Origin of the sequence: Haemophilus parainfluenzae ATCC 33392, assembly GCF_031191205.1 — a bacterium.
In the GTDB taxonomy this organism is placed as follows: domain Bacteria; phylum Pseudomonadota; class Gammaproteobacteria; order Enterobacterales; family Pasteurellaceae; genus Haemophilus_D; species Haemophilus_D parainfluenzae.
In genome coordinates this window covers 813,660-871,330 of the sequence record NZ_CP133470.1, presented here as the reverse complement: position 1 = coordinate 871,330, position 57,671 = coordinate 813,660, and the positions used below count along the sequence as shown (strand labels likewise).

At 38.6% G+C, this 57,671-nt stretch carries 54 protein-coding genes and 1 pseudogene (2 of these 55 cut by a window edge); 29 read left to right on the top strand and 26 right to left on the bottom strand.

Annotated features, from left to right (window positions below):
* The 4 genes from RDV53_RS04270 to RDV53_RS04255 form a co-directional block, all read left to right on the top strand.
* Window positions 1-874: the 3' portion of an ABC transporter ATP-binding protein gene (locus RDV53_RS04270; protein ID WP_005695022.1), read on the top strand. 851 nt of this gene lie to the left of the window's left edge; only the last 874 of its 1,725 coding nucleotides appear in the window; its start codon lies beyond the left edge, outside the window; its stop codon occupies window positions 872-874.
* A gap of 8 nt (window positions 875-882) precedes the next feature.
* Complete coding sequence (locus RDV53_RS04265) at window positions 883-2,658, top strand: ABC transporter ATP-binding protein (protein ID WP_032822474.1); 1,776 nt, start codon at window positions 883-885, stop codon at window positions 2,656-2,658.
* Window positions 2,612-3,847: an MFS transporter gene (locus tag RDV53_RS04260; protein ID WP_005695020.1), complete on the top strand. Its 1,236-nt coding sequence runs from the start codon at window positions 2,612-2,614 to the stop codon at window positions 3,845-3,847. Before RDV53_RS04265 ends, RDV53_RS04260 begins: the two co-directional genes overlap by 47 nt.
* Window positions 3,848-4,057: 210 nt before the next feature.
* Window positions 4,058-5,581 (top strand): YfcC family protein, encoded by a 1,524-nt coding sequence (locus RDV53_RS04255; RefSeq protein ID WP_005695019.1) that lies wholly within the window; start codon window positions 4,058-4,060, stop codon window positions 5,579-5,581.
* Between the two features lie 52 nt (window positions 5,582-5,633).
* Here RDV53_RS04255 and RDV53_RS04250 read toward each other — a convergent pair whose 3' ends face one another.
* The 3 genes from RDV53_RS04250 to ansB form a co-directional block, all read right to left on the bottom strand.
* Window positions 5,634-6,269 carry a hypothetical protein gene (locus tag RDV53_RS04250; protein ID WP_005695018.1) on the bottom strand — a complete coding sequence of 212 codons (636 nt, stop codon included), beginning with the start codon at window positions 6,267-6,269 and terminating at the stop codon, window positions 5,634-5,636.
* Between the two features lie 124 nt (window positions 6,270-6,393).
* On the bottom strand, window positions 6,394-7,695 hold the full coding sequence (locus tag RDV53_RS04245) for an anaerobic C4-dicarboxylate transporter (protein ID WP_005695017.1): 1,302 nt from the start codon (window positions 7,693-7,695) through the stop codon (window positions 6,394-6,396).
* 155 nt (window positions 7,696-7,850) lie between these two features.
* Entirely contained in the window at window positions 7,851-8,900 is a 1,050-nt protein-coding gene (ansB, locus tag RDV53_RS04240) for an L-asparaginase 2 (protein ID WP_005695016.1), read from the bottom strand.
* Window positions 8,901-9,149: 249 nt separating this feature from the next.
* On the opposite strand from ansB, the gene RDV53_RS04235 reads away from it, so the two are divergent.
* The 6 genes from RDV53_RS04235 to RDV53_RS04210 all read left to right on the top strand — a co-directional run bounded on the left by RDV53_RS04235 (window position 9,150) and on the right by RDV53_RS04210 (window position 13,607).
* On the top strand, window positions 9,150-9,596 hold the full coding sequence (locus tag RDV53_RS04235; RefSeq protein ID WP_005695015.1) for a rhodanese-like domain-containing protein: 447 nt from the start codon (window positions 9,150-9,152) through the stop codon (window positions 9,594-9,596).
* A gap of 9 nt (window positions 9,597-9,605) precedes the next feature.
* On the top strand, window positions 9,606-10,115 hold the full coding sequence (secB, locus tag RDV53_RS04230; RefSeq protein WP_005695013.1) for a protein-export chaperone SecB: 510 nt from the start codon (window positions 9,606-9,608) through the stop codon (window positions 10,113-10,115).
* Window positions 10,116-10,169: 54 nt separating this feature from the next.
* A complete protein-coding gene (gene gpsA, locus RDV53_RS04225) occupies window positions 10,170-11,177 on the top strand; it encodes an NAD(P)H-dependent glycerol-3-phosphate dehydrogenase (RefSeq protein ID WP_005695012.1) in 1,008 nt (335 codons plus the stop codon).
* Between the two features lie 9 nt (window positions 11,178-11,186).
* Window positions 11,187-11,984 carry a serine O-acetyltransferase gene (gene cysE, locus RDV53_RS04220; RefSeq protein ID WP_005695011.1) on the top strand — a complete coding sequence of 266 codons (798 nt, stop codon included), beginning with the start codon at window positions 11,187-11,189 and terminating at the stop codon, window positions 11,982-11,984.
* A 76-nt stretch (window positions 11,985-12,060) separates the two neighbouring features.
* Window positions 12,061-12,660: a hypothetical protein gene (locus RDV53_RS04215; protein WP_005695010.1), complete on the top strand. Its 600-nt coding sequence runs from the start codon at window positions 12,061-12,063 to the stop codon at window positions 12,658-12,660.
* Between the two features lie 131 nt (window positions 12,661-12,791).
* Window positions 12,792-13,607, top strand: a complete 816-nt coding sequence (locus RDV53_RS04210) for a shikimate 5-dehydrogenase (protein ID WP_005695009.1) — start codon at window positions 12,792-12,794, stop codon at window positions 13,605-13,607.
* 46 nt (window positions 13,608-13,653) lie between these two features.
* On the opposite strand, the gene udp is transcribed toward RDV53_RS04210, so the two are convergent.
* Together udp and RDV53_RS04200 are read right to left on the bottom strand one after the other, a co-directional pair.
* Complete coding sequence (gene udp / locus RDV53_RS04205) at window positions 13,654-14,412, bottom strand: uridine phosphorylase (RefSeq protein WP_032822476.1); 759 nt, start codon at window positions 14,410-14,412, stop codon at window positions 13,654-13,656.
* 49 nt (window positions 14,413-14,461) lie between these two features.
* On the bottom strand, window positions 14,462-15,961 hold the full coding sequence (locus tag RDV53_RS04200; protein ID WP_005695007.1) for a helicase HerA-like C-terminal domain-containing protein: 1,500 nt from the start codon (window positions 15,959-15,961) through the stop codon (window positions 14,462-14,464).
* Between the two features lie 122 nt (window positions 15,962-16,083).
* Between RDV53_RS04200 and RDV53_RS04195 the strand changes: the two genes are divergently transcribed.
* The 7 genes from RDV53_RS04195 (at window position 16,084) to ppx (ending at window position 25,860) form a co-directional block, all read left to right on the top strand.
* Window positions 16,084-16,749, top strand: coding sequence for an MOSC domain-containing protein (locus RDV53_RS04195; protein WP_005695006.1), 666 nt, complete (start codon window positions 16,084-16,086; stop codon window positions 16,747-16,749).
* A gap of 1 nt (window position 16,750) precedes the next feature.
* Window positions 16,751-17,224 carry a YchJ family protein gene (locus RDV53_RS04190; protein ID WP_005695005.1) on the top strand — a complete coding sequence of 158 codons (474 nt, stop codon included), beginning with the start codon at window positions 16,751-16,753 and terminating at the stop codon, window positions 17,222-17,224.
* Window positions 17,224-18,048 carry a virulence factor BrkB family protein gene (locus RDV53_RS04185; RefSeq protein WP_005695004.1) on the top strand — a complete coding sequence of 275 codons (825 nt, stop codon included), beginning with the start codon at window positions 17,224-17,226 and terminating at the stop codon, window positions 18,046-18,048. The genes RDV53_RS04190 and RDV53_RS04185 overlap by 1 nt, the downstream gene beginning before the upstream one ends.
* A complete protein-coding gene (gene dtd, locus RDV53_RS04180; protein ID WP_005695002.1) occupies window positions 18,045-18,479 on the top strand; it encodes a D-aminoacyl-tRNA deacylase in 435 nt (144 codons plus the stop codon). The genes RDV53_RS04185 and dtd overlap by 4 nt, the downstream gene beginning before the upstream one ends.
* Before the next feature lie 188 nt (window positions 18,480-18,667).
* Window positions 18,668-20,404: an autotransporter assembly complex protein TamA gene (gene tamA / locus RDV53_RS04175; RefSeq protein WP_005695001.1), complete on the top strand. Its 1,737-nt coding sequence runs from the start codon at window positions 18,668-18,670 to the stop codon at window positions 20,402-20,404.
* Window positions 20,405-20,407: 3 nt separating this feature from the next.
* Window positions 20,408-24,307 (top strand): autotransporter assembly complex protein TamB, encoded by a 3,900-nt coding sequence (gene tamB, locus RDV53_RS04170; protein WP_005695000.1) that lies wholly within the window; start codon window positions 20,408-20,410, stop codon window positions 24,305-24,307.
* An 8-nt stretch (window positions 24,308-24,315) separates the two neighbouring features.
* The gene (gene ppx, locus RDV53_RS04165; protein ID WP_005694999.1) at window positions 24,316-25,860 is read left to right on the top strand and encodes an exopolyphosphatase; all 1,545 of its coding nucleotides are present in this window, start codon (window positions 24,316-24,318) and stop codon (window positions 25,858-25,860) included.
* A gap of 22 nt (window positions 25,861-25,882) precedes the next feature.
* Here ppx and RDV53_RS04160 read toward each other — a convergent pair whose 3' ends face one another.
* A complete protein-coding gene (locus tag RDV53_RS04160) occupies window positions 25,883-26,248 on the bottom strand; it encodes a hypothetical protein (RefSeq protein ID WP_005694998.1) in 366 nt (121 codons plus the stop codon).
* 111 nt (window positions 26,249-26,359) lie between these two features.
* Here RDV53_RS04160 and RDV53_RS04155 point away from each other — a divergent pair, with 111 nt between their 5' ends.
* From RDV53_RS04155 to purT, 4 genes are all read left to right on the top strand, one after another.
* Window positions 26,360-26,959, top strand: coding sequence for a beta-phosphoglucomutase family hydrolase (locus tag RDV53_RS04155; protein WP_005694997.1), 600 nt, complete (start codon window positions 26,360-26,362; stop codon window positions 26,957-26,959).
* Window positions 26,959-27,438, top strand: a complete 480-nt coding sequence (locus RDV53_RS04150) for a YqaA family protein (protein ID WP_005694996.1) — start codon at window positions 26,959-26,961, stop codon at window positions 27,436-27,438. Before RDV53_RS04155 ends, RDV53_RS04150 begins: the two co-directional genes overlap by 1 nt.
* Before the next feature lie 256 nt (window positions 27,439-27,694).
* The gene (gene luxS / locus RDV53_RS04145; RefSeq protein ID WP_005694994.1) at window positions 27,695-28,198 is read left to right on the top strand and encodes an S-ribosylhomocysteine lyase; all 504 of its coding nucleotides are present in this window, start codon (window positions 27,695-27,697) and stop codon (window positions 28,196-28,198) included.
* A gap of 9 nt (window positions 28,199-28,207) precedes the next feature.
* A complete protein-coding gene (gene purT, locus RDV53_RS04140; RefSeq protein WP_005694993.1) occupies window positions 28,208-29,389 on the top strand; it encodes a formate-dependent phosphoribosylglycinamide formyltransferase in 1,182 nt (393 codons plus the stop codon).
* A gap of 103 nt (window positions 29,390-29,492) precedes the next feature.
* Here the strand turns inward: purT and RDV53_RS04135 are convergent, their stop codons facing one another.
* Window positions 29,493-30,338: a hypothetical protein gene (locus RDV53_RS04135; protein ID WP_005694992.1), complete on the bottom strand. Its 846-nt coding sequence runs from the start codon at window positions 30,336-30,338 to the stop codon at window positions 29,493-29,495.
* A gap of 652 nt (window positions 30,339-30,990) precedes the next feature.
* Between RDV53_RS04135 and RDV53_RS04130 the strand changes: the two genes are divergently transcribed.
* A complete protein-coding gene (locus RDV53_RS04130) occupies window positions 30,991-31,455 on the top strand; it encodes a hypothetical protein (RefSeq protein WP_005694990.1) in 465 nt (154 codons plus the stop codon).
* A gap of 151 nt (window positions 31,456-31,606) precedes the next feature.
* Here RDV53_RS04130 and RDV53_RS04125 read toward each other — a convergent pair whose 3' ends face one another.
* From RDV53_RS04125 to RDV53_RS04105, 6 genes and pseudogenes are all read right to left on the bottom strand, one after another.
* Window positions 31,607-32,653 (bottom strand): YadA C-terminal domain-containing protein, encoded by a 1,047-nt coding sequence (locus RDV53_RS04125; RefSeq protein WP_005694989.1) that lies wholly within the window; start codon window positions 32,651-32,653, stop codon window positions 31,607-31,609.
* A gap of 211 nt (window positions 32,654-32,864) precedes the next feature.
* A pseudogene (locus RDV53_RS04120) lies at window positions 32,865-33,294 on the bottom strand (ATP-binding cassette domain-containing protein); the annotation flags it as partial.
* Between the two features lie 641 nt (window positions 33,295-33,935).
* Complete coding sequence (locus RDV53_RS04115; RefSeq protein ID WP_005694986.1) at window positions 33,936-34,436, bottom strand: SMI1/KNR4 family protein; 501 nt, start codon at window positions 34,434-34,436, stop codon at window positions 33,936-33,938.
* Window positions 34,437-34,603: 167 nt separating this feature from the next.
* Complete coding sequence (locus tag RDV53_RS04110; RefSeq protein ID WP_032822482.1) at window positions 34,604-34,987, bottom strand: hypothetical protein; 384 nt, start codon at window positions 34,985-34,987, stop codon at window positions 34,604-34,606.
* Between the two features lies 1 nt (window position 34,988).
* Window positions 34,989-35,111 (bottom strand): HNH endonuclease, encoded by a 123-nt coding sequence (locus RDV53_RS10230; RefSeq protein ID WP_373464350.1) that lies wholly within the window; start codon window positions 35,109-35,111, stop codon window positions 34,989-34,991.
* Window positions 35,112-35,467: 356 nt separating this feature from the next.
* On the bottom strand, window positions 35,468-35,755 hold the full coding sequence (locus RDV53_RS04105) for a hypothetical protein (protein WP_005694982.1): 288 nt from the start codon (window positions 35,753-35,755) through the stop codon (window positions 35,468-35,470).
* Between the two features lie 283 nt (window positions 35,756-36,038).
* On the opposite strand from RDV53_RS04105, the gene RDV53_RS04100 reads away from it, so the two are divergent.
* Window positions 36,039-36,716, top strand: a complete 678-nt coding sequence (locus RDV53_RS04100; RefSeq protein WP_005694981.1) for a helix-turn-helix transcriptional regulator — start codon at window positions 36,039-36,041, stop codon at window positions 36,714-36,716.
* 58 nt (window positions 36,717-36,774) lie between these two features.
* Here RDV53_RS04100 and RDV53_RS04095 read toward each other — a convergent pair whose 3' ends face one another.
* The 6 genes from RDV53_RS04095 to RDV53_RS04070 form a co-directional block, all read right to left on the bottom strand.
* Window positions 36,775-37,989: an aromatic amino acid transporter gene (locus RDV53_RS04095; protein WP_005694980.1), complete on the bottom strand. Its 1,215-nt coding sequence runs from the start codon at window positions 37,987-37,989 to the stop codon at window positions 36,775-36,777.
* A 163-nt stretch (window positions 37,990-38,152) separates the two neighbouring features.
* Window positions 38,153-39,529 (bottom strand): tyrosine phenol-lyase, encoded by a 1,377-nt coding sequence (locus RDV53_RS04090; protein WP_005694979.1) that lies wholly within the window; start codon window positions 39,527-39,529, stop codon window positions 38,153-38,155.
* A 443-nt stretch (window positions 39,530-39,972) separates the two neighbouring features.
* Window positions 39,973-40,314 (bottom strand): Imm45 family immunity protein, encoded by a 342-nt coding sequence (gene imm45, locus RDV53_RS04085; RefSeq protein WP_005694978.1) that lies wholly within the window; start codon window positions 40,312-40,314, stop codon window positions 39,973-39,975.
* A 258-nt stretch (window positions 40,315-40,572) separates the two neighbouring features.
* The gene (locus RDV53_RS04080; RefSeq protein ID WP_005694976.1) at window positions 40,573-40,827 is read right to left on the bottom strand and encodes a hypothetical protein; all 255 of its coding nucleotides are present in this window, start codon (window positions 40,825-40,827) and stop codon (window positions 40,573-40,575) included.
* A 401-nt stretch (window positions 40,828-41,228) separates the two neighbouring features.
* Window positions 41,229-41,420 (bottom strand): hypothetical protein, encoded by a 192-nt coding sequence (locus RDV53_RS04075; RefSeq protein ID WP_005694974.1) that lies wholly within the window; start codon window positions 41,418-41,420, stop codon window positions 41,229-41,231.
* Window positions 41,421-41,948: 528 nt separating this feature from the next.
* Complete coding sequence (locus RDV53_RS04070; RefSeq protein ID WP_005694971.1) at window positions 41,949-42,191, bottom strand: hypothetical protein; 243 nt, start codon at window positions 42,189-42,191, stop codon at window positions 41,949-41,951.
* Between the two features lie 243 nt (window positions 42,192-42,434).
* Between RDV53_RS04070 and RDV53_RS04065 the strand changes: the two genes are divergently transcribed.
* Window positions 42,435-42,737, top strand: coding sequence for a YMGG-like glycine zipper-containing protein (locus RDV53_RS04065; RefSeq protein WP_005694970.1), 303 nt, complete (start codon window positions 42,435-42,437; stop codon window positions 42,735-42,737).
* 88 nt (window positions 42,738-42,825) lie between these two features.
* On the opposite strand, the gene RDV53_RS04060 is transcribed toward RDV53_RS04065, so the two are convergent.
* The 6 genes from RDV53_RS04060 to rimO form a co-directional block, all read right to left on the bottom strand.
* Window positions 42,826-44,280: a DASS family sodium-coupled anion symporter gene (locus RDV53_RS04060; RefSeq protein ID WP_005694969.1), complete on the bottom strand. Its 1,455-nt coding sequence runs from the start codon at window positions 44,278-44,280 to the stop codon at window positions 42,826-42,828.
* 171 nt (window positions 44,281-44,451) lie between these two features.
* Entirely contained in the window at window positions 44,452-45,387 is a 936-nt protein-coding gene (locus RDV53_RS04055) for an alpha/beta fold hydrolase (protein WP_005694968.1), read from the bottom strand.
* Window positions 45,384-45,761, bottom strand: coding sequence for a hypothetical protein (locus tag RDV53_RS04050; protein WP_309202411.1), 378 nt, complete (start codon window positions 45,759-45,761; stop codon window positions 45,384-45,386). The genes RDV53_RS04055 and RDV53_RS04050 overlap by 4 nt, the downstream gene beginning before the upstream one ends.
* A 112-nt stretch (window positions 45,762-45,873) precedes the next feature.
* Window positions 45,874-46,989, bottom strand: a complete 1,116-nt coding sequence (gene asd / locus RDV53_RS04045; protein WP_005694966.1) for an aspartate-semialdehyde dehydrogenase — start codon at window positions 46,987-46,989, stop codon at window positions 45,874-45,876.
* 138 nt (window positions 46,990-47,127) lie between these two features.
* Window positions 47,128-49,146, bottom strand: coding sequence for a UDP-glucose:protein N-beta-glucosyltransferase (locus RDV53_RS04040; protein ID WP_005694965.1), 2,019 nt, complete (start codon window positions 49,144-49,146; stop codon window positions 47,128-47,130).
* Window positions 49,147-49,185: 39 nt separating this feature from the next.
* Window positions 49,186-50,523 carry a 30S ribosomal protein S12 methylthiotransferase RimO gene (gene rimO / locus RDV53_RS04035; RefSeq protein WP_032822487.1) on the bottom strand — a complete coding sequence of 446 codons (1,338 nt, stop codon included), beginning with the start codon at window positions 50,521-50,523 and terminating at the stop codon, window positions 49,186-49,188.
* Between the two features lie 164 nt (window positions 50,524-50,687).
* Between rimO and RDV53_RS04030 the strand changes: the two genes are divergently transcribed.
* Together RDV53_RS04030 and mutS are read left to right on the top strand one after the other, a co-directional pair.
* Window positions 50,688-51,404, top strand: coding sequence for an MgtC/SapB family protein (locus tag RDV53_RS04030; RefSeq protein WP_005694963.1), 717 nt, complete (start codon window positions 50,688-50,690; stop codon window positions 51,402-51,404).
* A gap of 84 nt (window positions 51,405-51,488) precedes the next feature.
* A complete protein-coding gene (gene mutS, locus RDV53_RS04025) occupies window positions 51,489-54,071 on the top strand; it encodes a DNA mismatch repair protein MutS (RefSeq protein ID WP_005694962.1) in 2,583 nt (860 codons plus the stop codon).
* A gap of 59 nt (window positions 54,072-54,130) precedes the next feature.
* Here mutS and glpX read toward each other — a convergent pair whose 3' ends face one another.
* Window positions 54,131-55,144, bottom strand: coding sequence for a class II fructose-bisphosphatase (gene glpX, locus RDV53_RS04020; RefSeq protein ID WP_032822489.1), 1,014 nt, complete (start codon window positions 55,142-55,144; stop codon window positions 54,131-54,133).
* Between the two features lie 141 nt (window positions 55,145-55,285).
* Here glpX and zapB point away from each other — a divergent pair, with 141 nt between their 5' ends.
* The 3 genes from zapB to mnmG all read left to right on the top strand — a co-directional run.
* Entirely contained in the window at window positions 55,286-55,504 is a 219-nt protein-coding gene (zapB, locus tag RDV53_RS04015) for a cell division protein ZapB (RefSeq protein ID WP_005699085.1), read from the top strand.
* A 51-nt stretch (window positions 55,505-55,555) separates the two neighbouring features.
* Window positions 55,556-55,993 (top strand): FMN-binding protein MioC, encoded by a 438-nt coding sequence (mioC, locus tag RDV53_RS04010; RefSeq protein ID WP_005694958.1) that lies wholly within the window; start codon window positions 55,556-55,558, stop codon window positions 55,991-55,993.
* 429 nt (window positions 55,994-56,422) lie between these two features.
* Window positions 56,423-57,671, top strand: partial view of a tRNA uridine-5-carboxymethylaminomethyl(34) synthesis enzyme MnmG gene (mnmG, locus tag RDV53_RS04005; protein ID WP_005694957.1) — the 5' portion only. Its footprint extends 641 nt past the window's final position; the window shows 1,249 of its 1,890 coding nt (coding positions 1-1,249); its start codon is at window positions 56,423-56,425; its stop codon lies off the right edge, out of view.

The window sequence follows — 57,671 nt, the reverse complement described above, 5'->3', positions numbered from 1 at the left end:
TGAAACCATGCATCCTTACATGGGGCTGTTTCATTTGCTGGAACGCTCCCGCGCCGCCATTGAACGCATTAACGAAATAAAAACGTTGGAAAATGCCACCGCACTTTTGCCGCTACAAACGCCAAAGGGGTATGCTGTTCAATTTGAACAGGTCAATTTCAGCTACGATGCCGACAAAGCAACACTGAAAAATATTGACTTCAGTGTGCCGCAAAATAGTTTTACCGCTATTATTGGCACTTCAGGCTCCGGCAAAACTACCTTGCTCAATTTGATGTTGCGCTTTTGGGATGTCGATAGCGGAAAAATCACCTTAGGTGGTGCGGATATTCGTCATATGGAACAGGATCAACTTATGAAATATTGTTCGGTCGTATTTCAGGATAACTTCTTATTTTCTTGCTCTATTGCCGAAAACATCGCTTACGGCATAGAAAATATGACGGAAGAAGCCATTATCAATGCCGCCAAACAAGCCCGTATTCACGACTTTATTATGACCTTGCCGGAGCAATATCAAACGAAAGTGGGGGAACGCGGACAATTATTGTCAGGCGGACAAAAACAACGCATCAGTATAGCCCGAGCCTTTTTACAAAATCGCCCGATTTTATTGTTAGACGAACCCACAGCCTTTTCCGATGCAAAAAACGAGGCGGATTTAATGCAGGCCTTTCATGCGCTGATGCAAAATAAAACAGTGATCATGGTGGCACATCGGCTGTCTAGCATTACCCAAGCCGATCAAATTATTTATTTAGAGAACGGCAAAATCATCGCTCAAGGCAACCACCAAGCCTTATTGCAAACCAATGCTGCCTATCAAATCCTTTGGGCGGAATATCAACAGGCAAAATCTTGGACGATACATTAGAGAATGTTATGCAATCTTACTTTAATCCCGAAACTCAACGCGTAAAAAGCCTGTGGCAAACTTATCACGCCTTATTTGTCGCCGCCCAACAGCAACAAAGCGCATTCTTACGCTGTCTCGCTTTTGCGGCACTGTCTGCAACCTTATTCGGCGTGGCTATCGGTTTGCTGTATCCGCTGCTTTTGGCATTAGAACAAACTGAAGCAGGGCAAAGTGCGGTCATTTTTTGGAGTGTTTTGTGTGGCGGACTTTTAGTCACCAGCCTCCTTTTCCGCATTTGGGCGGAATATTATGACACTAAAGGCGATTCATTTTTGGCGACATATCAATTGAGACGTCAACTGGGCGAAAAACTCCGCCGCGTATCTCTTGCCGTCCTCAGTGGATTTCGTGCAGGCGAACTCAGTGCCGTTGCCATCCAAAGTATTAATGAAGCGACGAATTACGCATTCAGTTTAATTAGTATTCTAATTTACGGCATCGTAACACCGGTGTCTGCCGCCCTTTGTCTTTATTTCTTTGATTACCGCTTTGGGCTGTTGATCTTCATTATTTTTCCGCTTATCGTGCCACTTTATTTATGGCGAAGAAAAGCTTTTCGTCGTGGATTTAGTATTTTGGCAGAAGCTAATCAACGACTTAAAGGCGAAACCATTGAATTTGTGCAAGGCTTGGAAATTCTGAAATCAACAGGGCAGACTGAAAACAAACAACATATTTTCAACCGTGTGATTGAAGATGTCGCCAACATTCAACGCATCGGCACTAAAAAAGGCGAACGCCCGAATTTGATTATTACCTCAAGCATTCAATTCAGTCTGATTGCCGTATTGATTGTTGGCACATTTTGGGTGATTTCCGGTAGCGCCCATTGGGTATTGTTAGCCACGGTGCTGATTTTAATTGCACGAATTTCGGATGTATTGAACTTCTTTGTGCAAATGTCTTCACTCTTAGAAATTTTTGTAATCAGCTGTGAGAAATTTGAAAAACTGATGGCATTGCCTGAATTGATGGAAAATCATAGCAGCAGATTACCCACAGATTATCGCATTCGTTATGAGCATGTCCGCTTTGGTTACAATACCGAAAAAACTATCCTAAATGACATTAATCTGGATATAAAACCTAACAGCCTCAATGCTTTTGTAGGCACTAGCGGTTGTGGTAAAACAACATTACTCCGCTTGTTGTTGCGTTATGCTGATCCGCAATCAGGGCGAATTACGATCGGCGGTGTCGATATTCGGGATGTTAGTCAAGAAAAACTCATGTGCTTAATTTCTGTGGTGTTTCAAGACGTGTATTTATTCCAAGACAGCGTATTAAATAACATCCGAATGGCAAAACCCAATGCTACCGATGAAGAGGTGATTCACGCCTGTAAACTTGCCCAATGCCATGATTTTATTCAGGCATTACCACTAGGGTATCAAACGCAAGTTAATGAAATTGGGAGTAATTTTTCCGGTGGTGAAAAGCAACGACTTGCTATTGCCCGCGCGATTTTAAAAGATGCGCCGATTCTCATTTTAGATGAACCGACAGCATCGTTGGATACCCGCAATGAGCTGGCAGTGCAAAAAGCACTGGATCAGCTGGTTAAAGACAAAACCGTGTTGATTATCGCTCACCGACTTTCCACTATTGTGGGAGCGCATTGCATTTATGTGTTGGAAAACGGCTGCATTGCCGAACAAGGCACGCATCAAACACTCTTAGAACAAAAAGGACGTTATGCAGCATTTTGGCAATATCAACAACAAGGCAACATCACTCACTAAACAGGATTGGGCACTCCTTGCCACTACCTCCGGTTTTAAATTCTGTTTAGTGGCGTTTTATATGATTGGCCTGATCACCATGTTAAAAGAGATGGGGTTCGATCTTAAACAGCTTAGTTGGTTCTATTTGCTTGGTGGAATAGAAATGGCGAAATTCATCATTTCACCGTTAATTGAACGCTATCGCCTCAAGCGTATTGGGCAGTTTCGCGGTTGGTTATGCCTTTCCTCGCTAATCATTTTTATTGCCCTATTCATGTTGCATTTCATCCAACCGCAACGGGATTTTATACTGCTTATGGTGGCGTGTGTGCTATTGAACCTAAGCAGTCTATTTTTCGGTTGTGCGGCGTTGGGGCTGACGTGTGCCATCCTGCCTTTTGAGCAACGTGGCTTTGGCGGTGTTATTCAGGTGATCGCAGGACGCGTGGGTAAAATGCTTGGCGGCGGTTTGGTGTTACTGATTTATCATCATTACGGCTGGCAAAGTGCGGTGGATTTAATCAGTGTTTTTGCGCTACTGCTGATCCTACAAATCAGCCTATATTCCGAACCTACAGTTGCGGCTGAATCGCAAAATCCGCCATTGCGTTTTTTATTCACGCGTTTTTTTCACTTTTGGCGACAACCGCACATTCCGCTCAGCTGGCTGATATTATTGTTGCTCGTGTTTATTCCCAGTGGCATGGTGGTCAGCAGTTTCATCCCACGCCTAAATGCCTTGGGCTGGAGAAGCCAACACATTGGGCTATTACTTTCCGTATTCGAACCCCTTTGTGCTATCACCTTTGCTCCACTCAGCGGCCTATTACTCAAAAAATATTCTCGATTTTCCGTCACCCAATGGGTATTATTTAGCCAAATTTTTGCCTTCTGCTTATTTATTTTATTTGAATATGTCGGCACAGATTTTCCTTATCTTATCGCTGTACCAATCTTATTATTAAGTATTACTTACGCATTACTTGTGCCGTGCTTGCTGGCTATTATCCTTGACTATTCATCTAAAGCTTATGCTACATTGGATAGTTCACTACAATTTTCTGTTGCATTACTAGGCGCATATTTAGCTGGTTTTATTTCACTCAGATTGATCAATACATGGGGATACGTTACGGTATATTGGATTGTGGCAACCATTGCATTTGCTATTTGGTACTTTTTTAAGAACTACAATCAAAAATCATAAGAGTGTGATGATGAAATGCTATATACCTCTTATTCTTCTAAATAAATCAATTTTAAATTAAATCTCACCACATAAATTTAATTCATGTAAACGATTGCCCACCCCGATATTATCGCATTCTTTTAAAAATCACGCTTTGTTTTTTTGCTCACTTTGTGTAGAATATGCGCTCGGCTTATTGATTAATCCGAACACAAGGAGTTCTCCATAATGGAAGCATCAAAGAAAAAGATGAAATTCCCTTCCGCATTTAGCATTCTCTTTATTATTCTTCTTATTGCTATTGGTCTTACTTGGCTTATTCCCTCAGGGTCCTACTCTAAACTTTCCTACGACACCACCGAAAATCATTTTATTGTCAAAACCCACGGAATTCCCGATCAAAGCTATCCAGCAACAGAGCAAACCCTTAATCAACTCAATATCAAAATTCAACTTTCTCATTTCACCAACGGCATTATCAAAAAGCCGATTGCTATCCCCGATACCTATCAACGCATTGAACAACACGAAAAAGGCATTACTGATATGATTCACGCCATGGTGGATGGCACCATTGAAGTCGCGGATATTATGATTTTTATTTTCATACTCGGTGGAATGATTGGTGTGATAAACAAAACAGGAGCATTCAATGCCGGATTAATGTCTCTTACCAAGAAAACGAAAGGAAATGAATTCTCTGTTGTCTTTGCTGTCTGCGTGTTAATGCTGTTAGGCGGTACTGCCTGCGGGATTGAAGAAGAAGCGGTAGCCTTCTACCCAATTCTTGTTCCTGTCTTTTTAGCCTTAGGCTATGATTCTATTGTCTGTGTTGGTGCCATATTCCTCGCTGCCTCAATGGGAACGGCATTCTCTACAATCAATCCATTCTCCGTTGTCATTGCCTCAAATGCTGCAGGGATTCCATTCACTGAAGGGATGGGATTTCGTACACTGGGTCTGATTCTTGGTGGAGCCTGTGTGATTGCTTACATGTATTGGTACTGTAAAAAACTACGTGCCAATCCTGAGTTTTCTTATACCTATGATGATCGCCAAGCCTTCTATGATCTCTATATGAAAGATATCGATCCGGATGCTAAGGTTGAATTTACCTTTAGAAGAAAACTGATTCTGATTCTATTTAGCGCTGCCTTTCCTCTCATGGTATGGGGTGTGATGTTTGGCGGTTGGTGGTTCCCTCAAATGGCGGCTTCCTTCCTAGCCATAACCATTATTATTATGTTCATCAGCGGATTGCCTGAAAAAGATGTCGTAAATGGGTTTACTCACGGAGCTTCTGAATTAGTCGGCGTTGCATTGATTATCGGGTTAGCTCGAGCAGTTAATATCATTCTAGAACAGGGAATGATTTCTGACACCATCCTCGATTGTATGACACACCTTGTCGCTGGAATGAATGGCGGAATCTTTATTATCGGCCAACTCATTGTCTTCATTTTCTTAGGATTGGTTGTACCTTCATCTTCAGGTCTTGCCGTGCTCGCTATGCCAATTATGGCTCCGCTAGCTGATACTGTTGGCATTCCAAGAGATATCGTGGTATCGGCTTACAACTGGGGGCAATATATTATGTTGTTCCTTGCGCCAACAGGATTAGTCCTTGTTACATTACAAATGCTTGGCATCCCATTCAATAAATGGTTGAAATTTGTCATGCCAATCGTAGGTTGCCAATTTGTTATTTCATCGATACTTCTCCTTGTTCAAGTATTTATGTATGCGCAATAAGCAATAAAATAAAAAGCCACGCAATTGCGTGGCTTCTTTTTATCATCTGATGCTATTTGACAAACTCATCAAACTCTAACTCATAATCATCACTATCTCTGGTGTATTTGATATAACGTGGAAATTGTTCACCTGAGAATTTCTTCACCATAATATCCTTATTACCTGTTTTAAATGAATAAGTGATTTCAGTGACAGTTTGCTTGTTATATTGGATCTGTTTTTCCACTTTCTTCACATTCACATTTTCCATTGGGTAAAGTTTTTTACCATTTGTGATTTGGAAACTGGTTGGCAATTTATCGTAATAGCTCAACTGAAATGCCATGGTGAATAAGTCAAAAGTCGGTAATGTTAACGGTTCGGTTTCTAACCCATTTTTCACTTTACCGTATTCAATGGTTGTTGGTGAAATTTTAGAAATGGCATAAGGTTTACCATTACGCACATCTTGATAATTCACCATTTTAAATTGGCTCGCGGTTTGTGAACCACGAGAAGTAAACACAATGTTGTACAACGGAATATTAATTTTCGCATTGACTGAATACTGTGAGCCATCAGCTTTAAAATGCACATACGCCGGCATTAAATAATTGGAACTGTATTTAATATTATAATCCACCGCAGACCATGCTGTTGGCACATAAGCAATTAATGCAGCAAAAAGGATTTTAAATAACTTCATTGGTTTTCCTTATATATAAAAATAGGTTGCCCTTTAGAGTATCACAGTGAGAAGAAGTTCCCCATTAAAAAACCATCTTATCCGTAGACAAGATGGTTTTCATTTATGTTAGCTTAATGGGAGATTATAAAACTGCACCCGCCATTAAGAAACCGAATAAAACAGATAAAGCAATTGCAATCACACCAGGCACTAAGAATGGGTGGTTAAATACGTATTTACCGATACGAGTTGAACCAGTATCATCCATTTCTACTGCCGCAATTAAGGTTGGGTAAGTAGGAAGAATGAATAATGCTGATACTGCGGCAAATGCTGCAATTGCTGCTTCCGGCGAAACGCCTAATAAAATTGCAGTTGGATATAATGCTTTTGCAGTTGCGGCTTGTGAGTAAAGTAAGGTACTTGCGAAGAACAAGATTACCGCTAAACTCCAAGGGTATTGTTGTAAGAACTCGGCTGATACCGCTTTGATTTGATCGATATGACCTTCAACAAAAGTATTACCTAACCATGCCACACCAAGTACACAAATTACCGCTGACATACCTGATTTAAAGGTTGCTGCATTAGTAATTTTTGCAGTATCCACTTTACATGCCATAGTGATAATCGCTGCAGTCGCAAGCATGAAAGAGATAATGGCGTTATCGCGAGAAAGAATTGGGTTTTGAATTAAACCAACTGTTTTACTGATTGCAGTGGCATAAAGCATGACCACTAAAATCGCGATAAGGAAAATTGCGACAGAGCGTTTTGCATAAGGTTTGATCTCAATTTGCATTTCGCCACGCATAGTAATTAAACCTTTCGCGAGACGATCTTGGTAAATTTCATCATTTTTCAAATCTTTACCAAGGAAGTTACAAATCACCGCAGTAATCATACATGCTGCGTAAGTAGTTGGGATCCAAATACCTAATAATTGTAAGTAACTTAAACCAAAGTTTTTCTCTAATTCAGCAGAAAGAAATACCACCGCAGCAGAAATTGGAGACGCTGTAATCGCAATTTGTGAAGCGATAACCGCAATAGAAAGTGGACGTGAAGGACGAATGCCTTGTTCTTTTGCCACTTCAGCAATCACTGGAAGTGTTGAGAACGCGGTGTGACCAGTACCTGCAAGTACAGTCATAAAATAAGTCACCGTTGGCGCAAGGAAAGTGATGTATTTTGGATTTTTACGTAGGATTTTTTCAGCCATTTTTACTAAGAAATCCATACCACCCGCAACTTGCATTGCCGCAATCGCCATGATTACAGACATGATAACTGAAATTACATCAAACGGAATAGCACCCGGTTTTAAGCCAAGTAGTGAAAGTGCAACAACACCCATCCCCCCCATGAAACCGATACCAATACCGCCTAATCTAGCCCCTAGGTAAATAAAGAGTAGGACGACTAAAAGTTGAGCCCAAATCATAATATTTTCTCCATATTAATTTTAAAAATAATTCCGGAACATATATTAACAACAAACTAGTGCATTATCTATATTTATTAATTGGATTAATCTATTTTATCCGAAAGTGCGGTTAAAATTTGATTCAAATTCTGACCGCACTTTCAATGACTTTCCTAGAAGTCCTCAAAGTATTGTTGAATCACTTTTGGATCTTTTGTTTGTGTTAAGGCTAATTGTAATAACACACGTGCTTTTTGCGGATTCAATGTACCTGAAGCCACAAAACCATATTTAGAATCATCCACTTCAGCATCACGTGTTGTGTAACCGGTTGGCACACGAGATGAACGAACCACCACAACACCATCTTTCGCCGCTTTTTCTAAACGTTCTAAATGGGCTGCATTCACGTTACCATTACCCACACCTGCAGAAACAATGCCTTGATAGCCCGCATCCAATAATGAATTTAATGGCTCAATTGGTGCATTAGAATAAGCATAAACAATGCCTACTTTCGGTAAGCTGTCTAATTTATCTACGTTAAATGGTGTGTTTACAGTATGTTTGCTTTCAGGTGAGCGTTCGTAATCCACTTTACTGTTATGGATATAACCCAAGGTACCATAGTTTGGAGAATGGAACGTTTGCACCGCAGTGGTACTCATTTTAGTCACATCACGTGCACCTAATACTTCACCATTCATCGCCACTAATACACCGCGACCAGATGATTTTTTATCCGTTGCCACGACGACGGCGTTATAAAGGTTTAACGGACCATCCGCACTTTTTTCTGTCGCAGGACGCATTGCCCCCACTAATACAATTGGTTTTTCACATTTCGCGGTAAGATCTAAGAAATAAGCGGTTTCTTCCATGGTATCGGTACCATGAGTAATCACAAAACCATCGGTATCTTTACATTGTGCATTAATCGCTTTTGCTAATTTTAACCACACATCATCGCTCATATCTTGTGAACCAATTTTTACAATTTGCTCACCTTTTACATTCGCGAGTTGCTTAATTTCAGGCACCGCATCAATTAATGCGTCAACATTGAGTTGCCCTGCTTTATAAGCAGAAGAAACTGCAGTTTCACCACTTCCGGCAATAGTGCCGCCCGTTGCTAAAATTGTAATATTAGGTAATTCCGCAGCTTGTGCGACCGAAAAACCGAATCCGAGCATCATAAGTGCCGTTAATTTTTTTAATTTCATGCGCGTCTCCTTTCACGTTTAATCATCTAAGTTTGGCTATTCTCTACTTAATTAGGCGTAGAATAAACACAAAGATAAGATATTTATGATCCCGATCACATTTTTATTGATCCGATTGTATAAGCTTTCGCCAACGTTGCGTTTCCTTGATAATTTTTTTGAAAGATAACTAAAGTGCGGTTATACTTAAAGCCTTATTTCATCTGAAGATAAACTCTTATTCATTATCAAAATTAAGTTGAGAACAACATGCAAGAATTTATTCCTCAAGCAATTGAATTTGCTCAAAAACACACTTTTTTAACGATCGCATGGTTTGCTGTCCTTTTTATGACACTTTTCACCTTTTTTAAAAGTGCGACACAAAAATATCGCGTCATCACCAACCCTGAAGCGGTTCGCTTAATGAACGATGAAGAAGCCGTGGTGATTGATTTACGCCCTATTGATGAATTCCAACGCGGCCATATCATTGGTAGCGTCAACTTGCTTCCAACTGAAATTAAAAATCAAAATGTAGGCAAAATTGAACATCACAAAGAAAAACCGCTTATCATTGTGGATGTTAACGGTGTTTCTTCTGCTACATCCGCAGAACTTTTAACCAAACAAGGCTTTGAAAAAGTTTATGTGTTAAAAGACGGTTTAGCGGCTTGGGCGGGTGCAAATTTACCATTAGTAAAAAAACATAAGTAAGGATCCTCTATGTCTGAACAAAATCAACAACCTGAAGTAGCAGCTGAAGAGCAACAAGAAGCAGTACTTCAAATTCAACGTATTTATGTAAAAGATGTTTCTTTTGAAGCACCAAATCTTCCTCATATTTTCCACCAAGAATGGAAACCAAAACTCGGCTTTGATTTAAGCACTGAAGCCGTTCAAGTGGGTGAAGATTTATACGAAGTCACGTTAAACATCAACGTAGAAACCACCATGGAAGACTCTGGTGATGTGGCGTTTATTTGTGAAGTAAAACAAGCTGGCGTATTTACAATCAGCGGTTTAGAAGATGTTCAAATGGCACACTGCTTAACATCTCAATGCCCAAATATGCTTTTCCCTTATGCACGTGAATTGATTTCTAACTTAGTAAATCGCGGTACATTCCCGGCATTAAACCTTTCTCCAGTAAACTTCGATGCGTTGTTCATTGATTACATGAACAAGCAGCAAGCAGCAGCCGAAGCGGAAGAAAATCAGGAAACCCAACATTAATTGTGATAAGGGCAGGCGATACCGTCTGCCCTTTTATTTTAAAGGTTGATTGAAATGAACCCATCCCAATCTCCAATTACCATTCTTGGTTGCGGTTCTTATGGAACAGCACTCGCTATCTCATTTTCTCGCAATGGCTCTCCAACCTATCTTTGGGGGCACAATCCCGAGCACATTAATCAAATGCAACAGGAACGTCAAAATCGCCGTTTTCTACCTGATATTGAATTTCCAGAAAGTTTGCATTTAGAATTGGATTTGAAAACGGCGCTTGAGCAATCGAAAGACATTTTAATTGTGGTGCCAAGCCATGCTTTCGGCGAAATTCTCTTAAAAATTCGACCGCACTTAAAACCTGATCATCGTTTAATTTGGGCAACTAAAGGATTAGAACGTAACACTGGCCGATTACTACAAGAAGTAGTGGAAGAAACCTTAGGTAAAGCAATTCCAACCGCAGTGCTTTCAGGTCCCACTTTTGCGAAAGAATTGGCTCAAGGTTTACCAACAGCGATTACCCTTGCCTCTCGTAATGAAAAGTTTGCCTTAGAATTTCAAGCGCGAATTCATTGCAGTCAGCATTTTCGGGTGTATGTAAACCAAGATATGATTGGCGTTCAATTAGGTGGCGCCATTAAAAACGTAATTGCGATTGGCGCAGGTATTTCAGATGGTATGGGATTTGGTGCCAATGCCAGAACGGCATTGATTACCCGTGGAATTGCGGAAATTACTCGCTTAGGTGTAGCCATGGGAGCGAATACACAAACCTTTATGGGCATGTCTGGTTTAGGTGATTTAGTGCTCACTTGTACCGATAACCAATCCCGTAACCGTCGATTTGGTTTAATGCTTGGCAAAGGGACTGATAGCCAACAAGCCATGGATGAAATTGGTCAGGTGGTGGAAGGGTTTTATAACACCAAAGAAACCTATTTATTGGCGCAACGACAAGACGTGGAAATGCCGATTACAGAACAAATTTACCAAATGCTCTTTTGTGGTAAAAGTGCACAAGAAGTCGCACTGAGCTTATTAGGTCGTGAACGAAAAGGCGAATAAGGAGAAAAAATGACGTTAGAAGTATGGCAACACATTCGCCAAGAGGCAAAAGAATTAGCAGAATGCGAACCAATGCTCGCAAGCTTTTTCCATTCCACCATTTTAAAACATCAAAATCTTGGCAGTGCCTTGAGTTATTTACTTGCAAATAAACTGGCTAACCCGATCATGCCGGCAATTTCGCTACGTGAAATTATTGAAGAAGCCTATCAGGCCGAGCCCAATATCATTGACTGTGCTGCTTGTGATATTAAAGCTGTGCGCCACCGCGATCCTGCTGTGGAATTGTGGTCCACACCATTGCTTTATCTAAAAGGTTTTCACGCTATTCAGAGCTATCGAATTACCCATTATTTGTGGAACCAAAATCGAAAAGCACTCGCACTTTATTTACAAAATCAAATTTCAGTGGCTTTCGATGTGGATATTCATCCTGCGGCCAAAATTGGGCACGGCATTATGTTTGACCACGCTACTGGTATTGTTGTCGGCGAAACTTCGGTAATTGAAAATGATGTGTCTATCTTACAAGGTGTTACCCTCGGTGGTACAGGTAAAGAATCCGGCGATCGCCATCCAAAAGTACGAGAAGGTGTGATGATTGGAGCAGGGGCAAAAATTCTCGGTAATATCGAAGTGGGCAAATATGCCAAAATTGGTGCCAACTCTGTTGTACTTCAACCTGTGCCTGAATATGCCACTGCAGCAGGTGTACCTGCTCGTATTGTCGGCAAAGACAAAGCAGCAAAACCGGCATTTGAAATGAATCAATATTTTATTGATGATGATATAAATTTGAATATTTAAAAAGTTACTATACTTAACAAATACTTAAACTTATTGTGACGAGATTCACATTTTTTTGAGAGTAAAAGGAAGCAATATGATAGAAGATAAACAATATCCACAACTTTCGATGAATGAGTTTTTTTTTACGTATAGCTTCATATTTGTTTTGCTATTATTCATATCTGTAATTATTTTTTTTAACGATGTTCCAATAACTAACTTTGAAATATTTATCGATAAATATTTAGTCAAGGGAAGAGGAGTATATTCTCATATATACTCCTTTCAATCTGAAATAATCTCAAATTTGTCGATGATTATTGCTCCACTGTTTGCTATTTATCTAGCATTAACTTTGAAGCTCACTTACTCGTCGGAAAATGAAATTATTAATAGTGGAAGGGTAATAGAGAAAAGTGTAAAAAAAACTATATTAATTAAACTTGGCTTTATTATATCAGCTCTGCTTCTTGTAACGATGTGTGTGTTTTTAACATACATATATAATTGGGATCTTGAAGAATCTAAAACCAATACATTATTTGTCAGGGATAACGTAATATGGTTGTTATCCTTAACTTATATAATTTATACTGGGACATTCTTTACACTTTTTGTGCTATTTAGCGTAATACGTCACCCAGTATCTTTATTAAAGTATCATATATACCACCCAAACTTTAATATAATATAATAGAGATAATAAAAATTTGATATTGTTCCTTTAGCAGCAGGTAGATATTCTTAAGTTATTTATTAAGGCCTTTGCAATCTACAATTTCAGAAAATTTCAGGAAGCGTTATTTATAAATTTAAGGAAGCAAAATGATTAACAAAGACACCCAACTTTGCATGTCCCTTTCAGGCAGACCGGGCAATTTTGGCACAACATTCCATAACTATCTATATCAAAAACTCGGGCTTAATTTTATCTATAAAGCCTTTACTACCACGGATATTGAAAGCGCCGTCAAAGGCATTCGTGCACTTGGTATTCGAGGTTGTGCCGTTTCAATGCCTTTTAAAGAAAGCTGCATGCCATTTTTAGATGAAATCTCCCCTTCTGCACAAGCCATTCAGTCTGTGAATACCATTGTGAATGATCAAGGTTTTCTTCGTGCTTACAACACCGACTATATTGCCATTGTTAAACTTATCGAAGAATATCAATTAGATAAAAAGAGTAGAGTGATTGTACAAGGCAGTGGTGGTATGGCAAAAGCCGTCGTCGCAGCCTTTAAAAACAGTGGATTTGAGCATCTTAAGATTTTTGCTCGAAATGAAAAAACAGGTAAAAATTTAGCCGCACTTTATGACTATGAATATATCCCATCTTTAGGCAATCAATCGGCAGACATTTTAGTCAACGTTACGCCAATTGGGATGAAAGGTGGAAAAGAAGAATTTAATCTCGCCTTTCCTGAAAATCTTATTCAACAAGCTCAAACCGCTTTTGATGTGGTGGCGATTCCTGCTGAAACACCATTTATCCAATTTGCTCAACAGCAAGGGAAACAAACGATTTCTGGTGCAGAAGTGATTGTGCTACAAGCTGTTGAACAATTTGAGCTCTACACAGGCATTCGACCTGATGACCAATTAATCGCCGAAGCCGCCGCTTTTGCTCGAAAAAATAGTTAAAAAATAAACCGCACTTCTAAAAAGTGCGGTTCTTTTTATCTGAGTTTTACGCTAACAATTTTCTTGCTGCTTCCACCACCACAGATACTGCTTTATCTTCCGTATCTTTCATGGTGGCTTCATTTGGAATTTCTTGTTGTGTACGGTTTACAATCACACCAGCTACCATACCTGCTCGTAAGCCAAGGGCATTACACATCGTAAATAATGTGGCTGATTCCATCTCATAGTTCATCACATTGAGATCTTGCCATTGTTTTAACAAGCCTTGGTAATCACGATATACTTTACCACTGTAGGTATCATAACGTTCTTGACCTGGATAGAAGGTATCTGAAGAGGCTGTAATTCCTACAAATGGCTCAATACCTTTTTCTTTAGCTGCATTGTAAAGTGCAGTGGTACATTCAAAATTTGCTACCGCTGGATATTCAATTGGCGCAAAGTGACGGCTTGCACCATCAAGACGAACTGCACCCGTTGTAACAAGAATATCGCCCACATTAATATGCGGTTGAATCGCACCTGTTGTGCCAATACGTAAAAATGTACGCACACCAAGCTGAGCCAGCTCTTCCACACAGATAGATGTAGAAGGGCCACCAATACCGGTTGAACACACCACCACCGGTTGACCATTTAAATAGCCTAACCAAGAAGTGAACTCACGTGTACTTGCAAGAAACTCAGGGTTATCAAGTTTTTTAGCAATACGTTCGCTACGTGCAGGATCCCCTGGCACGATAGCTAATGTGGCACCTTTCAGTTGTGCTTTAGTCAAGTTTAAGTGAAATACATCAGACATAATAATCTCCTTTTTATCATTCTTGCCGCAAAGTGCGGTCAAATTTTCATTATTTTTTCAATGCCCCTAAGATACCACGCATGATTTGTTTGGTCACTTCATTACGAATATTGCGACCGACTGATTTTGCCACGCTATTCACAATTTGTTCTGTCGGAGAAAGTTTATCCCCACGTTTTTGTGTTCCAAAAATCATTCGGCTTAAGCGACCAAATAAACCGCTTTCTTCCTCTTGTTGCGCTTGTTCGGCTTGTTTTTGTTGTACTGCCGCTAAATCCGCTTGAGCATTTAATACTTCGAAGGCAGACTCATTATCCACGTAATCTTTATAGAATGCATAAAGATCATCGTCTTTCACCCAAGCAGCTCGCTCTTCTTCAGTAATCGGGGCTAGTTGGCTTTTCGGCGGATAAACATAAGCCACTTCAACTGGCGTTGGCATACCTTTTTCATCTAAGAATGAAATCAATGCTTGGCCCACACCTAAAGTTGAAATGGTTTCAACCACATTGACAGCAGGATTTGAACGGAACGTTTCTGCTGCGGATTTCACCGCTTTTTGATCGCGTGGCGTGAAAGCACGTAATGCGTGTTGAACGCGGTTACCTAATTGGCCTAACACGGTATCCGGTAAATCTAATGGGTTTTGGGTCACAAAATAAATCCCCACACCTTTAGAACGAATCAAGCGAACCACTTGCTCCACTTTGTCCACCAACACACTCGGTGCACCATCAAAGAGTAAGTGTGCTTCATCGAAGAACATCACAAATTTTGGTTTCTCTGGATCGCCGACTTCCGGCAATTGCTCAAATAATTCAGACATCAACCAAAGCAAGAACGCACTATACATTCTTGGGGAATTAATTAATTTTTCAGAATTTAAAACATTGATCACACCACGACCATCACGGGTTTGTAACCAATCTTCAAGATTTAATGCCGGCTCACCAAAAAGATTGGTCGCCCCTTCATTTTCAAGTGTCAGTAAGGCACGTTGAATCGCCCCTACACTCGCGGCTGAAACATTACCATATTCTACTTGGAAGGTTTTTGCATTCTCTCCCACAAATTTAAGCATTGCGCGTAAATCTTTTAAGTCGATGAGTAACAAACCTTTGTCATCTGCCACACGGAATACGAGGTTTAATAAGCCTTCTTGAGTTGCGTTTAAATTTAATAAACGGGAAAGTAATAATGGTCCCATTTCAGAAATCGTGGTGCGAAGTGGAATACCGGTTTCACCGAATACATCCCAAAATGACACAGGATAGCCATTTAAATAACTCTCGCCACCTAAATCAAATTGCTCAATGCGTTCCGCCACTTTGCCACTGAATGTGCCCGCTTTGACTAAACCAGACAAATCGCCTTTTACATCAACTAAAAAGACCGGCACGCCATCATCACTGAACGCTTCCGCCATTTTTCGTAGTGTGACAGTTTTCCCCGTCCCTGTCGCTCCAGCGATCAGACCGTGACGGTTTGCCATTTTTGCGGTAATACCAAGGGTTTGACCTTGTTCGGTACGCGCGAGAGAATATTGCATAAAGATTCCTTTGTTTTGTTGGTTTTATTTAAACGAATAATAAGGAAAAAACGAAGTGCGGTCAAAATTTAAGTGATTTTACGGTATAATTTCTCAAAACTAATTAAAAGCAGGAAAAATAGATGTCAAACGCAAAAATTCTTATTATTAAAACAGGATTGATAGAAACCTTAACATTCCCTGATGGCAGCTCATATGAAAGTGCTATCCGTAAAAAACCGGTACCCATGGTAAAAGTGCACACGCTGGGTGCAGAAGGTAACGATGTGGGCTTAAAAGCCCATCACGGTGGTGTTGATAAAGCCTTGTTTTTTATGTCTGATGTGTCTTTCCCTGCTTTAAACGCACTACTTGGTGAAAAGTTTGATTTTCACGGTAGCGCGATTTATGGTGAAAACTTTGTGGTATCTGGCTTACATGAAGATAATGTCTGTATAGGCGATCGTTACAAAATTGGCACCACGCTTTTAGAAGTGTCTCAACCACGTAAACCTTGCGAACGTTTATCTCATAATACCAAGAATGAGAATACAAGAGAGGTAATTCGTCAGTCCGGTTGGACAGGTTGGTATGTTCGCGTGATCGAAGAAGGTGAAATTCATCAAGGCGATGAACTCATCTTGCAACACCGTCCTTACCCAGAATGGACAATTCGTCGCTTAAATACGTTACTTTCTGCCCCTTCAAGCAATTCAGAATTAGAGGAAGCCTTAGCCATTGAGGAACTAGCAGCGGCATTTAAACGTTCTATTCATTCACAATTACGTAATTTACAAAAGGCAGCCTAAAATGTCGGCTAAAACGACCGCACTTTGTCCGTGCCAATCTTCGCTTTCTTACGAAGATTGTTGCGGACGCTTTCATTCAGACAATATGTTTCCAGAAACAGCGGAACAACTTATGCGTTCCCGCTATTCAGCGTTTGTGCTTAAAAAGATTCCTTATATCGTGCAAACCACTGTGCCAAGCCAACAAACGTTATTAGATGAAAAAGCCCTGCAAGATTGGGCGGATGAAACGCAATGGCTCGGTTTAGACATTGTCAAAGCAGAAGCCTTAACCAAAACACAAAGTGCGGTTGAATTTAAAGCACATTTTCAAGGCAACAAACAGCCGCAAGTACATCACGAATATTCTCTTTTTGTAAAAATTGATGGTCGTTGGTACTTTGTTGATCCCACTGTGCCGCTCCCAAGCAATAAACAGCCTTGTGTTTGTGGCTCAGGGAAGAAATTTAAACATTGTTGCGGAGGCTTGCTCTAATGACCTTAACCTCTTTTCTCGCATTATTCTGGCAGCGTTCTCAAGAAAATAAATTAACGCAAGCTGCCGGTTCACTCACCTACAGCACCATGCTCGCTATCGTGCCATTAATTATGGTGGTGTTTTCAATTTTCTCTGCTTTTCCCGTTTTTAACGAAGTCACTGGTGCATTGAAAGAATTCATCTTCACCAATTTCGCCCCTTCCGCGAGCGATGTTGTAGGGCAATATATTGATGAATTCGTCCGTAACTCCAAGCAAATGAGTGCCGTGGGGATTGTGAGTTTGATTTTAGTGGCATTGATGCTCATTAACTCCATCGACCGTACACTCAATGGTATTTGGCAAGACACTAGTAATCGCCCGATTTTTACGTCATTTGCTATTTATTGGCTCATTTTAACGCTCGGCCCGCTTTTAATCGGTACTAGCATTGCGGCAAGTTCCTATGTTAAAGCCATGTTCGAGCAATCTGAAACGCTCTCTTTTGGCTTAAAACTCCTCAGCTTTGTGCCATTTCTTTCTACTTGGTTTATTTTCACGCTCATTTATATGGTCGTGCCAAATAAGAAAGTGAGCATCAAACACTCTGCAGCAGGCGCATTAATTGCGGCAATTTTCTTTACCTTAGGAAAACAAGCCTTTACTTGGTACATCGCCACCTTCCCGTCTTATCAATTAATTTATGGTGCCATGGCGACACTGCCAATCATGTTATTGTGGATTCAAATCAGCTGGACAGTAGTGTTATTGGGTGCGCAATTAGCCGCAGTACTGGCAGAAGTGCGGTCAACGAATCAAACAAATTTAGAGGAAGTAAAATGATTGCATTAATCCAGCGTGTAACACAGGCTAAAGTGGAAGTTGAAGGTCAAATTGTGGGACAAATCGGCAAGGGATTATTGGTCTTATTAGGCGTGGAAAAAGAAGATGACCAAGCCAAGGCGGATAAACTTGCCGAGAAAGTATTAAATTACCGTATTTTCAGCGATGAAAATGACAAAATGAATTTAAATGTTCAACAAATCGGTGGCGAAGTGCTTGTGGTATCCCAATTTACCCTAGCTGCAGACACGCAAAAAGGGCTACGACCAAGTTTCTCAAAAGGTGCCGCACCAGCCTTGGCTAACGAATTGTATGAGTATTTTTCGCAAAAATGTGCAGAAAAAGTCGCGGTTGCTAACGGACAATTTGCAGCAGATATGCAAGTAACGCTAACCAATGATGGCCCGGTTACATTTTGGTTAAATATCTGAATAAAGAGAAAAATCGCTATTTTTTTCAAAGCAAAGGAAACTCTTTCTTTGATCGCATTGTCGTATTAACGCTCAAATGCATATAACAATTTCAAATCCCATCCATAATTGCGTTGGTAATCCCCTTATTTTATGGGTAAACTAGGGCGGTTTGATCTGGATCTTCTTAAAGTTTAGCTTGTAATAAAATGAAAAAAATTTCGTTAAAAATAACCGCACTTTTGCTTGGATGGATGAGTTTTTCAGCCCTTGCAGAACAAACCGTAGATATTGAGATCCGCGGTATTAAGGGTGAACGCGCCATTAGCAATACTGACATGAATGTCAATCTCATTGATAAAGGCGAGATGAACGACTCAGATCGGTATAAACAATTAGTTTCAGATGCTGTCGATAAAGGCCTTCGAGTCTTCGGTTATTATGGTTCCTCCGTGACCTTTGAACTGAAAAAACGCAAAGGTCAACGAGATTTACTTATTGCTAATGTCACCCCGGGTGAGCCAAGTAAAATTGCGGGAACAGACGTTGAAATTACAGGCGAAGCCGCAGAAGATGAAAACTTCACGGCGCTCCGTAAAAACTTGCCAAAACAAGGGGAGTTAGTTGAGCATCAAAAATACGATGACTATAAAAGCAGCATTTCAAACCTTGCACTAGCTCGTGGTTATCTTGACGGAAAATTCCAAATTTCTCGCTTAGAAATCAGCCCAGAAACGCATGAAGCATGGTGGCGCATGCTGTTTGATAGTGGCGTACGTTATCATTATGGCAATATCACCTTCAACCATTCCCAAATTCGCGAAGATTATTTGCAAAACATGCTCAACATCAAATCTGGCGATCCTTATTTAGTCAGTGATTTATCTGAATTAACCAATAATTTTTCTTCCACCAACTGGTTTAGCTCCGTACTTTTACAACCGCATGTCCGAGAAGAAGATAAATTAGTCGATATCGAACTTTTACTTTATCCACGTAAGAAAAACTCAATGGAGCTTGGGGTCGGTTTTGCGACTGATACAGGCCCTCATGTCCAAATTGGTTGGACAAAACCTTGGATCAATAGCCGAGGCCATAGTTTCCGTACAAATCTTTACGTCTCTGCACCAAAACAAAACTTTGAAGCCACCTATAAAATGCCATTGTTGAAAAATCCATTAAATTATTATTATGAATTTTCAACCGGTTATGAAAAAGAAAATAAAAACGATACGGATACCAAAGCCCTCACTTTCGCTGCATTACGCTATTGGAATAATAGCGAGGGTTGGCAATATTTTGCGGGTCTTCGTGTCCGTTATGACAGCTACACACAAGCTGATTTCACCGATAAAACCTTCCTGGTTTATCCAACTGGGGGCTTTAACCGTACCCGTTTAAGAGGTGGCCAATTCCCAACATGGGGAGATACCCAAAAAATCACGGTTGATTTAGGGAATAAGCTTTGGATGTCAGAAGCCAATTTCTTTAAAATTCAAGCTTCCACAGCGTGGATTCGTACTTATGCCGAAAATCACCGTTTTATTACCCGTGCAGAAATTGGTTATTTAAATACCGCGGATATTCGTAAAATTCCACCGGCATTACGTTTCTTTGCGGGGGGCGATCGCAGTGTGCGAGGTTATGGCTACAAGAAAATCTCACCGAAAAATAAAGATGGAAAATTAGTCGGCGGCTCTCGCTTAGTAACAGGTAGCCTTGAATATCAATATCAAGTTTACCCAAATTGGTGGGGAGCAGTATTTGCGGATACAGGCTTAGCCGCAGATGCTTACAAAGCAAATGAGTTACGCTACGGCGCAGGTTTCGGTGTACGTTGGGCATCGCCAGTTGGCGCCATCAAATTTGATATTGCAACGCCAATTCGAGATAAAGATAACAGCAAAAACATTCAATTTTACATTGGCTTAGGGGCTGAAATTTAGGGTATGACTATGTCTGAACAAGAAAAACAACCAGATAACCAAACCACACAACCCGTTAAAAAGAAAAAGACCTGCCGTAAAATTTTATGTGTCGGAAGTGCGGTCATTTTTGTCCCTGTTTTAGGCTTAGTCACAGCGCTTTCTTTTGATAGTGGACAACGTGCACTTATTCAACTCGCCGATAAAATGCTCGATAGCTTATCTATTGAGCAAGTCAGCGGTGGCTTACAAGATGGTTTAGTCTTAGAAAATTTACGTTTTCAAACAACCGGCGTAGATGTGGCACTCCCTAAAACGCGATTACAACTGAATTTAGCTCGTTTACTTTCGGGTGATATTATTGTTGATGATCTCAGCTTAACGCAGCCGAAAATTGCCATTGATACCAGTGTCATGCCACCTTCTGAAGAGAAACAAACGGAAAGTGGTCCAATGGAAAAAATCCATTTACCGGTTTCTGTGCAAGTGAAAAATGTGGCGATTACTGACTTTGATATGAAACTCGATCAAAGCAATATTACGTTTTCGTCTTTTCAAAGTGCGATCAGTTTAAACAATGAATCTGGCCTTACCCTTGAGCCCACCACGCTTTCAGACGTGCTTTTCTCAACTGTCTCCCAAACTCAACCGAATACACCTCAACCTAAGAAAAAAGAACCCGCTAAACCCGTTGATTGGGCGCAAATTGAGCAAACACTCACACCGGCTTTTTTAGGTAATTTAAATGCGGTGAACTTGCCTTTTGATATGCACATTCCAAGTTTTTTGGGTACAAACTGGCAATATCAATCGCTCAATGAAAAAGGCAAAGAAATCCAAAAAATCACTGTGCCTAAAGTGGAATTGCAAGCAGATGCCACCGATCATTTAGTGAAATTACAAAAACTCGACATTGACAGCTCTCTTGGTACACTTTCGAGCCAAGGGCAACTCCGGCTCAATGAAGATTTTCCGGTTGATCTCACATTAAAATCTGATCTCCAAGCCTTTAAATCAAAAGACAAAACTATTCTGCCTGCTAGCAAAGTTGATCTCAATTTATCGGGTTCCTTGAAAAAAACAACCGCACTTTCGTTAACCACACAGGGTGTGCTTGATGCCACCTTAACAGGTGATGTGAAACTGGCCGAAGATAAAATGCCATTAAATCTGCAGTTAAAAGCGAAAAAAGGTCAATACGCTTTTGCAGATAGCCTTGCACCGCTCAAAATTAACGATGTTGATATTAAACTCACGGGCGATTTATTGAATTATCACGCAGAGGTTGTTGGTGGCGTGGAGGGTATGGATCATATCCCTCATACTCACGTTGATTTAAATGTAGACGGTAAACTCTACGAAGTCACCATCAACGAATTAAAACTTGCTGCCCTAGATGGTACCGCACGTTTAACAGGTTCCTCAAACTGGAAAGATAGCGCACAATGGGATGTGACGGCTGATTTAAATAAAATGAACATTCGTCCTTACGTGCCTGCCATGCCAGCCGTATTATCGGGCAAAGTGAGCTCTCAAGGTTCCGCAGATTCCAATCATTGGAAAGTGGATGTGCCTACCGTGGATTTAACCGGTAGCCTCTCTTCTCGTCCATTAAGCTTAAAAGGTAGCGTCTTTTTAAGTCATGAAACCTTATTAAATATTCCTGATTTATTGCTGAACTATGGCGATAACCGCATTGCGGCAAAAGGTACATTAGGTGATAAATCAAACCTAGATTTAGATATCAACGCACCAAGTTTACGTGGTCTGTGGCAAGATTTAGCGGGTTCCGTAGTCGGCAAAGCACAGATTTTAGGGAAACTTACTGCGCCAACCATTAATACTGATTTAACGGCACAAGGCTTGAACTTCCAAGGATTAGACTTATCTAAAGCCGTAATTAAAGGTAATGTTGTCAGTGAACCACAAGTGAAAGGTGAACTTAACGTCAAAGCGGAAAGCTTCCGTTATGGTGACAGCATCAAATTACATAATATTGATTTGAATGCATCAGGTGATGAAAAACATCATACGCTCACCTTAAAATCAAAAGGTGAACCTGTTGCAGCTGATTTACAAATCTCGGGGAATTTTGACCGCACTTCTCAGCAATGGAAAGGTAATTTAAGTCAAGTGAGCCTAAACTCACCTATCGGTGATTTTAAAGTGAATCAAACCATTCCAGTGACTTATGACAATAAAAAAATCCAAGCCACCATTGGGTCACACTGCTGGATTAACCAAGACTTAGATCTGTGCTTCCCTCAACAATTTACGGCAGGGAAAAACGGCGAAGTCCCTTTTGAGCTTAAACGCATCAATTTAGATTTAGTGAATAAATTGATGGGACAAGACACGCTCAAAGGCCAGTTACAAAGCCGAGGTAAAGTGGCATGGTTCACAGATAAACCGTTACAACTGAATGTGGCAGTGGAAGGTAATAACATTGGTGTAGCACAAAAATTAGACTACCGTACCTTTAAGCTAGATATTCCTAAATTAAGTGTGAATGCTGATATTCAAAATAACAATTTAACCTTGAAATCTGACATTAACGTTCAAAATCAAGGTCGAATCGGCACAGACTTAAAAATTAATGATTTAAGTAAAGGCCGTCAATTAGGCGGTACCTTTACCATTGGAGGTTTACGCTTATCTTTAGCCAATCAACTTTTCTCTAGCGGGGAAAGCCTAGATGGTGAAGTGGTCTCACGCTTAAGTTTTGGTGGTAATTTAGAAAAACCATTATTAAATGGCAATTTCGATATTCGAAATGTGAAAACAAAACTGAAAAGCCTGCCTTTTGATGTGACTGATGGCCAAGTCGCAATTCGCTTTAATGGCACCTCTTCAACCTTAAATGGTCATGTTCAAACACCTGATAGCAAACTCAACATCAACGGACAAGCTAACTGGGCTCACATGGATAACTGGACGGCAGAAGTTAGAGCGCAAGCAGATAATTTCAAAGTTGATATTCCATCCATGGCGAAATTAAAAGTCAGCCCAAATGTGGTTGTCAAAGCCTCACCAAAACTCTTAGATTTGAGTGGTAATGTGGATATTCCATGGGCGAGAATTGCCATTGAAAGCTTACCGGACAATGCTGAACCAGTGAGTGAAGATGAAGTCATTTTAAATGGCCCAAGAAAAAGTAAAGAAGAACTCATTAATCGCCAATTTGCTTCAGAAACTAAATCGGGCATGCAAATTCAATCTGATTTAAAAATTAAAATCGGTGATGATGTGCATTTAGATGCCTATGGTTTAAAAACCAATTTGAATGGCTTACTTTCTGTGAAACAGGATAAAGGCAAATTAGGATTATTCGGTCAAATTAACCTGAAAAATGGTCGTTATGCTTCTTTTGGACAGGATTTATTAATTCGTAAAGGACAAATCAGCTTCTCTGGTTTACCTTCACAACCGATGTTAAATATTGAAGCGATTCGTAACCCAGAAGCGATGGAAGACAGTAAAGTGACCGCGGGGGTAAAAGTGATTGGTCTGGCATCCAGCCCACAAGTCACCATTTTCTCTGACCCGGCTAAACCTCAAGACCAAGCGCTTTCCTATTTATTAACCGGTCGATCATTAGAAAACAGTGGTGAAGCAGGTTCTAGCGGTTCTGTCGGTGCGGCATTACTTGGCTTAGGTTTGGCGAAAAGTGGTAAAGTAGTCAGCGGTATTGGCGAAGCCTTTGGTATTCAAGACTTAAACTTAGGCACTGCCGGTGTTGGGGATAGCTCTAAAGTGCAAGTTAGTGGTAATATTGGTAAACGCTTACAAGTGAAATACGGTGTAGGATTGTTTGATGGCTTAGCCGAAGTGACTTTACGTTACCGCTTAATGCCGCAACTTTATTTCCAATCGGTTTCCAGTACAAACCAAGTTTTTGATTTATTGTATCAATTTGAATTTTAGGAAAGGACATGCATAACGACAAGCAACTGGCTCAACTCGCAGAACCTCATCACCGAGGTGAAGCCCGGGAGATTGCCGCCATTGATTTAGGCTCAAACAGCTTCCACATGATTGTGGCGCGTATTATCAATGGCTCAATCCAGGTGCTTTCTCGTTTAAAACAAAAAGTGAGGCTCGCCGACGGCTTAGATGAGCACAATGTATTAAGCCAAGAAGCCATTGAGCGCGGTGTAAATTGCCTTGCACTTTTTGCTGAGCGCTTACAAGGTTTTGCCCCAGAAGATGTGAATGTCGTAGGCACTTATACCTTACGAAGAGCGGTCAATAATGACGAATTTTTACGTCAGGCTGCCACAGTCTTTCCTTATCCCATTAATATCATCAGCGGTCAAACTGAAGCCAAAACCATTTATGCAGGTGTTTGCCACACTCAACCAGAAAGCGGACGTAAACTGGTCATCGATATTGGTGGTGGCTCAACCGAAATGATCATCGGTGACGATTTCACCCCCTTAGTAGCAGAAAGTCGCCACATGGGCTGTGTGAGCTTTGCCAAAAAATTCTTCCCGAACGGACAAATTTCAAAAGAAAACTTCGAGCAAGCTCGCCAAAGTGCGGTCAATAAAATTGAAGATTTAAGCTGGGAATATCGCAAGCTCGGATGGCAATCGGTGTTAGGTTCGTCAGGCACCATCAAAACCGTCTATCAAGTGATTACCGCAACTCTTGATCCGAACGGTATCATCACCGCTGAACGCTTACAAAATTTAATTGAACGAACCTTACAAGCTTCCCATTTTGAAGAGCTCAACATCGCAGGATTAAACCCTGACCGCGTGGATGTCTTTGTACCAGGCTTAGCTATTTTAAGTGCCGTTTTTGACGTTTTTGGCTTAGAAAATATGCGCTATTCTGACGGCGCTTTGCGTGAAGGGGTGATTTACAGCTTAGAAAAAAACTTCCAAGTTTCAGACATCCGTACTCGTACTGCATTAGGGCTTGCCGAACAATTTAACTTAGATTTAGCGCAAGCTGATCGCGTGGCAAATAGTGCAAAAACCTTAATTGACCAATACATCCATTGGCAAAAACCGCATCTTGCTGATGAAATGAAAAATCTGTTGATTTGGGCGGCACGCTTATTGGAAGTGGGTATTGTGATTAATCATCGCAATGTACAAAAACATTCCGCTTATATTCTGCAGAATATGGAATTACCGGGCTTTGATCGCGAGCAGCAACGCTTATTGGTGAATTTAGTTCGTTATCACACAGGTGCATTTAAAAAGAATGATTTACCGATTTTTGCTCGTTATGCGGATGAAGATGTCCTTGCTTTACTGCTTCTTTTACGTATTTCGGTAATTTTGAATAAATCTCGCCAGGCGACAGATAGCACCGATAAAATTAATCTCAGAATTGACCGCTCTTTACAGACTTGGGAACTGACTTTTGAGAAACATTATTTGGATAACAATCCGTTAGTGTGGAATGAATTGCGCTTAGAAAGCAATTTACTCAAAGATTTAGAACTCAGTTTGATTTTTAACTGATAAAATAGGGGCTTTCGTGCCCTTATTTTTTATCTTGCTCCAACAGCAAGCTATAAATATTGGCGAGATAATAACTCTGCTCTGCTTCGGGAATTTCTTGCGGAATAAAAGAAAGCAAATCGTGGTGAATTTCCAAAACATCAGGAAAAATGACCGCACTTTGCATTTCATCATAAAAGGCTTGATGAAGCGGGGAAACGCAACCCCCTCGTTTTAAACGGGCAAGGCTGTTGGCAATATGCAATAAGAGTGTAATGACGGTCGGAATAGACACATCAATGCGCCAATGATGCTCTAGGCGACTTTGCAAAGTCAGAATAATATCAATAACGTCCTGATCAATCTGACCGCGAATTTTCCAACGGGTTAATTGTTTGAGTAACGACATAACATTCCTTTTTAAGATAGGATAACTTTACCGCTATTTCACAAAATTACCAGTGCACAGATCACAAAATTGAAACAAAGTGAAAAAATTTACGAACTAGGAAAGCAATAAATGATAGATAACAGACTTTTTGAAAAATATGATGGCCTGATTTTTGATATGGATGGCACTTTAATCGACACCATGCCAGTACACGCCCGTGCGTGGAACATGGTGGGGGAACAATTTGGTTATCGTTTTAACAGCCAAATTATGTATGATTTAGGTGGCGCAACTGTGAGCACTATCGCCTCCGCCATTATGCAAGATGCCGGTATGCCACAAGAACGCTTAAATGAAGTCATACAAGCGAAACGCAAACTTTCCTATGAATTGATTCCAACAGAATCAAAATTACTCCCAACCTTTGACGTGGTGCGTCATTACTATCAACAAAAGCCGATTGCGCTCGGTTCAGGCTCGAACCGCCAAATTATTGATATGTTGATGCAAAAATTAGATATCAAACATTACTTTAACGCCATTGTCAGCGCAGATGATGTGAAAGAACATAAACCGCATCCAGAAACCTTTTTACGCTGCGCAGAACTGGCAAAAGCCGAACCATCACGTTGTATCGTCTTTGAAGATGCCGATCTTGGTGTAAAAGCAGGATTAAGTGCAGGAATGGATGTGTTTGATGTCAGAACGCGCGAGATTATTAGAGCCTAATGTGGGACATTTTCTCTTTCAGTTTTTGGGCTGATTTTTGGCAAACCCATGGCTTGTGGCTGATGTTTTTCAGCGCTTTCTTAAGTGCCACCATTTTGCCGGGTAATTCAGAAATTGTGTTTGTCTCCCTGGCTGCGCCAAAAGTATTGGTCGGATCATTATTAAGTGCGGATATTTTTTGGCTTGTTTTTATGGCAACCGCAGGCAATACGCTAGGCAGCCTCACCACTTATTGGATTGGTCGATGGTTTCCGAAAATCGACAGCAAAAATGACCGCACTTTATGGGCAATAAACAAAATACAACGCTATGGCGCCATCACTTTATTATTGAGCTGGTTGCCTATTATCGGGGATGTGTTTTGTGCGGTAGCCGGTTGGCTTAGATTGAATTGGCTAAGTTGTTTGATTTTTATGACGATTGGAAAAGGACTGCGTTATATTGCCTTGCTCTTTTTCAGTTTGCCTTTCGTGTCATAGCTGTGAATAGCCTTTGTGCATAACCTGGTTGTGGGCTAGAATAAAGACGAGTTAATATTCAACAGATAAAAAAACGCCCCTTATCGAGTAAGGGGCAAATAACCTAAGGAACCAATTTTATTAAAACAACTGCAAGTTGCTTGTTCTATAAGACCGACGCTAAAAAGAAAAGTTCAAAGAAATTGTAAAAAAATGTAAAAAAATTTACAAAAACTTGCAATTAATTTACAAATCACTGATTTTCAAGGAAATAAATATGCCATTACTCGACAGTTTTAAAGTGGATCACACCCGTATGAACGCACCTGCCGTGCGCGTTGCCAAAACGATGCGTACCCCAAAGGGCGATGACATCACTGTTTTTGATCTTCGTTTTTGCATTCCAAACAAAGAAATTCTCCCACCAAAAGGGATTCACACCCTTGAGCATTTATTTGCGGGTTTCATGCGTGACCATTTAAATAATGACAATGTAGAAATCATCGATATTTCCCCAATGGGTTGCCGTACAGGTTTTTACATGTCATTAATTGGCACACCAAACGAGCAACAAGTAGCTGATGCATGGTTAGCTTCCATGAAAGATATTTTAACCGTGCAAGACCAAAACCAAATTCCTGAATTAAATGAATACCAATGCGGAACTTACACCGAGCATTCTTTAGAAGAAGCACATGATATTGCTAAAAATGTGATTGCTCGCGGTGTGGGGATTAATAAAAATGACGATTTAGCACTTGATGAATCTTTCTTAAAATAAGGACACAACATGACAATCCTAGGTACAGCATTAACCCCGAATGCTATTAAAGTGATGATGCTTGGCTCTGGTGAACTGGGCAAAGAGGTGGTGATTGAATTACAACGTTTAGGCGTGGAAGTGATTGCCGTCGATCGTTATGAAAACGCCCCAGCACAACAAGTGGCACATCGTGCTTATACGATTTCCATGCTAGATGGTGCAGCACTCAAAGCCTTAGTGGAAAAAGAGCGCCCAGATTACATCGTGCCGGAAGTGGAAGCCATCGCGACAGATACGCTGATTGAATTAGAAAAAGCAGGTTTTAATGTTGTGCCTACCGCCAAAGCCACCAAGCTTACAATGAATCGTGAAGGCATTCGTCGTTTGGCTGCCGAAGAGCTTGGTTTGCCAACCTCACCTTATCAATTTGTCGATAACTTTGCTGACTTCCAAAGTGCGGTTGAAAAAATCGGTATTCCTTGCGTGGTGAAACCGATTATGTCCTCTTCTGGCCACGGTCAAAGTATTTTGAAATCCAAAGACGACTTACAAAAAGCCTGGGATTACGCGCAACAAGGTGGTCGTGCAGGCGCAGGACGCGTGATTGTAGAAGGGTTTGTTAAATTCGATTATGAAATCACCTTACTCACCGTTCGCCACATTAATGGCACCAGCTTCTTAGCGCCAATCGGCCACCGTCAAGAAGATGGCGACTATCGCGAATCTTGGCAACCACAAGCCATGTCTGATGCAGCGTTGAAAAAAGCACAAGACGTAGCAGAGAAAATTACCACTGCATTAGGTGGTCGCGGTATTTTTGGTGTGGAAATGTTTGTATGTGGTGATGAGGTTATCTTCAATGAAGTTTCCCCTCGTCCACACGATACCGGTATGGTCACGCTAATTTCTCAAGAATTATCTGAATTCGCCTTACATGCCCGCGCGATTTTAGGCTTACCTATTCCGGAAATCACCCTCATTAGCCCATCGGCTTCCAAAGCCATCGTGGTAGAAGGCCAATCGAAAAACGTGCAATTTGGCAATATCGCCGAAGTATTGGCTGAACCCCACACCAATATCCGCATTTTCGGCAAAGGTGAAGTCAATGGTCATCGCCGTTTAGGTGTCTTACTCGCTCGTGATATTTCCGTAGAAAAAGCATTGGAAAAAGTAGAGCGTGCTTACGCCAAATTAGATGTAAAATTATAAAACTTACTTAACATAAGCCGTTGAAAATACAAAAAGTGCGGTTAGTTTTTGAGAGGTTTTAAAACTCTTTTAAAAAAGACCGCACTTTAATTTATTGTATTAATTAAAAATCTTCTGCATATTGCATAAAATCAAACTCACCCTCAGCACGTGAGAATAAATGAGCAGCATAATGATCTATTGCCTCTGCTGGATTCGTCAACTTTTTAATACCCATCACATCTGCTCTAGGTATCACATAAACATTACGTTCATCATTATGAGAAGACACAAATAATTGATATCCTGTTTTACTCCCATCATCATTGGAACGGGTATCAAGCAAACATCTTAATTCAAAATATTTTTCATCATTAAATTTATCATCATAGCTTTGTCTAAAAGCATGATGAAATTTATGTTCTAGAAAAGCTGTATATTCAGGAAGTGCAACGCCATGACTATCTTCAAAACCTTCTATAATTGAATGAATGGGCATTAATAATAATGAAGGTAAATTACTTTTATATATATTATGTATTGTATCTTCTGCAATTTCCCATCCTTGACTTACATATAACCAAGAGCACATTATTTCTTTTGGAATATAACGATGAAATCCTCCCATACTTTTGTTACCACTCTTATATGAAAAAGGATCATATTTTATATAATATCCAATATTATTTATTAATATACCAAACTGTGTAATATCTCCCATTACAGGTATATTACTTTTCTCAACCCCATAGAAGAATTTTCCTTTGCTCATATAGGAAAATGATAGTGGCTGAATATATCTAAAAGGACCTATTATATTCTCAAAAAGATCACCCTTTACTATAAAGTTATATCCATCAAATGTTCTTTTAGCATCACTCAGATTTAGCTCACAAAATGGAATTGAATCAAATTCATTATAAAATTCTGTAAACATGTCATTAATTTGTTTTTCTGATAACCCTATCATTTATTTACTCCAAATTTTTCAATAGCAACTAAAACTTCCGCTCTTATTTCATACTGTCGGTTAGCTAAATATTTTCTATAAGTGGCTTGCTTGGTAAGTTTTACTTTCGCCATCTTCCTTGCCACTGCTTCCACCTATTACTTGCTCGTGATAGAACGCTCTTACGATAAGTTGGATGTGAAATTATAAGATTAGCTTAAATATAAGTAGTTCTGAAAATACAAAAAGTGCGGTCAATTTTTGAGAGGTTTTAAAACTCTTTCGATATTATGTAGCAGTTGCACAAAGCTGAAATTGCGGTCACTGAGCTTGTCGAAGTGTAAGTAATTTCAGCTTCTCCGATACACAAAACCAATGCTTCGACAGGCTCAGCAAGCGTTTTGTGCATTTGCTACATAATACCGTAAAAAAACACTTCAAAAACTCACCGCACTTTATTTACGTTCTTGGGCGCGCGTTAGGAAACACGCGTTGGCAAAAGAGTGGTATAATCCCCGCCTAATTTTGGTAGTTGATTTCCAATTACGACAAAATCGTTGGAACTTCATTGCTGACACTTTCCAAGAATCATTCTGTAAACCGACTGTCTCAGCAACTAAACTATCGTGTAGCCAACAGTGCTTTCAATCACACTTCTCTTGAAATTGATACCATGAACAAACTTAAAATGATGTTATTCACCACGGCGTTGGTGAGTTTATTTGCATGTACAACAACGCCGCCCAAAAAACCGCTGAAGACCAGATTTTTAAAGGATAATATTAGCCAAGCAGAATTAAATAATGCCCTTAATTACAAGCAATATCATTATCGTTGTAAGAACTCGGAAACAGGGTCAACCTCATATTTGGCAACCTACTTTCCTCTCTCGGTAGAGAGTCGGATGAAAGATAATTTCGGTTTTTATTTCCAACTGGATGGCGGCAATGCGATGCCGTTTGATCATCTTGCGAATAGAGCATTAAATGCGCGCGGTAGCCGTTTTGAAGTGCTTTATCAATCGTACAACCCTATTCAAGGAAGCACTGTTGATTTGGTGGCGCGTGAACATAGTTCCGTTTATTACAAAAACTATCAAGGCACGCGAAAGGCTTGGTTGAATTGTCAGGGTGGGTAAATATAGATTTTTTTGATGGTACTCGTTTTCCGGCGAGTGCCTAACTCCAAGGAAAAATACCTGAAAAATGAACCGCACTTTTAGATATGACAAACAAAAAGCGCTATCTCTCTCGAAATAGCGCTTTTTTTTAATTTAACAAAAACTTGAATTAGAATTCAAAGTTAGCACCAACGTTATATGCCATACCACCACCGCCATTGGCGTTTACAGCAACACCGGCTTTCATCGCAAATTTTTCATTGAAACGGAAACCGCTACCTACCGCTAAAGCAGTTTTATCACGATAACCACCAACCGCAGCACTTATATTTAGTTTACCGACATTATAAGGTTGGAATAAACCGTTTAATGCTGCTTGTGTAGACAGGCCATTTTTGATTTCACGGCCTAAGCTATCGATGCGGGTATTCAAACCGGCAACATTTGCTCTACTTTCACGAATTTCAGTTTCATGTCTGTCTAACGCGGCTTTATGTGCATTAATCGCATTTTCATGGGTATTTAATACAGCTTTTTGCGCATTGATTGCATTTTCATGAGTTTGGAGTACACCCTCGTGAGTTTTAATCGCACCTTCATGAGTTTGGAGTACACCTTCATGAGTTTGGAGTACACCTTCATGAGTTTTAATCGCACCTTCATGAGTTTGAATTGCTTTCTCATGAGCTTGAATTACTTTCTCATGAGTCTGGATTGCACCCTCGTGAGTTTTAATCGCGCCTTCATGAGTTTGGAGTACACCTTCATGAGTTTTAATCGCGCCTTCATGAGTTTGAATTGCTTTCTCATGATTTTGAATTACGCCTTCATGAGTTTGAATTACTTTTTCATGAGTCTGAATCACGCCTTCATGCGCAGTAATAACGCTATCATGATTATCGATTGTTCTTTTATATTTCACTAATTTGTCATTATGATCTGCCAACTGATCAGAATGGTTATTAATCACTCCCTCATGCGTTTTAATTGCGCCTTCATGCGTTTTAATTGCGCCTTCATGCGTTTGGATCACTTTTTCATGAGCTTGGATTACTTTTTCATGAGCTTGGATTACTTTTTCATGTGCACCGATAACCTTTCCATGACGGGTAACGATTTTATCCAAATCATCTACTGTTGCTGCGGTTGCAGTACCAATACCCATCCCTGCTACAAGCAATGCAATTAAACTACTTTTAAATGTTATATTTTTCATGTTTTCCTTTTAATATAATTAATATAATCTATAGGCAATATAAAATTGTCCTTAGCCCGATTGCATTAAACACTCCTTTGCAATCGATTATTATATTAGCACTAGAATATTTTAACTCAAAGTATTTTCTATTTAACACCATGATTTACAAAACAATACCAAGAAAATAGCTGCACTTTTAACATTAACCATTACGCACATTTCGAGGATATTATTCGTAATGGGATAAAAATTCATTGTTCTTTAGTTTTTCAATGGCGACGATTTCTTTTTTTGTTTCGTCAATTTCCGCCCAAATACTAAACGTTTTCGCCAAATTATCAGCGGTTAATACGCATTGTGTTTCACCGTTGGCAATAATTTGCCCTTTATTCAATAAAATCACTTCATCACAAAATTTATACGCCAAAGAAAGATGATGAATCGCCACCACGCAAGTATGCGTTGGGGTGAGAGATTTGAGCTGTTCCATGATGTCGATTTGGTAGTAAGGATCGAGTGAAGCAATGGGTTCATCGGCAAGCAATAGGGGCGCCTCTTTAATGCAACAACGGGCAAGCTGCACGCGGGCTTTTTTCGCCGCCGGAAAGTTGTTGGAAAGGTTTATCTAATAAATGGGTAACAGAAAACGTTTTAGAAATCGACCGCACTTTGTACTTCTGTATTTTAAATTGTAGTCTGTTTAAATATCAAACAGACTACAAATTTCTAATAACTTAACATCAGAAATTAAACACTTTCTATACTAGCTACCTCTGAGTTTTTTAGATATAAGCATTACTAATACTATTAATGGTGACATCCTAGAAAACATATAGAAATTAAAAGATAGTATATCCTTTATCTCAAGAATAGAAATATCACCTAGATTTATGATAAAGGTAAACACGATAAAACATAAAGATATTATTATAAATCCAGATAGAAAAACAACGAGGGAATAAATAAAAAACTGAATAATATTATTAAACACTTATTCACCTCCTAGAATTATAGATTTCATGTTTTTCTCATTATTTTCCAATTTTTTACTTGTAGCTTCACTCGCCATTGAATCGACTACTGCCCCAAATCTAACTGGTAAATATTTATAATCTTCGTATCCCCCACGATGGCGCAAGAGTCCTTGCTTGTGCCTATCAACTAAAAGTGCGGTCACAAAATCCAAAGAATTTTGAACATTGGTTCTCCCAACGTTTATGGGTAAAATTCGCAATGTTTTTATTAAGCAGCACCAGCGTGGACGCTGGCGCTATCATTGGGGAAACACTATTACTCCTTGCTAATCAGGATAGCGCTCATTAAAATCATAAAGACTATCTAGAAAATCATCAAAATTATTTGCCACAGGTAAAATAAGCCATTTTCCTATTTCATCGTTATATTCATCATGAATAACTAAAGAGATCTTTGGTTCTGATGTTGTAGGAGAATCTCTATAATCAAAGCATAACCAGTTTCCTTCAGATGTATGAGCAAATGAATACACATTTTCATATCCATCTTCATCTGAATAAATAAATTGATTGTAAATATTCTCATATTGGGAATTAAATCCATCAAATCCAAATGATGCTAAAGATTCTCGTTTATGATATAGATCATAAAAATCAAAAGTGTCTTGTTCAAACTTAGGATTATTATACCTAGTCATTAATTCTCTATAAGTATTTGGCAGAGTAATGTTGAATATAGATTGAAATTTCAATATGTTATTTATATCACCTTTTCCATCAAAAGACCAAATATCAATATTTCTAAACTTTTCTTTAACGTCTTTCACTTAATGCTCCAACGATGGCTCGCGTTTCCCAACGCGAGCCTAAACATCAATTTTATTTGATTCAGATTTTCACTATTTTTATGAAGAATTTCAGTTTGTTTATTTTTAGTTAGATACAAGTACACGCCAGAAGACGCACGCTATCTGAGAGCGAGCATCAGAAGAATTTAAACCTCATCTATAAAAGGAAAAAAATATTTAAATTTCTTCAATAAATAATTATTTAATTTAAGGTAATGAATGGCTTTATCCATTTCAACTGGCGCATCTACAATATTTTTATTTCTAATATAAGCAATACCATAAATAGAGTATTCCTCTTCAAGAGAAAAATAATTCCTCAATGAAAAACCTATCACTTCTGAGATCTTAAATAAGGGGCCATCGAAATCAGTAAGATCATAAATATACATAGGTATGTCATCTGTATTAGAGGTTTCAATTACCCTCAAAAGCCATAATTTAAACTCTTTTAAATCTATGGCTTGACAATACATACAACCTAATACGAAACTAAGATCTTGATCATTATCTTTATATATTTTCCACATATTATTTTCCTTTTTGGATATAATCTCCACCCACATGTTCTGTCTTTGAATGATCCCACTCTGGAGCTAATTGCATTCGTCCTGTGTCTTGATGATACCATGTATATCCATGGTATTTTAGCATCACCAGCATATAGATAATAAAAATATACAATTAAATATTATGATCAACCAATAATCATTTTATTTTATTTCTTAACTTTATTAACTCTGGTATAGGAATAACAAAACCAGCAATAAAAAACACAAAGACCACCTTGAATAGTAAGATATAATCAAATTCATTAAATTTAATATAATTTAAAAGTAGAAAAAAACCTACAAAAATAGAACCACAAAAAGACACAAAGATACCAGACCAAATTAAGAAAGATAAAGTTCTCATTTTTTATTCTCCTTATTATTCAACTCTTTTCCAACAGCCTCTGAAAAACGCTTTGAAAACTGACCACACTCTGTTTAAATAATAAATTCAATTCGTTATAAGTTACATTTTCCCTTATCCCACTTAGGATCTTGATAGCCACATTCAGCAGGGTAAAGATATATATACCCTTTAGTATTCATACATTCATCAAGATTTTTGTATCTTTTACCATTTATTTGATAGTTTTGTGGATAGTAGTGTAGATTTATATCGCCATACTTTCCTCCACAAGAAACAAGATTTTTCCATCTTTGTTTTGAGTTTGTATGTCCTAGTAGTTCTTTTTTTTGATACCCTGCAATTAATGGGTATTCTTTTCCCTTATCAACGCAATTAACCATTTTTGGAGTATAAAAACATCCATTTGAATACCAACATATTAATTTCCTGTTGGCGTATTTTTCATGATTCCTTCAAATTGCTTACCATCAACTGAATAAGATACAAATCCCAACACCAAAGAATATCACAGAAGTATTGTCTAACCATATCCTCTAAGCATTATAAGATTCACTTAAAGTAAAAAAACATAGATAACCTGCCGTTTTTTACAATATATTTGCCATAAAAAATAAGCGGTTATAGAATACCTACAGCAATCTGAAATTAATGAGATAAACTGGTATGAATAACATACAAAAGAAATATTTTATTGGCCTAACCCATTTTTTGGGAAATGTTCTCGGTCCTAAATACGAAGTCGTATTTCATTCTTTTGATAAGAATAAGGCTCATATGGAAGCCATTGCGAATAGCCACGTCAGTGGTCGAACGCTTTCTTCTCCGCTTAGCTCTTTTGCTTCAAGTTTGTTGCAGGATAAAGTGTATTTAGATAAGGATTTTATCTTTAACTACAAAGCGGTGGCAGATTCCGAAAAGGTCATTCGAGGTGCAACTTATTTCATTAAAAATGGGGATAAATTAGAAGGCATCCTTTGTATTAATCATGATACCTCTGAGTTGGTTGATGTGATGACTAAATTAATTTCATTAGAAAATCTTGGAAACTTCGTCAATATTTTAGGTATTGATGCGGCCTTTGCTGAAGTGGAAGAGGCCGAAATTATTAATAAAGAAAAACTCGAAAACTCTATCGAAGATATCCTTTGTGAATACCTTGATTTCACCCTATTACATTCCGATAAACCACTCAGTTTAAGACAGCGGGAAAACGCCGTTCAAGTCTTATTTGATAAAGGCATTTTCAATATCAAAGGTGCCATTCCGATGGTGGCGAAATATTTGAAAATCTCAGAACCTAGCGTATATCGCTACCTCAAAACGATCAAAGAGAAAGCATAAAGAAGTGCGGTTAAAAATCAGCGTGTTTTAACCGCACTTCTTTATTTTAATCATGTTATTAACCTACTACTGCAGGCAATACATCTAATTTGATTAGGAATGGGATACTCACAATAATAATCCCTAGAATTGAGACAAAGAGTAAGAACCCTGAACCACCCGGCACACGATAAGGTAAGTTTGGATGTTGATGGCGTGCTTTCCAAACCAATGCTGCTGGCAATACCACTGCATAGAAAGCAAACATTTGTCCTGCATAACCTAATGCAAGGATAAAACCTTCTGGATAGAAGAATGCAAAGAGCAATGGCGGAAGGAACGTTAAGAAACCTAAACTTAAACGGTTTGCAGAAAAATTGAATACACGTTTTAACAAGTCGTCAATACATTCTAGTAAACCTAGTGCGACCCCTAAGAATGAGGTAATCAGTGCTAAGGCAGAGAAGATTTTCACGACAGCCGCAATAATGGTGCTGCCTGTAATCACTCGAACGGCCTCAATCAATCCATTTAATGTTGGATCTTGATTAAGGATTTCTAAGAATCGGCTTTGACTTAACACGCCGTGAGTAGAAAATTGCCATAAAAGATAACCCACTAATGTGATTGCAGAGCCCATAATAATAGAAAATCTTAAGGCTTTTACATCACCTTCTAAATATTTATTTAAGCAAGGAATTGAACCGTGGAAACCAAAAGCAGTAAAGAAAACTGGGCTAGCTGAAATCAATAGCGCTTTATCAATTGGCATGGCCATTAAGTTATCGATTTTAATTTCTGGAATCATCAATCCAAGCACAATGAATAGCGCCGCAATCATCGTAATAAATAAGAAACGATTTAAGGCATCCACAAAGCTTGTGCCAATTGCTACGAAGATACCAAAGAAGATCGTAAATGCTAGGATGGAACCTTTCATTTTGAGATCAGGCGTCGCAAAATCAGGTAAAGTTGAAGCAAGAATTGCACCACCACCGGTTACATAGGCGGAAAGTAACGCATAAAGGAAAATCATTAATACGCTGGTTGCAATAATTCGTCCTGGTCGACCAAAATACTGTGCGGCAAGCGTGCCAATACCGGCATCATGTTCAGCTGTTTGATAAACCTCAACAAATAATAATGCGCTATAGGTGAGCAGAATCCATAAAAGAACAAGTAGAACAACTGTAAACGTGAAACCTATTCCTGCAGAGGTGAGAGGCATGGCAAGCATCCCTGCCCCAATCATCGTCCCTGAGGTAATCAAGGTACTTCCCAATGTTTTGTTCATAAGTTTTCTCCTTTCCGATTATCGTAGAAAGGCTAGTCACTTCCTTATTTGACAATACATCAAACCACAATGTCATTAGAATGTTTTCGCATTTTTCTCATTAACCAAATATTTTTTAGATACAAAAAGCCCTTACCCCGTTACTGAGGTAAGGGCGGTAGGCCTATTTTTGTTCAAAACGTGCTGTGAAGAAACGTAATTGTTTTGGTTCATACACGAAACGAAGCCCTTTAATATCCTCTTTATGTTTGAATAAGTGGATAATACCATCAGCAACTAAATCCATGTGTGCATAGGTGTAAACACGACGCGGAATAGTAATACGTACAGTTTCAAGTTTTGGATGATGGTTTTCGCCAGTTTTGATATCACGACCAGCTGAAATAATACCACGTTCCATTGTACGCACACCGCATTCAACATAGATTGCTGCCGCTAATGCTTGTGCCGGGAAGTCTTCTTCTTGTTTCAAATGTGGACAGAAACGACGTGCATCTAAGAACACCGCATGACCACCAATTGGTTCTACAATCGGTACACCCGCTGCTTTTAATTTTTCACCGAGGTAACGTACTTGTTTAACACGGTGTTCAATGTACTCTTCCTGAGTTGCTTCTTTCAAACCGATCGCCATTGCTTCCATATCACGACCAGCCATACCACCGTAAGACGGCATACCTTCGAACACCACAACCAATTCTTTCGCTTTCATGAATAATTCTTCATCATTCATACATAAGAAACCACCGATATTGGTTAAGCAGTCTTTTTTACCACTCATTGTACAACCATCTGCATAGCTGAACATTTCTTGAACGATAGATTTTATTGAACGATCTTGATAGCCAGGTTCTTGTTCTTTAATAAAATAAGCATTTTCAATACAACGAGTTGCATCGTAGAACACTTTAATGCCGTGTTTCGCTGTTAATTCACGAACGGCTTTCATGTTTGCGATAGAAACCGGTTGACCACCTGCTAAGTTTACTGTTACCGCCAAGCACACATAAGCAATATTTTCAGCGCCTTTTTCGTTAATTAATTTTTCTAATTTTTTAACATCAATATCGCCTTTAAATGGGATATCTAATGTCGCATCATGCGCTTCATCACGAATAATATCGTAGAAAATACCGCCATTGGCTTCTTGGTGGAAACGAGTGGTAGTGAAATACATATTACCTGGTACGTATTGACCCGGTTTAATAGCAATACGAGAAAGGATATTTTCAGCACCACGACCTTGGTGAGTTGGCACAATATGTTTGAAACCAAATAAGTCTTGAACTGTTTCTTCTAAATGATAGAAGTTGCGGCTACCTGCATAAGCTTCATCACCCATCATAATACCGGCCCATTGACGGTCACTCATTGCATTCGTACCGCTATCGGTTAAAAGGTCGATATAAACATCTTTTGAATCAAGTAAGAAGGTATTGAAGCCTGCCGCTTTCATTGCTTTTTCACGTTCTGCTTTTGGTAAGATTGAAACAGGTTCAACACTTTTAATACGGAACGGTTCTGCTGGATAGTATGCCATAATAAATCTCCTATTATGTTAGGTTTAAAGTCCATGATTATTAACCCGCTACTAAAAACATCTATCATCGAGTTGCAAGCATAGTACTTAATTTTTTTCTGCAATACTGTGATCAAAGTCACAAATCAATAAAATTTTATCAAATTTATGTAAAAAAATTTTTATTTGATAATTTTATATCAAAATATCATAAACATACTGATTTTTAGAGCAAGTAAACAAGCGAGTTGGACTAACCAGTTTTCTCAATAGAACAAGTGAACAGAAAAGGAATTGTGTTGCTGTCGAGATTGCTATGAGAGGGTGATATTTCGGTAGAAGAAGCATCAAAAATACAAAAAGTGCGGTCAATTTTTGAGAGGTTTTAAAACTCTTTGAAAATTGACCGCACTTTAATCCAACAATTTCTTTTGTATAAGTTTAAATATAGCTTACTCTAGCTATTAGAATGGAAGTATTGAATCGTTTTTTGATATAAAAACTTTGTCACACTCTTTGTTTAGATATAAATAATCATATATGTTTTTTTCTATCCAATTCTTATCTAAAGAATAAATCGCGTCTTTTTTAAAAGCCTCTTTAGGAAAGATAAGCACTATTTTTCCAGCCTTATAACCAGATATAGATAACAATCCAAGCGGTCTGTCAACATCCTCTGTTTCAAAGATAATAAAGTCCACGACTCGATCTGTGTAATAATTCTCACCCTTATTCTGGATAAAAACTCTAAATATATTCCCAGACCATAACAATTCATCTTCATATTCTTCTAATAAATAAAACATTGTCACACCTTAATTATCTCATTTTTGCATCATCAGTAAATCATTAATATTTATTATTACCTAAATAATATATTAATAAAAATAAAACAAATAGAGAAAGCCATATCTTTAAACTAAAGAATAAATGCTCTTTACTTACAAAAAAATCAATCTGATCAACATTACCCGTAATAAACCATGCATTTATATAAAAAATAAGTTGCAGAATGATAGTCATCAAAAAAGATCTTTTTAAAATAAGTAATAAATATCTCATGCCTACTTCTCTTTTTCTTTTAATTTATCATGTGAAATACAGTCCATAACTTTCAAACTTATGACCTCTCGTTCCTCATTTGTCTTATCAGGAAGATTTTTATATTTCTCATAACATGATTCAAAAATTTTTTGTTCCTCATATGGCCTTTCAGGTATCACATCACCATTCCAAAATCGAACAAAATGGCTATCAGAAGAAACACATGCAGTCAAAATACTACAAAGCAAAAAGAGACTGAGATTTATCTTACTCATTTTTTATCTCCCAATATTACCTTCATCATTCATGTAGCCTGTCTAGTTTTCTACCTACTATTTTTTAGAAAACGACTAAGATAAAAGCCAACTAATACACAAATAAATGATGCTGGATACCACTTTAATATAGATAAAATTTTAACTTTAGAAAAATCAAAGTTAAATTTATATAGAGAGTATAAAGTTGCCATAAAAATCAGAAACATTGATATTTTTATAATCTCAATAAAATCATTTTTTTTCATTATTTCCGTTCATTCTTAGATAGTGGTTCATTGGTCAATGTTGGCACTTGTGAACCAAATATTTACGCTTGGGCATCAATAAGCAAGAGTATGAATGACACACGATTCATGCTCCCTACCTGATTTTATCATCATATATCACAAGATAATAATTTACTTCTTCATACCAAAAATCAAATGAATAACCATCGCTATAACAGAAACGATGATAGATGCGATTGTGGCTTGTATGAAATCTCCTGTAAACTGTCCATAAATAAAATAATCAAACACACCAATAATCAATTCAAAAACAATAAAGCATAATAAGCAAGATAATAAATAAAAAATAAAATATTTCATCATTTACCACCTTATTTTTATTCATTCCAACCGCTCTAATCTCGTTTAAAAAAGAGAAAATATATCGGCAAAGCAACCACCTGAAATTTTAGAGACATAATTAAAGCTTCTTTCATAAGAACTACATATTGCAAATTATTTCTTCCCATATCGAACTGAACTATCACCATAAACAAGAAAAATATGAATGCAACAGCTATAAAAAATTTTAATATTTTTAAAATCATTATTTATATCTCTCCATCATTGATTATCAATCATTCTATAGATTATTTAAATATATAAATACTTATTTACTATTATTACCACATGTAAATTTATTTATAAAAAAGCAAAATAAAAACAATAAAAACAAAACCTGAAATAATTTAAATATTGATATCAAATCAATCTTATTAAAATTAAAATTGAACTTCGATAGCGAATATAAATATAAAAAACTAAAGCTAATAATGTTAATTTTAGAATTTTAAAAAATCACTTTTTCTCATTTAATTATGACCTTATTACAGTCTGTGTATGATATACAAATTAATATCCTTTTTCTTTCATGCAACTATCTACATATCCTATACGATCATCATATCCTTCTTTTTCATTAGGATATATTTTATAAGCCTTATCAAGACATTCTTTAATTGCACTCATCTTAGATTCGGAAGGACGAATACCATCATTCCAAAACCTAACTATGGGATCATTGACATCTGAAGTACAAGAAGTCAGTAGTGTAAATAAAGGTATTAGTATATTTTTTTTCATTTTCTTACTCATTATTTTATTACTTGAGATTTAACTTCAATTAGTGAAAATAAATTTTACAACATCTGATTTAATCACCTATTAAACCTCTCAACAATCATACCAAAAATTGCTCATTCTTGAACCAATTGAACAAGCCATTTGAACTAACTAATTTTCCAAATAGTCAAAGCAATCGTAAAAGGAATGCTTTTACACGCCGGATTGCATAAGTGCTTAGGCAAGCAATCCCGACAAAAATAGAGGAGTAGATTTATGAAATCTAAATTGATGAAAGGGTTAGTGATTGTTGCATTAGCAGGAAGCTTAACCGCTTGTGAAATGGACAGACAACAACGTCATACTGCAACAGGTGCAGCAATCGGTGGCGTAGCCGGTGGTTTATTAGGTGGTGATATTGCCACAACTCTAGGCGGAGCAGCATTAGGTGGCGTAATCGGTAGCCAAGTGAACAAAGGCGGAGACTACGATGACAGAGAATATCGCCATCATAAAAAACATAAAAGACATCACCACCACAGAAGACACAGTGATTGGGATGACAACTGGGATGATTAATTCAAAATACAGATAAAAACAACCGCACTTTTGAGATACAAATCAAAGTGCGGTCGTTTTTTTAGGGATTTTTATGAATTAATAAGGATTACCACCAACCAAGGAGTTTCATCCATAATCCACCCACACCAAACCAAATCACTAATGAAAGGATGGAAACAATAAAGCTCACGCCCCACCATTGACCAGTTGAGTTATAACCTGAGCCGTATAAAGCAGGGCCAGGACCACCAGCATATTGCGTTAAGCTCATGGATAATGTTGAGGTGTAACCTAAACCAATTGCAGCAATGATTGGTGGTGTACCCACAGCGATAGCCGCTGCCACAAAAGCAAGGTACATTGCGGAAATATGCGCCATGGCTGAAGCAAAGAAATAGCGGGTATAGAAATACACCAACACTAAAATAGTAAAGGCAACTGGCCAGCTGAAATCGCCCACAGATGCGGAAATGTGGGTGGAAATCCAAGTGATTGCACCGTATTTATTAAGCGCATTCGCCATCATGACCAATACCGCAAACCAGAACATCGTATCCCATGCGGTGGTTTCTGCCACGATATTTTTCCAGCTCATAATATTGGTTAATAATAAAATCACTAAACCAATAAATGCTGAAATTGTTGCAGGAATATGGAAGACTAAATCACCCACCGTCCAAAGGAATAAGAGAAGGATAAAGTCTAGAGCAAGAATCCATTCTGCTTTGCTCATTGGACCCATGCTTTTTAATTCTTCACGTGCCATTTCTGCCATTTTAGGCGTATCTTTTAATTCTGGCGGATAAATTAAATACACGAAATAAGGTAAGACAATTAAGCTCACAATACCCGGCACGATTGCCCCTAAGAACCATGTCATCCAAGTGATTTCTACACCTTGGCTTTTCGCAAGTTCTGCAATTAACGGGTTACCCGCCATCGCAGTTAAGAACATGGTACAAATAATGGTATCGATTTGAGAGACAGCAATCGCTAAGAATGCACCCGCACGACGAGCGGTTGGACCTGGTTTGGACTCATACGCATCAGCAATAGATTGCATAATTGGGTACATAATACCACCCCCACGCGCAGAAGCCGAAGGAATCCCCGGACCGATAACAACATCAGCCAACGCCATACCATAAGCCACACCCATCATTTTTTTACCAAAACGACCAACGAAGTACAGCGCGATACGTTTACCTAAACCAGTTTTAATTACTGCTCGAGATAAAAACATGGCAATAGCAATCAACCAAATTGTGCCATTAGCAAAGCCGGATAACATACCTACATCACCTTGTTTTGGTGAAATAGGTGTAAGTCCAGTCAAACCACTGATCACCAAGGCAACGAGCGTTGCAGCACCCATAGGCATTGCTTTAGCGATAATAGCCACAATGGTTGCCACAAACAGCGCTAGCATTCCCCATGCTTTAGCGGATAAACCTTCTGGTGTCGGGATTAACCAAATCCCTAAACCAACGATGATGGCAATCAGCAGCCCCTGCCATTTAAAGCCAAGTTTGACTTCTACTGCTGGAATTTTACTTTCCATAGGATAACTCCTAGATAAATGAACAAAAAAATAATTCATCACGTATAACGACCGTGACGCAATCGATTAAATAAGCGGATATAAAGATACCACTTATTTAGTATGAGTAAAGATTTAAGAGATGTTTTTAATAGAATTTGATAAAAACTTGATTCAGATTAAAAAATAGCTTTAAGAATGAAGAAATTGATTCACACGTTCAAGCACGGCTTTTCTCACGTTATCCTTTTCAAAAAGGATTTCATGTTTTGCCTGAAGTACAAGCATGGATTCTGCATGAGGAAAAAGTGCGGTCAATTTTTCAAGATTTTTGTTATCCACAATTTTTTCCTTTTCCGCTTGTAGGATAAGCACTGGTGTTTCCACTCTTGGAATGATTTTAGGGAGCGCTTTGATTGCATTTAAACACAAATGTACCCAACGGAAAGTCGGGCCGCCTAAGTGAATAGTAGCGCGTTTTCGATTAATTCGGTTCATCCATTTCATTCGCGTTTTAGAATGGCTGAGTTCATTAAGGTTTAAATCTGCCGGTTTGTAATGTCCTTTACCAAAAACATAGCGATGACCTTGACCAAATGCCATCATTGTTGCAATGATGACTTCATCTCGTAATGGATGTTTCATCGGAACACCAAAGAAAGGCGAAGAAAGCACAGCCTTTTTAATATGATGATCGTAATTGGCTAGATAATAGGTGGAAATCAAAGCTCCTAGGGAGTGGGCGAGAATATATTGCGCTTGATAAGCATAAAGTGCGGTCGTTTTTTCAATGATTTTTGCCATATCATCGGTATAAAAACGAAACTCATCTAAATGCCCTTTTTGAGGAATAATACGCTGTGAATAGCCTTGTCCTCGATGATCGAAAAGCAAAACATCATAACCTTGTTGGTAAAAATCATAAGCCAACTCAGTCCATTTGAGCATATTTTCTGCTCGACCATTCACCAAAATCATCAATTTTCTGACCGCACTTTCAGGCTGAACCAAATGACGATAAGCCAATTTGATATTTCGTTCGCCAGAAAGATATTGCGTCGGAAATTGCTCAAAAAAAGGCAATAACTCCGCAAGAGCAAATTGATGAAAATGAGGTTCTCTGATCATAATTTTTTAATAAAAAATAGTGTAGGGATAGAGATAATAGATATGACGATATAAGGTATCTTTAATTCGATCCAAGCATAGTGAAATAAGCTTGAAAGCTCAAGTGTATTTCCTAAATCAGTACTATCAAAGGTGATAAAAACTGAACCCAATAGCCATAAAAGCCCAAGCCATAAACAACCGATAATAAAGTAAGATAATTTCTGAGAAATAATAAAAGGAAACAATGCTAAAAACGCAACAGTTATCGTTGTAAATAATATATTAAACGTATATTCACAATGTGCCTCAGATAAGAATTCACCCGTGTAATCTTGGCATGTTGTTGCAAAGGTTTCAGGATAACCAAGGCGTGAAACAAACCAATATTGCAAAACAAATGTCATTAAAGAAATTGTAATAAAAACAAAGATAGATCGTAGCATATTATCTTTTGTAGTAATGAAAAGGGCGTAGTGAATACGCCCTTTGTCGTGAAAATAAAACTTATGCCACCAATTGTTTTAAAATGCGGCGAACTGGCTCTGCAGCACCCCATAATAATTGGTCACCCACAGTAAATGCCGCTAAGTATTCTGGACCCATTGCCAATTTACGTAAACGACCAACCGGTACGCTTAATGTACCTGTTACTTTAGCTGGAGTTAATTCACGTAATGTGGTTTCTTTGTCATTTGGAATTACTTTAACCCATTCATTATGTGATGCAATAATTTGTTCGATTTCTTCTAATGGTAAGTCTTTTTTCATTTTGATGGTGAACGCTTGGCTGTGGCAACGTAATGCACCAATACGTACACATAGACCATCAACAGGAATTGGGTTGTCACTTAAACCTAAGATTTTGTTGGTTTCTGCATAACCTTTCCATTCTTCTTTAGTTTGTCCAGTTTCAGGAAGAAGTTTGTCAATCCAAGGGATTAAGCTACCACCTAATGCTGTACCGAAGTTATCCGTTGGGAAGCTATCAGAACGCATTTCTGCTGTCACTTTACGTTCAATATCTAAAATTGATGAAGCGGGGTCTTTTAATTCGCTTGAAACCGCTTGCTCTAACAAGCCCATTTGTGAAATCAATTCACGCATATTTTTTGCGCCCGCACCTGAAGCCGCTTGGTAAGTTGCGACAGATACCCATTCCACTAAATCTTTTTCAAATAAACCACCGATAGCCATTAACATTAAGCTCACGGTACAGTTACCACCCACGAAAGTTTTAATGCCTTTTTTCAAGCCTTCAGAAATCACGTGTTGGTTTACCGGATCAAGCACGATAATTGCATCATCTTTCATACGTAGCGCAGAAGCGGCATCAACCCAATATCCGTCCCAACCTGTTGCTTTTAATTTTGGATAAACTTCATTGGTATAGTCGCCACCTTGGCAGGTTACGATAATGTCTAATTTTTTAAGTTCTTCAATGTCGAATGCATTTTTAAGTTCACCCGCCTCTTTTCCCGCAAATACAGGGGCTTTTTGACCTGCTTGAGAAGTGGTGAAGAAAACTGGATTAATATTGGCAAAATCTTGCTCTTGCACCATACGATCCATTAATACGGAACCGACCATTCCGCGCCAACCGATAAAACCGACGTTTTTCATGAATTTTTCCTTATTTTATGTTGTGTTGAATGGGTCTATTAATTACAGGCTTTACGCCACAAAATCAAGCTTTTTTAGAAAAAATGAGGCTTTGTTTAATTTTTCTCAATAAAAAATCCCCTTTCGGGGATTTATTGATTATTTATCTGCTTTTTTCGTGGTTTTCTTTACCGTTTTTTTCGGCTCAGATTTACCTTCAGATTTGACCGCACTTTTCTTTGTTGTGGTAGACTTGGTGGTCTTCTCTTTTGTGGTTGTGGATTTAGTTGCTTTTTTCTTTAGCTTTTCAGCTAAATTTGCCGCTTTCCATTCCTCAAATTTTTCAAGTAACACTTTACCCATTGGGCTTGGATCACCTGTAAATAAGGTTTGAAGGCCATTATTTTCAATGATATGATGGCGAAGTGCTAAACGTTCTTGATGATTTTCTGCTAAACGAATTGCACGTTCAACATATTCATCTACCGTATTTGCAATTAACCATTCTGGTAAACCTAAACGTTTGAATAACCCTTCATCAATATGTTCGTGAACTTCTGCACCAGTTTTACATATGCCCACTAAACCTAATGTCACCATATCAATAATGCCATTCGTATTCCCGAATGGGAATGGGTTTACCATCATATCGCAGTTATGCAAAATACGAAGATATTGATCATAAGGTGCATGTGGATGAGCTGTCGCATCATTGCCTAAATAAGACTTAATAAAACGCTCAACATAAGGATGGGTCACACCACTGGATTGACCTAAAGCAAAGTGGAAATGCACTTTAACATTCGCACGATCACGAATAGCCTTTAATGCCGCCAAGAAATATGGGTTAAGCTTCATTGTAGTTGAAGCAATACCAATATTCACCACTTCAGGATTTTCACGTAAGCGATATTCTACGTGTTGCGGTGCAAGCGCTGAAGGCACATAAGGTAAGGCATCTTTTGGTAAACGCAATAATTGCTCACTGAAGCATTTTTCAGAACCAACGTAGTCATCTTCTACAATTACATATTCAATAAAATCAGAATGTGTCGTCGCTGGATGGCCTAAAGCAATCACTTGAACCGGTGCAAGACGCGTATTACTTGCAAAAATGGTAGTTAAATCCATCCCAATACTTGGCATATAAAGAACGGCTGCACCATTTTTTTCACAAATCTCTTTTAATTCATTCAATTTACTAAAAATATTATCGCCTTTTAATAAATGGAATTCATCAAACACCGCTTGTCCTGCCGCATCTACTGCTTCATTACCCACACCAATTAAATGAAAACGCTCACGTGCAGCAATCATTGAAGTGGAATGTGTACGATAAATTGAATGGGATGAATGGAAATGCTCCAATAATACAACCATGACAGGTTTGCCATTACGTTCACCTAATTTAGTGACATCGCGATCTGTCCATCCACCTTCCAATAAATGACGGCGAATAACTTGGTTTAATGCTTTTTTCACCCAGTGTTTATTTTCAGCAATATCGTAGCTGCAATGCATATATACATCGTGTGAAATTGCACTCGGCACATTATTTAAGTTTTTAATCGTCGCTAATTTTTCAGGGAACCATTGTAAAAGCGTACCACGCTTAGAGAATGCTTGATCAGTACCGATAAAACGTGGTGATTGCAATGCAAAACAAAGGGATGCACATAATTCAGGATCTAAATTCCATAAAGCATCAAGATTAACATTCACATTAGATTCTGGCAGGTAAAAAATACAGAATTTAATTAATGATGATCTCGCATTATCTAAATGGAAATCGGATAAATTAGTTTTATCTGGATTGCGGTTATAAGTTTGCAAAACATGATCCGCATTCACAAAAGGTGATGATGCAAAAATCATATTAATCCAACGTTGTAAGGTAAAGAAACGTTGTGCTCCGCCTTCAGAAATATCTAATTTAGGATCAGAAAATAGCTCGCTCATTGCTACCGCTACACGGGTACAAAAATGCTTAATTTTATCTTGTACTAATTCATCATTTAATTGGCTAGGATAATCAATTTCAATGCCTTCAACGCCACCAAAATTAGTATCAATTTTGCTTAAAATATCGAGCAATTCTACGCAAGCTGCTTCATAATTTTTTGCCGCAACTTCTTGTTCAAAACGGATAACACTTGGTTGTTTTTGTGTTTCTGCCATTTTTTAATTCCTTTGGTAAAAAATAAATAAGATTAATAATTAACAGGTTCCCCAAAGATCGTATTCATCTGAATGGGTAATGGTTACTTTAATAAATTCGCCCACTTTCACAGGCGTGCCACTTAGATTTTCAATATAAACTAAGCCATCAACTTCGGGTGCATCGGCTTTTGTACGGCCGATAATACCTTCGTTATCAATTTCATCCACAATGACATCAAGCGTTTGGCCAATTTTTTGTTTTAATCGTTCAGCCGAAATTTCTTGTTGTAACTGCATAAAGCGGTGGAAACGTTCTTCTTTTACATCTTCAGGCACTTGATCAGCCATTTCAGTTGCAAGTGCGCCTTCTACTGGGCTAAATTTGAAACAGCCCACGCGATCAAGTTGTGCTTCTTTTAAGAAATCCAATAACATTTGGAAGTCTTCTTCTGTTTCACCTGGGAAACCTACGATGAAAGTTGAACGCAAAGTTAAATCTGGACAAATTTCACGCCATTGCTTGATACGCTCTAAAGTGCGGTCAATTTTTCCTGGTCTTTTCATTGCTTTTAAAATTTTCGGACTCGCATGTTGTAATGGAATATCCAAATAAGGCAATAATAAACCTTCCGCCATTAATGGGATTAAATCATCCACATGTGGATAAGGATAAACGTAATGTAAACGCACCCAAATACCTAATTTACCAAGCTGTTTACACAAGGTCATTAAGTCATTTTTAATTGGCATACCATTCCAGAAGGCCGTTTTCACGCCACCTTCTTTACGTTGCGTATCCATCGCATAAGCAGAAGTATCTTGTGAAACAACTAACAATTCCTTCACACCCGCATCAGCAAGACGTTTTGCTTCATCCAATACTTGAGTAATAGAACGGCTTTCTAAATCCCCACGTAATGAAGGGATTATACAGAATGTACAGCGATGATCACAGCCTTCTGAGATTTTCAAATAAGCGTAGTGTTTTGGTGTTAATTTCACCCCTTGTTTTGGTACAAGGCTGGTGTATGGATTATGCTCAGGTTTTGGTACGTATTTATGTACTTGTGCCATTACTGTTTCATAACTGTGCGGACCGCTCACTTCCAATACTTTTGGATGAACTTGGCGAATTTGATCTTCTTTCGCCCCTAAACAGCCGGTCACAATCACGCGTCCATTTTCTTCCAACGCCTCTCCAATGGCTTCTAGGGATTCCTGCACAGCACTATCAATAAAGCCGCAAGTATTCACAATGACCAAGTCCACATTTTCATAACTTGGCACAATGTTATATCCATCGGTACGTAATTCTGTCAGAATACGTTCAGAATCCACTAAATTTTTAGGACAACCTAAACTTACAAAGCCAATATTCGGCGTTGATTTTTGCATAAATTTATTCTCAGCTATCATCATCTTTCAAAACTTTAGATTTTACTCAATTTCAAGCCGAAAGGCGATAAATTAAAGGTAAATAGATTGTAAATTTGCCCATTAAAGTCCTTTTTCAGGTAGAATAATGCCCGTTTTTTTATTTACTCATATTCATTATTAACATGGAAAATTCTTTTCTTTTTTCGACCGCTCTTGAACAGACGGCTTATTTACTTATCCTAGGGAAAATGCTACTCGCACTTGTACTTGGCGGGATTATTGGCTTAGAACGTGAACTTAAGCACAAACCAGTTGGGGTCAAAACCTGTGCCATTATTGCGGTGACGACTTGTGTACTGACGATTGTCTCCATTCAAGCCGCAGAACATTATGCTCAAGTTTCAGATAATATCCGAACTGACCCTATGCGACTTGCCGCACAAGTAATCAGTGGCATAGGTTTCTTAGGTGCAGGGGTTATTTTGCACAAGAAAAATGATGCGATTTCAGGTTTAACCACTGCAGCAATTATCTGGGCAGCAGCGGCTATCGGTGTGGCAACAGGTGCAGGCTTTATTTTTGATGCGATTATTGCCACTTTAATGATTTTAATCGCTATCCGTATCAGCCCGATTGTGCAGCGTTATGTTCGTCGTAAAACCTATAAAAAACGTACTCGTTTAGCCATTCAACTAATCTCTGCTAGCGGCATCAGTAAAGTAACGGATTTATTATTGAAACATGATTACCGCATTGAAAATATCTCAGTAAAAGACCAAGCGAGTGGTGAAGTTCGCTTGCAAGTACGATGCTACAATATTGATAATGAAATGCTAAAAGATGTCTATACCCTGTTAAAAACAGAAGATGAAGTACTGAGTGTGGATGTAGAAAATTAAAATCAGCTAAAAATAACACATCACTTCTATCGTAAAACCACTATTTGCTAGATAAAAAGTTAAAAACTTAAACTGGATAACGTCATGAATTTACAAGACAATTTCGATCAGCATACGCCGATGATGCAGCAATATCTCAAGTTAAAAGCAGAAAATCCTGACATTTTGTTATTTTATAGAATGGGGGATTTTTATGAACTTTTTTATGATGATGCAAAAAAAGCGGCAGCGTTGTTAGATATTTCTTTAACTAAACGTGGACAATCCGCAGGTAATCCAATTCCCATGGCGGGCGTGCCTTATCACGCGGTAGAAGGCTATTTAGCAAAATTAGTGCAATTAGGTGAACCTGTAGCCATTTGTGAACAAGTGGGTGATCCCGCCACATCAAAAGGACCGGTTGAGCGAAAAATTGTGCGAATTGTGACACCAGGTACAGTGAGTGATGAAGCCCTTTTACCAGAACGCCAAGACAACTTAATTGTAGCGGTTTATCAGGAAAAAGAAAAATTTGGTCTAGCCACATTAGACATGACATCTGGACGTTTCCAGCTTTGTGAACCTCATTCAAAAGAAGCCTTGCAAGCTGAATTACAGCGTATTAATCCCGTAGAATTACTTTATTGTGAAGATTTTGCTGAAATGGCCATTATCGAACATTATAAAGGATTACGTCGTCGTCCAATTTGGGAATTTGAACTCAGTACCGCGATCTCAGAACTTAATCGTCAATTTGGTACGAAAGATTTACGTGCATTTGGTGTAGAAAAATCACCTCTTGGCTTGGCAGCAGCAGGTTGTTTATTGCAATATGCAAAAGAAACACAACGCGCTTCTCTGCCACATATTCAAAGTATTAGTGTTATTCAAAATAACGATAATATTCAATTAGATGCTGCAACACGCCGAAATTTAGAACTCACTCAAAATCTTGCGGGTGGTACAGAAAACACGCTGGCTTCGGTATTAGATAAATGTGTTACGCCAATGGGTAGCCGTTTGTTAAAACGTTGGATTCATCAGCCTATCCGTCAAACAGACATTCTATTAAAACGCCAAAAAACGATTGGTGAAATTATTGAGCAAGATTTGTATCACGAATTGCAGCCTTATTTGCAACAAGTGGGGGATATGGAACGGATTCTTGCTCGTGTAGCACTGCGTTCTGCTCGTCCTCGTGATCTCACACGTTTACGAACTGCATTAGAACAAATTGAACCGATAAAATCGCTGATTCATACAAAAACATCGTCAAATTTGACCGCACTTTCTGCACAAATTGATGATTTTTCCGCGCAAATCGAACTACTTAATAAAGCAATTATTGAAACCCCTCCGTTATTAATTCGCGATGGTGGCGTTATTGCTGAAGGCTATAATGCCGAATTAGACGAATGGCGAACCCTTTCCGCTGGCGCAACGCAATATTTAGAAAATTTAGAACAACGTGAACGAGAAAGCACAGGTATTGATACCTTAAAAATTGGCTTTAATGCGGTGCATGGTTATTACATTCAAATCAGCCAAGGGCAAGCTCATAAAGCACCGATTCATTATGTTCGTCGTCAAACCTTAAAAAATGCCGAACGCTACATTATTCCTGAATTAAAAGAATATGAAGACAAGGTTTTAAAATCAAAAGGCGCGGCGCTTGCTTTAGAAAAGCAACTTTATGATGAATTATTTGATTTATTGTTGCCACATTTAGGTCAATTACAGTTAACCAGCTTGGCATTGTCTGAATTGGATGTGTTAGTTAACCTCGCAGAACGAGCAGAAACCTTAAATTATGTTGCACCACAATTTAGTGATGAAATTGGCGTAAAAATTGAAAATGGTCGCCATCCTGTAGTGGAACAAGTCTTAAAAGATCCCTTTATTGCTAACCCTGTGAATCTCAATCAGCAACGTCATTTGCTGATTATTACTGGCCCAAATATGGGTGGTAAAAGTACCTATATGCGTCAAACAGCTTTAATTACATTGATAGCGTATATAGGCAGTTTTGTGCCAGCTGATAGTGCGGTTATCGGGCAAATTGATCGTATTTTTACTCGAATTGGCGCCTCTGATGATTTAGCCTCCGGTCGTTCTACATTTATGGTAGAAATGACCGAAATGGCGAATATTCTTCATCAAGCCACTTCACAAAGTTTAGTTCTGATTGATGAAATTGGACGCGGTACTTCTACCTATGATGGGCTTTCTTTAGCTTGGGCTTGTGCCGAATGGCTGGCAAAGAAAACTCGTTCACTTACATTATTTGCGACCCATTATTTTGAACTCACCGCACTGCCAGAACAAATTGAAGGCATTGCTAACATTCATTTAGATGCATTAGAACATAACAATACCATTGCCTTTATGCACGCTGTTCAAGACGGTGCGGCAAGTAAAAGTTATGGACTTGCTGTTGCAGCGCTGGCTGGTGTGCCTCAATCCGTTATTAAACTGGCGAAGCAAAAATTGCATCAATTAGAAAAATTGTCGGCACAAAATGGTGATCAACAAATTCAACATTTAAGAGCATTAAATCAACATCAAGGTGAATTGGCTTTTGAAGCAGAACCGGATGCTTTACGCGAAGCCATTGAGCAACTTGATCCAGATGAATTAAGTCCAAAACAAGCCTTAGCTTATCTGTATCAATTGAAGAAAATGCTGTAAGAAATAAAAAAGAGCGGTCAAAAAATTCATTATTTTTTATGACCGCTCTTTTATTTTCACTAATTTCTTAAAATCTCATAGATTTCAGAATCTTTTCTATCGAGATAATGGATGGATTGGATTTTACGAATGGTGCGTGATTTACCACGAATTAATAAGGTTTCTGTAGTTGCCAAGTTACCACGGCGAGAAATCCCTTTGAGTAATTCACCGTGCGTAATTCCTGTTGCGGCAAAAACAAGATTATCATCACGTACTAAATCTTCTAATTTTAAGATTTCATTGACCTTCACACCTAAGGCTTCACAACGTTGAATTTCTTCAGCGGCAATTTTACGATTTTCTTCTGTATCACCTTTCACTTCATTACGTGGAATAAGACGAGCTTGCATATCCCCACCTAATGCACGAATTGCGGCAGCAGCAGCCACGCCTTCAGGTGCACCACCAATACCATAAAGCATATCTACTTCCGCATCTGGTAAACAACATAAAACCGAAGCCGCCACATCACCATCTGGAATAGCCATCACGCGAATACCTAGATTATGCATTTGTTTAATCATTTCATCGTGACGTGGCTTAGCGAGCACCATCACGGTTAAATCCGATAAAGATTTACCTAAACGAGAAGCCACTCGACGAAGATTTTGTTCAATCGGTAAACTTAAATCAATCATGCCTTTCACTTCAGGACCGACGACTAATTTTTCCATATACATATCAGGCGCTTTTAAGAAGGTACGTTTACCACCAGCTGCCAATACTGAAATGGCATTTGATTGGCCCATTGCGGTCATTCTTGTGCCATCAATTGGATCAACCGCAATAGAAACGAGTTCACCATTACCTGACCCTACTTTTTCGCCAATATAAAGCATTGGTGCTTCGTCAATTTCTCCTTCACCAATCACAATTTCACCGTCCATATGGATTAAATTCAGCATATAACGCATGGCTTTGACTGCTGCATCATCCGCCGCATTTTTATTACCACGACCAAGCCAAGTGTAAGCAGCCAATGCTGCCGCTTCGGTTACTCTTGAAAATTCAATAGCTAATGCACGATTCATTTTTTCCCCCAATGCAAAAAGTCTCGTTATTTTATCATCAAGCAAACGTTTGCATAATAATTTTTGACAATAGGCTTTTAAAAATAGGATTAAGTGGGTAGAATAAAGCCATTTCGGACTATTTTAAAAAAGGAAATCACTATGTCTTTAGAAATTTTAGATCAGCTTGAAGAAAAAATTAAACAAGCAGTAGAAACGATTCAATTACTTCAACTTGAAGTAGAAGAGTTAAAAGAACAAAAAAATCAATCTCAACAATCAGTAGAAGCCTTGCGAAATGAAAATGAGCAACTTAAAAATGAGCACCGCAACTGGCAAGAACATATTCGTTCATTGTTGGGTAAATTCGACAACGTATAATGACTATAAAGGCTTAGAAAATCTAAGCCTTTTTTCTTATTAGGAAACAATATGAATATTTGCGTGATTTCAGGCAGCACATTAGGCAGCGCTGAATATGTAGCGGAACATTTAGAAGAGGTGTTAAAAACGCAAGGTTTTTCGACCGCACTTTTCCACGGACCAGAACTTGATGAGGTGATTGATGAAAATATTTGGTTGATTGTCACTTCTACACATGGTGCAGGTGAATTGCCTGATAATTTGAAACCACTCTTTGAACAAATTGCGGCATCAGATAAAGATTTATCTTCCCTCCGCTTTGCCGTTGTAGGCTTAGGTAATTCAGATTACGATACATTCTGTCATGCCGTAAATAAAGTCGAAACACAATTAAGTAAAAAAAGTGCGGTCAAAATCTGTGAGAGTTTAAAAATAGATGTCTTGCATGTTGATGATCAAGAACAATTTGCTGAAGATTGGCTGCCACAATTTATAAATGCACTTTAGTCATAATAAAGCGATAATTTGAGTTTATCGCTTTTTATTTATCCATATCCAAAAAAATCACCTGTGGATAACTTTAATAAAACCTGTCAAAAAAATGTTCTTTTCCACTGAATAAATATAAGGGTTGTTTTAACTGTGGATAAAATTGAAGGTTATCCACAAGAAAAAAACGTCAAACTGATGACATTTCAACACAGTCTAAAATGATCTAACGTCTTCATTTAAAAAAGGAAAAGGATCTTATTCACAGCGTAAAAGGATCCTAATAGTAACAATAATAAGATCTTTATATATAAATAGATCTTATCTTTATTATCTCTCGATCTTCTCTCATCACAAATTGAATTCTTGCTTTCAAGCACACGGAATTTTCAGTAGAATAGCGCCTATTTTTAGATCGAAGATCAAATTGAAGACGAAGAGAGAGATATGTTTTACACCGAAAATTATGATGTGATCGTTGTTGGTGGCGGTCATGCCGGGACAGAAGCCGCATTGGCACCAGCACGCATGGGATTAAAAACCCTGTTATTGACACATAACGTTGATACCCTTGGACAAATGTCATGTAACCCCGCTATTGGTGGTATTGGTAAAGGCCATTTAGTGAAAGAAGTGGATGCCATGGGCGGTTTAATGGCGCATGCTGCAGATAAGGCGGGGATTCAATTTCGTACTTTAAACAGCAGTAAAGGACCTGCTGTACGCGCAACTCGTGCTCAAGCTGACCGCGTGTTATACCGTCAAGCTGTACGCATCGCACTAGAGAATCAACCTAATTTAGATATTTTCCAACAAGAAGTAACCGATATTTTAGTTGAGCAAGATTGCGTTTGTGGTGTGGAAACCAAAATGGGGCTTAAATTCCGTGCTAAATCGGTGGTTTTAACTGCCGGTACTTTTTTAGCGGGTAAGATCCATATTGGTTTAGAACATTATGAAGGCGGTCGAGCTGGTGATCCGGCATCCGTTACACTTTCTCATCGTTTACGTGATTTGAATTTACGCGTTGATCGTTTAAAAACCGGTACACCACCGCGTATTGATGCACGTACAATCAATTTTGATATTTTAGCTAAACAGCATGGTGATGAGGTGTTGCCTGTGTTCTCTTTTATGGGATCAGTGGATGATCATCCTCAACAAATTCCTTGTTATATCACCCATACTAATGAACAAACTCATGAAGTGATCCGTAATAACTTGGATCGTAGTCCAATGTATACCGGTGTGATTGAAGGAATCGGTCCGCGTTATTGTCCATCTATTGAAGATAAAGTGATGCGTTTTGCGGATCGTAATTCACATCAAATCTATTTGGAACCAGAAGGCTTAACCAGTAATGAAGTGTATCCAAACGGGATCTCTACTAGTTTGCCGTTTGACGTACAAATGGGTATTGTGAACTCCATGAAAGGTTTGGAAAAAGCTCGTATCATTAAACCAGGTTATGCCATTGAATATGATTATTTTGATCCGCGTGATTTAAAACCTACTTTAGAAACTAAATCTATTTCTGGTTTGTTCTTTGCGGGTCAAATTAATGGTACAACGGGTTATGAAGAAGCGGCGGCACAAGGTTTATTAGCAGGGATTAACGCAGGTCTTTATGTACAAGAAAAAGAGGCATGGTATCCACGTCGCGATCAATCCTATACTGGCGTATTGGTGGATGACC

What these genes read in the sequence shown, in the direction of transcription:
- rimO (WP_032822487.1), bottom strand. Translation starts at nt 50,523, where the DNA reads ATGCAAAAATCAACGCCGAATATTGGCTTTGTAAGTTTAGGTTGTCCT.
- RDV53_RS04075 (WP_005694974.1), bottom strand. Translation starts at nt 41,420, where the DNA reads ATGATGAAATATTTTATTTTTTATTTATTATCTTGCTTATTATGCTTT.
- RDV53_RS04210 (WP_005695009.1), top strand. Translation starts at nt 12,792, where the DNA reads ATGATTAACAAAGACACCCAACTTTGCATGTCCCTTTCAGGCAGACCG.
- RDV53_RS04255 (WP_005695019.1), top strand. Translation starts at nt 4,058, where the DNA reads ATGGAAGCATCAAAGAAAAAGATGAAATTCCCTTCCGCATTTAGCATT.
- RDV53_RS04125 (WP_005694989.1), bottom strand. Translation starts at nt 32,653, where the DNA reads ATGAAAAATATAACATTTAAAAGTAGTTTAATTGCATTGCTTGTAGCA.
- imm45 (WP_005694978.1), bottom strand. Translation starts at nt 40,314, where the DNA reads ATGTTTTATTTATTAGAAGAATATGAAGATGAATTGTTATGGTCTGGG.
- RDV53_RS04030 (WP_005694963.1), top strand. Translation starts at nt 50,688, where the DNA reads ATGGAAAATTCTTTTCTTTTTTCGACCGCTCTTGAACAGACGGCTTAT.
- glpX (WP_032822489.1), bottom strand. Translation starts at nt 55,144, where the DNA reads ATGAATCGTGCATTAGCTATTGAATTTTCAAGAGTAACCGAAGCGGCA.
- RDV53_RS04080 (WP_005694976.1), bottom strand. Translation starts at nt 40,827, where the DNA reads ATGAGTAAGATAAATCTCAGTCTCTTTTTGCTTTGTAGTATTTTGACT.
- RDV53_RS04095 (WP_005694980.1), bottom strand. Translation starts at nt 37,989, where the DNA reads ATGAACAAAACATTGGGAAGTACCTTGATTACCTCAGGGACGATGATT.
- RDV53_RS04105 (WP_005694982.1), bottom strand. Translation starts at nt 35,755, where the DNA reads ATGGTTAATTGCGTTGATAAGGGAAAAGAATACCCATTAATTGCAGGG.
- tamA (WP_005695001.1), top strand. Translation starts at nt 18,668, where the DNA reads ATGAAAAAAATTTCGTTAAAAATAACCGCACTTTTGCTTGGATGGATG.
- RDV53_RS04245 (WP_005695017.1), bottom strand. Translation starts at nt 7,695, where the DNA reads ATGATTTGGGCTCAACTTTTAGTCGTCCTACTCTTTATTTACCTAGGG.
- udp (WP_032822476.1), bottom strand. Translation starts at nt 14,412, where the DNA reads ATGTCTGATGTATTTCACTTAAACTTGACTAAAGCACAACTGAAAGGT.
- RDV53_RS04185 (WP_005695004.1), top strand. Translation starts at nt 17,224, where the DNA reads ATGACCTTAACCTCTTTTCTCGCATTATTCTGGCAGCGTTCTCAAGAA.
- RDV53_RS04065 (WP_005694970.1), top strand. Translation starts at nt 42,435, where the DNA reads ATGAAATCTAAATTGATGAAAGGGTTAGTGATTGTTGCATTAGCAGGA.
- asd (WP_005694966.1), bottom strand. Translation starts at nt 46,989, where the DNA reads ATGAAAAACGTCGGTTTTATCGGTTGGCGCGGAATGGTCGGTTCCGTA.
- RDV53_RS04090 (WP_005694979.1), bottom strand. Translation starts at nt 39,529, where the DNA reads ATGGCATACTATCCAGCAGAACCGTTCCGTATTAAAAGTGTTGAACCT.
- RDV53_RS04160 (WP_005694998.1), bottom strand. Translation starts at nt 26,248, where the DNA reads ATGTCGTTACTCAAACAATTAACCCGTTGGAAAATTCGCGGTCAGATT.
- tamB (WP_005695000.1), top strand. Translation starts at nt 20,408, where the DNA reads ATGACTATGTCTGAACAAGAAAAACAACCAGATAACCAAACCACACAA.
- RDV53_RS04200 (WP_005695007.1), bottom strand. Translation starts at nt 15,961, where the DNA reads ATGCAATATTCTCTCGCGCGTACCGAACAAGGTCAAACCCTTGGTATT.
- RDV53_RS04040 (WP_005694965.1), bottom strand. Translation starts at nt 49,146, where the DNA reads ATGGCAGAAACACAAAAACAACCAAGTGTTATCCGTTTTGAACAAGAA.
- RDV53_RS10230 (WP_373464350.1), bottom strand. Translation starts at nt 35,111, where the DNA reads ATGCTAAAATACCATGGATATACATGGTATCATCAAGACACAGGACGA.
- RDV53_RS04260 (WP_005695020.1), top strand. Translation starts at nt 2,612, where the DNA reads ATGCAGCATTTTGGCAATATCAACAACAAGGCAACATCACTCACTAAA.
- cysE (WP_005695011.1), top strand. Translation starts at nt 11,187, where the DNA reads ATGACGTTAGAAGTATGGCAACACATTCGCCAAGAGGCAAAAGAATTA.
- luxS (WP_005694994.1), top strand. Translation starts at nt 27,695, where the DNA reads ATGCCATTACTCGACAGTTTTAAAGTGGATCACACCCGTATGAACGCA.
- RDV53_RS04195 (WP_005695006.1), top strand. Translation starts at nt 16,084, where the DNA reads ATGTCAAACGCAAAAATTCTTATTATTAAAACAGGATTGATAGAAACC.
- gpsA (WP_005695012.1), top strand. Translation starts at nt 10,170, where the DNA reads ATGAACCCATCCCAATCTCCAATTACCATTCTTGGTTGCGGTTCTTAT.
- purT (WP_005694993.1), top strand. Translation starts at nt 28,208, where the DNA reads ATGACAATCCTAGGTACAGCATTAACCCCGAATGCTATTAAAGTGATG.
- RDV53_RS04150 (WP_005694996.1), top strand. Translation starts at nt 26,959, where the DNA reads ATGTGGGACATTTTCTCTTTCAGTTTTTGGGCTGATTTTTGGCAAACC.
- mioC (WP_005694958.1), top strand. Translation starts at nt 55,556, where the DNA reads ATGAATATTTGCGTGATTTCAGGCAGCACATTAGGCAGCGCTGAATAT.
- RDV53_RS04060 (WP_005694969.1), bottom strand. Translation starts at nt 44,280, where the DNA reads ATGGAAAGTAAAATTCCAGCAGTAGAAGTCAAACTTGGCTTTAAATGG.
- RDV53_RS04235 (WP_005695015.1), top strand. Translation starts at nt 9,150, where the DNA reads ATGCAAGAATTTATTCCTCAAGCAATTGAATTTGCTCAAAAACACACT.
- mutS (WP_005694962.1), top strand. Translation starts at nt 51,489, where the DNA reads ATGAATTTACAAGACAATTTCGATCAGCATACGCCGATGATGCAGCAA.
- RDV53_RS04265 (WP_032822474.1), top strand. Translation starts at nt 883, where the DNA reads ATGCAATCTTACTTTAATCCCGAAACTCAACGCGTAAAAAGCCTGTGG.
- RDV53_RS04100 (WP_005694981.1), top strand. Translation starts at nt 36,039, where the DNA reads ATGAATAACATACAAAAGAAATATTTTATTGGCCTAACCCATTTTTTG.
- RDV53_RS04130 (WP_005694990.1), top strand. Translation starts at nt 30,991, where the DNA reads ATGAACAAACTTAAAATGATGTTATTCACCACGGCGTTGGTGAGTTTA.
- RDV53_RS04070 (WP_005694971.1), bottom strand. Translation starts at nt 42,191, where the DNA reads ATGAGTAAGAAAATGAAAAAAAATATACTAATACCTTTATTTACACTA.
- RDV53_RS04110 (WP_032822482.1), bottom strand. Translation starts at nt 34,987, where the DNA reads ATGTGGAAAATATATAAAGATAATGATCAAGATCTTAGTTTCGTATTA.
- RDV53_RS04055 (WP_005694968.1), bottom strand. Translation starts at nt 45,387, where the DNA reads ATGATCAGAGAACCTCATTTTCATCAATTTGCTCTTGCGGAGTTATTG.
- dtd (WP_005695002.1), top strand. Translation starts at nt 18,045, where the DNA reads ATGATTGCATTAATCCAGCGTGTAACACAGGCTAAAGTGGAAGTTGAA.
- ppx (WP_005694999.1), top strand. Translation starts at nt 24,316, where the DNA reads ATGCATAACGACAAGCAACTGGCTCAACTCGCAGAACCTCATCACCGA.
- RDV53_RS04190 (WP_005695005.1), top strand. Translation starts at nt 16,751, where the DNA reads ATGTCGGCTAAAACGACCGCACTTTGTCCGTGCCAATCTTCGCTTTCT.
- zapB (WP_005699085.1), top strand. Translation starts at nt 55,286, where the DNA reads ATGTCTTTAGAAATTTTAGATCAGCTTGAAGAAAAAATTAAACAAGCA.
- secB (WP_005695013.1), top strand. Translation starts at nt 9,606, where the DNA reads ATGTCTGAACAAAATCAACAACCTGAAGTAGCAGCTGAAGAGCAACAA.
- RDV53_RS04155 (WP_005694997.1), top strand. Translation starts at nt 26,360, where the DNA reads ATGATAGATAACAGACTTTTTGAAAAATATGATGGCCTGATTTTTGAT.
- RDV53_RS04135 (WP_005694992.1), bottom strand. Translation starts at nt 30,338, where the DNA reads ATGATAGGGTTATCAGAAAAACAAATTAATGACATGTTTACAGAATTT.
- ansB (WP_005695016.1), bottom strand. Translation starts at nt 8,900, where the DNA reads ATGAAATTAAAAAAATTAACGGCACTTATGATGCTCGGATTCGGTTTT.
- RDV53_RS04215 (WP_005695010.1), top strand. Translation starts at nt 12,061, where the DNA reads ATGATAGAAGATAAACAATATCCACAACTTTCGATGAATGAGTTTTTT.
- RDV53_RS04250 (WP_005695018.1), bottom strand. Translation starts at nt 6,269, where the DNA reads ATGAAGTTATTTAAAATCCTTTTTGCTGCATTAATTGCTTATGTGCCA.